The organism is Loktanella sp. DJP18, assembly GCF_049310965.1.
Taxonomy (GTDB): domain Bacteria; phylum Pseudomonadota; class Alphaproteobacteria; order Rhodobacterales; family Rhodobacteraceae; genus Loktanella.
The window spans coordinates 1-54,639 of record NZ_JBMERN010000010.1 but is presented as its reverse complement, the minus strand read 5'-3'; the positions used below and the strand labels follow the sequence as shown (position 1 = coordinate 54,639).

Below are 54,639 nucleotides of genomic sequence, written 5' to 3'. Positions count from 1 at the left end.
ACGCCGCGGCGTGCATCGAACGTATCCTGCGCCGTGGTATCGCCGTCGCTGCTGTCATTGTCGTAGGTCAGATTGTCGGTGATCCACTTCGACATCGCACGGACCTTGGCACCGCCGGTCAGGTTGCCGAAATTATCGGCCAGAAAGTCGGTAAATCCGTCGGCGGCGCAATAGCGGGACGCCATCAGGTATTTCACTGTCGGTGCGTTCAACTGATACAGCGGCGTCTCCGACAGGCTGTCCAGACGAGCGACCTGCCGGTTAACCGTGACCTGCGCGGAATAGGTCAGGATCAGGTCTCCGTTGGTTTCCAGCCAGATCCGGTTGCCAATGCCTTCTTCGGCCGGCATGTCGCGAAACGATTTATAGGCCGCAATCTCGGTGTTTTCCCACGTCACGATCTGGTTGGGATCGGTCATGGCGCGAATCTGCAGCAACAAAGTGCAGGGCTGGGGCACACCATAGTTCAAGCGCACAGTGATCTGGCTGTCCAAGAGTTGTTTCCTGTCTGGAGAGGTCGTCGGCAAACCCTGTAATGGGTCGGTTGGTTCCGTCCTATGTCATACGATCGACAGCCCGCCAAGGGCTCCGATGCGGGCCACGATCGGGTCGATGCCCTTGTCTTGGCGCAGGGCGGCAAAGCAGACCGTGCCGTCGCCGCGCATCCGCTTTGCATCGCGCGCCATGACGTCGAGGGACGCACCGACATGCGGGGCGAGGTCGGTCTTGTTGATGACGAGGATGTCCGACCGCGTGATCGCAGGGCCGCCCTTGCGGGGAATCTCCTCTCCCGCCGCCACGTCGATGACGTAGATCGTCAGATCGGCCAGTTCAGGGCTGAAGGTGGCCGACAGGTTGTCACCGCCGCTTTCGATCAGGATCAGGTCAAGGTCAGGGTGCCGTCGCCGCATCTCGGCCACGGCGGCAAGGTTGATGCTGGCATCCTCGCGGATCGCCGTATGTGGACAGCCGCCGGTTTCGACGCCGATGATGCGGTCGGACGGCAGGATCTGCATGCGCATCAACGCCTCAGCATCCTCCTGCGTATAGATGTCGTTGGTGATGACGCCCAGCGAGAGTTGATCCTTCAGCCGCATCGCCAGCTTGGCGGTCAGCGTCGTCTTGCCCGCGCCGACGGGTCCGCCGATTCCGATACGCAGGGGGCCGTGGGGGGATGTCATGACCGGAATATCCTGGGTTGCAAAGTTTCGTGTCGCATTGCCGCGATTTCGGCCAGAAAGGCGCTGCCGCCGAGGTCGTCCAACGTCTGCGTCAGGGCGTCTTCCGCCAGCGACAGGCACAGTGGCGCGACCTCGGCCACGATCTTTTGCGCCTCTGTCTGGCCCAGCGCCATGCAGCGCTGCCCGGCCGACACCAGCCCTGCGGCAAAGGCGTGCAGATAAGCCTGCAACGTCCGGTCCAGCGCAATGCCCTGCTGCCGCGCCGCAGCACCGACCGCGATGGGCAGGCACAACGGCGGCAGGTCCATGCCCCAGACGGCATTCACCGTGGCGCAGAACGCCTCACCCTGCGCTGTCGTCTCCAACAGGCGTTCGCGCGACGGGGCCAGCGCGCGCGCCAGCGCGTCGACGTCGGACGGGTCGTCGGCGCGCCAGCTTTCGGCCAGAAGGATCGCGTCATTGCGCCCGGTCCCGTTGGACAGGACAGTCACCAACCAGTCCCGCAACCCGTTCGCGTCCTTGATCCGACCTTCGGCCACAGCGTTTTCCAGCCCGTGGGAATAGCTGAAAGTGCCCAGCGGAAAGCCGGGCGATAGCCATTGCATCAAGGTCAGCAGGCCATCAGTGGGCATGGGACAGGGTGCGGCCATGTCCGTAGGCACCCCCTTCCGGAACGAAGGGCGCATCAACCTCGGTGACATCGGCCCCCAGATGATCCTTCAGCATGTGACCGATCACGGGATCGCGTAGGATCAGAAGGTGATCGCCCGCGAACTGGCAGGGCATGTGACGATTCCCGATGTGCCAGGCCAGCCGCGCCAGATCACCCGCCACACGGTAAAGAGGTTCGGCCGCTGCCGTCACGCGGACGTATCGCCCGTCGTCCAACCCCAGAAGATCGCCATCGTTCAACGACGTCGTATGTTCCAGATCGACAAGAAAAGAGGTGCCTGCGTCGCTGGTCAGCACCTTGCGCCGCATCAGGCGCTGGTCATAGGTCAGCGCACAGGTGTCGGACACCTGTGCGCTGTGATCGTGAATGACATGATGGGCTGTGGGCTGCGTCATGCGCAGACCTTTCGCATCAGACGTAGACGACGTCGCGAAAGACGTGGTTCACGATCCGGTCGCGCCGGATGCCCATCTGTGCCAGTTCGGCGTCCGATTTCGCTTCGAGCGCCTGAATCTGCCCCATCCGCGAGCGACGCTCCATATAGGCGTTCATGCCTTGACCGATGGATGCAAAGAAGGCGTCGACCTTTTCGCGGATCGCTGCGTTGCGCGAAGTCGTGAGTGTTTGAGTAGCCATTGGAAACCTTGTCTGCGGCCGCTGCCGCGATGAATTGGTCTCCTCCCTTGCCACACAACATAAGGTCAGCAGCGCTGACCACAATTGCGTTCTCTGCAACCCTGCTGCCCATTGTCAGAACAGGAAATAGCGTTGGGCCATCGGCAGGACCTCGGCGGGCTGGCAGGTCAGAAGCTCTCCATCGGCCCGCACCTCGTAGGTTTCGGGGTCTACGTCGATCTGCGGCAGGGCATCGTTCAGGATCAGGTCACGCTTGCCGATGGTGCGGGTGTTCTTGACGGCAACGGTCTGCTTGGCCAAGCCAAGGCTACCACGAATGTCGGCGGATTGCGCCGCCTCGGACACAAAGCAGACGCTGCCTTCGGTCAGCGACCGCCCATAGGCCCCGAACATCGGACGGCTATAAACTGGCTGCGGCGTCGGGATCGACGCATTCGGATCGCCCATCTGCGCCACGACGATGGTGCCGCCCAGCAGCACCATTTCAGGCTTCACGCCGAAGAACGCCGGATGCCACAGGACCAGATCGGCACGCTTGCCGGTCGCCACGGACCCCAGTTCGTGGCTGACGCCCTGCGCGATGGCCGGGTTGATCGTGTATTTCGCGATGTAGCGGCGGACGCGGAAATTGTCGTTGTCTCCGGTCTCCTCGGCCAACCGCCCGCGCTGCTTCTTCATCTTGTCGGCGGTCTGCCAAGTGCGGATCAGCACCTCGCCGACGCGACCCATGGCCTGACTGTCCGACGCGATGATCGAAAACGCACCCATGTCGTGCAGGATGTCCTCGGCCGCGATGGTCTCTCGACGAATGCGGCTTTCGGCAAAGGCCACGTCCTCCGGGATCGACTTGTCGAGGTGATGACACACCATCAGCATGTCGAGGTGCTCCTCGATCGTGTTGACGGTAAAGGGTCTCGTCGGATTGGTGGACGACGGCAGAACGAACGGCTCTCCGCAGATCTTGATGATGTCGGGCGCGTGGCCGCCGCCGGCACCTTCGGTATGAAAAGCGTGGATGGTGCGACCTTTCATGGCCTTCACGGTGTGTTCGACGAACCCCGATTCGTTCAGCGTGTCCGTGTGGATCATCACCTGCACGTCCATGTCGTCGGCTACCGACAGGCAGCAGTCGATGGCGGCGGGGGTCGTGCCCCAATCCTCGTGCAGCTTCAGCGAACAGGCCCCGGCCTTCACCATCTCGATCAGCGCGTCGGGCTGGCTGGCGTTGCCCTTGCCGGCCAAACCGATGTTCATCGGGATGCCGTCGAAGGCCTGCAACATCCGTCCGATGTGCCAGGCCCCCGGCGTGCAGGTCGTCGCCAGCGTGCCATGCGCGGGGCCGGTGCCGCCGCCGAAACAGGTAGTTACACCCGAATGCAGCGAATCCTCCATCTGCTGCGGCGCGATGAAGTGGATGTGCGAATCGAAGCCACCGGCGGTCAGGATGCGCCCTTCGCCCGCGATGATCTCGGTCCCCGGGCCGATGATGATGTCGACGTCCGACTGCGTGTCGGGGTTGCCCGCCTTGCCGATCTTGTGGATGCGCCCGTCCTTCAGGGCGACGTCTGCCTTCCAGATGCCCGCATGATCGACGATCAGCGCGTTGGTGATGACCGTATCGACGGCTCCGCCCGCCCGCGTGACCTGTGATTGCCCCATCCCGTCGCGGATCACCTTGCCGCCGCCGAACTTCACCTCTTCGCCGTAGGTGGTCAGGTCGCGTTCAACCTCGATGATCAGGTCGGTATCGGCCAGCCGCACCCGGTCGCCCGTCGTCGGGCCAAAGGTGGCGGCATAGTTTGCGCGGGAAATCAGGGCTGGCATCGGCTCACTTCATCAAGGTGGGGCCGCGCTTGCCAAGTCGTCTGGCATTGGCGCGGGTTTTCTGGCGCAAAGGTTTCACGGCTGCGTTGACGATCTCGTCAGGGCGCTTGCCCGTCATCGCCGCCAGCGTGGCGCCCTGCATCGATTTAGTCATGGCTTCAGTCTTTTCGCTGACCATGCGGTCGTTTTCGGTTCCGGTCACGGACCACAGACCGCCCCAGCCCATCATTCGCATGAAGATGACGCTTTGGGCCTCGGCCAGCATCAGGCCCAGTTCCATGTTGGACTTGAATAATTCGAGCGGGGTGGCATTTGGGGCCATGTCACAATTCTCCCATGACGGCTGCATTGAACCCATAGATATGTCGCCGCCCACCAATTGCGATCAGGTTCACTTCGCGTCGTTGTCCCGGCTCGAACCGCACAGCCGAACCCGGAGGCACGTCCAGCCGCATGCCCCGTGCCGCATCGCGGTCGAAATCCAGCGCGGGGTTCGTCTCGGCAAAGTGATAATGGCTGCCCACCTGCACCGGCCTGTCGCCGGTATTGGCGACCATCAGCGTCACGACCGCCGCACCTGCATTCAGCTCGATCTCGCCGTCTGCCGTGAAAACTTCACCGGGGATCATCGCACAACGCCCTTCATTCATCTGGCCAAATAAACTCAAAAATCAACGGATCGGCTGGTGGACCGTCACCAGTTTGGTGCCGTCGGGAAAGGTCGCTTCGACCTGCACGTCGTGAAGCATTTCGGCGATACCTTCCATGCACTGATCGCGGGTGATGACCTGCGCTCCGGCCTCCATCATATCGGCGACGCTGCGCCCGTCGCGCGCGCCTTCGACGACAAAGTCGGTGATCAGCGCAATCGCCTCGGGGTAGTTCAGCTTCACGCCGCGGGACAGACGCTTGCGCGCGACCTCGGCCGCCATGGCGATCAGCAGCTTGTCTTTTTCACGAGGGGTCAGTTGCATCTTACAGGGTCCAGGTCGGGGGCAGGGGGCCGCGCAGCGCGGTCAGGATCGGAATCAGAACGCGTCGCATGCCAAAGCTGTCGGGCATCGCAAGGCGGACGAACAGGACACCATCGCGGATCAGGCTGACGCCGCCGGTCGCGGGCATGAGGTCCCGCAGCGCATCAAGCCGGGAACCGGCATCGGGTGCGACGTAGGTCACGCTGGCGAGGCAGCCGGCGTCGCCGCCGCACCAGGTTGCCGTCATGCGGTCGGACACCGGGCCATCCAGCGCGATCGCGTCGGCAAACACCAGTTTGCCGTCGCGCCTGATGCGGACGTCGTCCTTCAGAAACCCGGCGGTCAGGCGTTCGCCCATCAGGGCGCGGCCAAGGACCAGCGTTTCGACCCCCAGGAATTGCGCATCAGCGGCCATGTCGACGGTCAGGCGGCGACGCAGGCTGCACCTGTCGAACAGGATCGTCTCTTGCGGAAGCCAGTCGATGCGTCCCTTGGCGGCGATCGTCAGGTCAGCGGTCATGCGCGCCGTCTGACCGGGCTGTGCCTTGTAGATCCGCTCGGCCGTTTGCGTCGTCAGTGTCAGGTGACTGTCGGCAGCGGCGTCAGCGGTGACGGCGAATCTGTCGCCTCCGGTCACGCCTCCGGCGGTGTTCAGCGTGACAGCGAGTAGGTCGCGCCCCGCATGGCGCGGGAAAAGTGCCTTTGACGCACCTTGCTGGCGCAGGGTCCGCAACCGGTTGCCGTCATGCATGCCGATGCGCAGCACGCCTTGGGCGCGCGGCGTCAGGCCGTGCGGGTCGTCGGTTATGAGTGCAGCAAGCGTCATGCGATACCCTGCGCAAAGTTTTGGCAGCATGGCAACAGAACCGGGGTCCAAGGTGACCCGCCCGGCGGCGTTTGCGTAAAAAGCAGGCAATCCGATCTTGCACCGTGATGCGGCCGTGCCGGTGTGGCAAATTACGGCGGATGGCGCGGCATGCGGCCATTCGCCTCTTTCAGCGCGGGTCGGAACCCCTTAGGTCCTGCCGGATAACAGACCGAAGGACCGTTGCGCCATGACCTCCCTGACCCGACTGATGACTGCGCTTTCGGTCGCCTTGCTGCCCGGGTTCGCCATGGGCCACGATTATACCCTCGGCGACCTTCATGTGGCCCATCCCCATGCGGCGGCGACGGTTGCATCCGCAATGGCAGGTGCCGGCTATCTGACGATCCTGAACTCCGGTGCGACCGATGATGTCCTGATCGGGGTCGAGGCGGCGTTTCCCCGCGTCATGATGCACGACAGCACGGTCGTCGACGGCATCGCGCGGATGGAAGCGCTGGATCGCGTGATCGTGCCCGCAGGCGAGACGGTGACCTTCGCGCCCGGTGGCATGCATGTGATGTTCATGGGCCTTGACGGCGACCCGCTGGACGCGGGAGAGGAAGTGCCCGCCACCCTGATCTTCGAAAATGCAGGCAAGCTAGAGGTCGTTTTCAAGGTCGAGGACGTGACCGGAACGATGGATCACGGTGCCATGACCCATGAGATGCCGGCGAGCGAATGACCGTCAGTCGCTGACGTCCCGGTCGATCAGACCGAATTTGCGCAACTTCACGTAAAGCGACTGCCGCGACAGGCCCAGCATCTCGGCTGCGGCAACGCGGTTGTTCATGGTCAAGGCAATGGCGGTTTCGATGCACATCTTTTCGACCACGTTTGTCGTTTCGGATACGATATCCCTGAGCGTCGAACTTCCCACCAGCTCCTTGACAGAGCTCAGTCCGTCGTCGTTCTGTTCGTCCCGCGCAGCATCCGCGCGTCCGGCTTCGCGGATCACGAAGGCAAAGACCGGCGACGCACCGGCCAAGAACCGCGTGACCGCGATTTCGACCTCGCGCGGGCTGCCGTAGTCTCCCGCGATGCGGGTAGCATAGGTGCGCAGCCTGCCGGATTGGGCCGCGTTCTCTGCCATGACCTTGAAATCGACGCTGCCGCGTTGCAGCAGGTCCGGCAGCGGCTGGCCGCGCAGCGACATATCGTGGGCAGTGCCGATCAGGTTCAGGAAACTGTCGTTTGTCGAAAGGATCGTGCCATCCGCAGCCGTGAAGACGATCGAATCCGGCCCTTGCGCGTAAAGTCCGCGCAGGTTCACATCCAGGTTGTCGCCCGAGGCGGAAGGCTGGGTCGGTGCCGCGACACGGCATAACAAGATCCGCTCTCCTGCGGCACGAAAGATCGTTGGTCGCAGCATCACGGTGTCGGAACGTCCACGCAGGATCGCTTCGATCGGCATCGACGTGCCGGACAGCGCCTGCGAGGTCAGCCGGTCGATGAGATTGGCGCCCTGACGCCCGTCGATCAGGCTGACGAGCGTCTGGCCCAGAATTGCTTCGCGCGGCTTGTCCAGCAGATCGGCCAGGGCGGCATTGGCTTCGGTGATGATGCCGCTTTGCATCGTTATCATCAGTACGCCGTCGGTCGCACTGTCCAGCAATACACGGAACCGCATCTCATAGTCGCGATGCGCCTCATAATCCCGTTCCAGCGCCATCTGCGCCGATACGAGCTGTTGCTGCATTTCCGCGACCGGACGGAGATCGCGACCCAGCAGCAGGATCGCCCCTGCCGTTCCAATCCGGTGAAAGCTGTAGCGGATCGGTAGCTCGTCGCGTCCGCCGCCGCGCAGATGATTGACCTCGATGGCGCGCACATCGCCTTCGCCGGTCAGAAACGCCTGAAGCCTACGCCCGAACTTTTCCCGGCTTTCGGTGTTCAACGTTTCGCTGATGTTGCTGCCGTCCAGCGATTCAAAGCGGCCGCGATCCCCGAAGGCCGGGTTCAGCAGGACGGACAGGATGGTGCCGTCTTCTGCGATCACGAGGCCGACGTCTGCCACAGCCGTCAAGATGTTGCCCAGAATATCGGGGGCAATCAACGGAATGTCGCCGCTGTTCCAGAACTTCGTACCGCGCGGCGTCATCGCGGTCTGTCTTGATGACGCGGGGGGAAAGACATCAACTCATCATTTCTGCGGTTTTCGGGTGGTGCGTGTGTTCGTTCAGACCGCATAGGCTAAGAGCGACTTCCATATTCCGGGTAGCGTGATCGGCTCCGGTCATTCTGCATACATCTTCCGGCAAGATAGTGTCGGGGCCGCCGATCACAATAGGCACACCGGGCGCGGTGACACGAGCCTCTTCGACGATTGGGCGAAGGGATGCAAGGTTCGCGATGAAATGGCCGGAAATGAAGACGGCATCAGTGCGTGTCCGGCGCAGGAACTTGCGACCGTCGGACGCTGTGGCATCCAGCAGCAGGCCGACCGACAGACCGCGCCGGCGCAGCTGCGATGCCAGCAACATCGGCCCCAGCGTGTGCTGCACGCCCACCGGGACCAGAACGAGGATCGTCGGCCCGTCCGGACCCCTGGCAAGATCGGCGCGGCTTCCTGAATCCAGTTGGCGCACCAGGCTCTGAAGGTGCGCCGTGCCGATGGTGACCTCGGCAAAAGCCAGCTGATCGGACCGCCACCGTGCCCCCAAGGTATCCGCGACCGCGGGAATGCAGATATCCAGTATCTCGGAAACGGCCATGCCGGCAGCGCGGGCATCGGCCGCGACGTCTGCGCAATTCGGGTGCCCGCCCCCTGTCGCTGCCCGAAGCAGCGCTGCGATTACACTGGCGCGCGTGTCGCACGTGAACCGCTGGCTGGCGGTGACGTCATAGGTGGCATCGTGTGATCCCTCGTGGCTCATGCGACATCGTCCTCTCTCACGGGCCGTGAGGCGCGTACCCGAAGCCTGACGTATACTTGAAAATGGCGCTGAGAATGTCAAAGAAAATAGACACTCTCGATCACGAGATTTCATAATAAGCATCATACCCTTGAATTTAATAACTTTTATACGAACAATCACGCAAGCTGCTGCCGATGGCCATGGACTCATAACTGTAACGTCTAGTTGACACATGCCTCGAATCATTCTTAGTCTGGGGCAAGAGGACAACACCAGGGGAGGGCGTTTGATGTCGGCGATACTGCAAGTCAACGCACCTCAGGCTTCGCTGGTGCGGCCGCTTTACACATCGCAGGAACGCGCCCGCCGCGACGCGACGGTCTGGACGACGGTTCAGGGCATACTGGCCCCGATCCAGTTTCTGGTCTTCCTGGTCTCACTGGCACTCGTCGTCCATTATCTGACGACCGGGAACGGCTACGGGGCCGCGACGGTTTCGATCATCGTCAAGACCGTCTGCCTTGCCGTCATCATGTTGACCGGCGCGATCTGGGAAAAGGTCGTGTTCGGGCAATACCTCTTTGCTCCCTCCTTCTTCTGGGAGGACGTGTTCAGCTTTGCGGTCATAGCGCTTCACACGGTCTATGTCTGGGGTCTGGTGACCGGGACGATGCTGCCCGAAACGTTGATGTTCGTGACACTTGCTGCCTATGCGACATACCTGATCAACGCGGGACAGTTCGTGCTGAAGCTGCGCCGCGCGCGTCTGGATGCGGCATCATGAATGACCTGACGCCCATCGGCGGCGGCTGCCGCACGGCACCGGTCCTCAAACAGCGCGGACAGCGCGAGGTCTTCTGCGGTCTGACCGGAATCATCTGGTTGCACCGCAAGATGCAGGACGCATTCTTTCTCGTCGTCGGATCGCGCACCTGCGCGCATCTGCTGCAATCCGCCGCCGGTGTGATGATCTTCGCCGAGCCGCGCTTCGGCACCGCGATCCTGGAGGAACAGGATCTGGCCGGCATGAAGGACGCGCATACGGAGCTTGACCGCGAGGTCGCCCGCCTGCTGGCCCGCCGTCCCGACATTCGCCAGCTGTTCCTTGTCGGCTCTTGCCCGTCAGAGGTCATCAAGATTGACCTTGCGCGCGCCGCCGAACGGCTGACCCAGATCCACGCGCCCCACGTCAGGGTGCTGAACTACTCCGGTTCCGGGATCGAAACGACGTTCACTGAAGGTGAGGACGCCTGCCTCGCGTCGATGGTGCCGGTCCTGAAGGATACGACAGCCCGCGAACTGTTGCTGGTCGGCGCGTTGCCGGATGTGGTCGAGGATCAGATGCTGGCGTTGCTGGGCCAGATGGGGATCGCCGACATCCGCCTGCTGCCCGCCCGCCGCATCGACGACACGACGGCTGTCGGCCCGAACACAGTCTTTGCGCTGACCCAGCCCTTCCTTGGAGAGACCCATGCCGCGCTGGAACGGCGCGGCGCGCGCCACATCGCGGCACCGTTTCCGTTCGGAGAGGAAGGCACGACCCTCTGGCTGCAAGCCGTCGCCGCGGAATTCGGCGTCAGCGCCGAGACATTTTCCGCCGTCACCGACGCCCCCCGCGCACGCGCGCGCCGCGCCATCGCGCAGGCGTCGGAACATCTGCACGGAAAGTCCGTGTTCTTCTTTCCCGACAGCCAGCTCGAAATTCCGCTCGCCCGCTTCCTGACCCGCGAATGTGGCATGACCGCGATCGAAGTGGGCAGCCCTTACATCCACGACGCCCTGCATGGTCCCGACCTCGACCTGCTGCCGGCCGGCCCGCAGATCAGCGAAGGGCAGGATGTCGACCTGCAACTCGACCGCGCCCGCGCCGCCCGGCCCGACCTGACGGTCTGCGGCCTCGGACTCGCCAATCCACTGGAGGCCGAGGGCCTGACGACGAAATGGGCCATAGAACTCGTCTTCACACCCGTTCATTTCTACGAACAGGCCGGCGACCTCGCAGGCCTCTTCAGTCGCCCGGTCCGGCGCAAGTCGATGCTGAAGCTGGGGGCCGCCGAATGATCCCCTGCTTCATCTGGCAAGAAAAACTCCGGGGTTTGGGGCAGCGCCCCAAGGTTTTCGCATGAAACTGACTGTCTGGACATATGAAGGCCCGCCGCATGTCGGTGCCATGCGGGTCGCCACCGCGATGAAGGGTCTGCACTATGTCCTGCACGCACCGCAGGGCGATACCTACGCCGACCTGCTGTTCACGATGATCGAACGCAGGAACCACCGCCCGCCTGTGACCTATACGACCTTTCAGGCCCGCGACCTGGGGTCCGACACCGCGACGCTGTTCAAGACCGCCTGTCAGGATGCCGTGGACCGCTTCGGTCCGCAGGCGATCATCGTGGGCGCGTCCTGCACCGCAGAGCTGATCCAGGACGATCCTGCCGGCCTGGCCGAGACGATGGGCCTGACGATCCCGGTCATCCCGCTGGAACTGCCCAGCTACAGCCGCAAGGAAAACTTCGGCGCGGACGAGACGTTCTACCAGATCGTCCGCGCGCTGGCGCAGCCGCAAGAGCGCACCACGCGGATCACCTGCAACATCCTCGGGCCGACGGCGCTGGGCTTTCGCAATCGCGACGACGTAGAGGAAATCACGGGTCTGCTGTCAGACCTTGGCATCGAGGTGAATGTCGTGGCCCCGCTGAACGCGACGCCCGCCGATATCGCGCGCCTGCCCGTCGCCCACTTCAACGTCCTGCTTTACCCGGAAACCGGCGAGGCCGCGGCCCGCTGGCTGGAAAAGACGCATGGCCAGCCGTTCACCAAGGTCGTCCCGATCGGGGTCCGCGCCACCCGTGACTTCATCGCGGAAGTTGCCGCGATCACCGGCCTGCCTTGCAAGGCCGACGAATCCCGCCTGCGCCTGCCGTGGTGGACCTCATCGGTCGACAGCACTTACCTGACCGGCAAGCGGGTCTTCCTCTTCGGCGACGGCACGCACGTCTGCGCGATGGCCCGCATGGCCCGCGACGAGATGGGGTTCGAGGTCGTGGGCCTCGGTTGCTTCAACCGCGAACAGGCCCGTCCCGTGCGCGCGATGGCGAAGCAACTCGGCCTCGAGGCGCTGATCACGGACGATTACCTCGATGTGGAGGCCGCCATCGCCGCCGCGTCGCCCGAGATGATCATGGGCACCCAGATGGAGCGTCATATCGGCAAGCGGCTGGGCATTCCCTGCGCTGTGATCTCGGCCCCCGTCCATGTGCAGGACTACCCCGCCCGCTATTCGCCGGTCATGGGGTTCGAGGGCGCCAACGTCATCTTCGACACGCTGATCCATCCGCTGGTCATGGGGCTTGAAGAACACCTGTTGACCATGTTCCGCGAGGATTTCGAGTTCAACGATGCGGCCGGGCCGAGCCATCATGGCGGGGCAGCGCCGGTTGTGGTCACCGAAGCCTCTCAGGTGCATTTGGCTTTGCAAAATCACCGGGGCGGGAGTTTACCGGGCCAGATGAATGAAGGGGTTTCGCCCGATGGTCAGGCCGCTGCCGACATCGTCTGGCTGTCGGATGCGGAACGCGAGCTGAAGAAGATCCCGTTCTTCGTGCGTGGCAAGGCGCGGCGGAATACCGAGGCCTTTGCGGTTCAGAAAGGCATCAACCAGATCAGCCTCGATACGCTTTACGAGGCAAAGGCACATTATGCGCGATAGTGGCCCCAATCCCTTCCGTTTCGTGATCGTCACGCTGGACAGCCATACGGCCGGTCCTGCGGCACGGGTGCGCGACCGCCTTGTGACGGCTTTTCCGGGACTAGAGATCAGCATCCACGCGGCGGCGGAGTGGGGCGAGAATCCGGCGGCCCTGGCCGATGCACAGGCAGCCGTTGCACAGGGCGACATCATCGTCACCAACCTGCTGTTCCTCGAGGAACATACCGACGCGATCATGCCGTCGCTGGTCGCGCGCCGCGCGGGCTGCGCCGCGATGATCAACGTCATCGCCGACAGCGAGATCGTGCGCCTGACCAAGATGGGCGATCTGGACATGCAGCGCCCGGCCTCTGGCATGATGGCGCTGATGAAGAAGCTGAAGCCCCAGGCGAAGGCCAGCATATCGGGCCAGTCCCAGATGAAGACGCTGCGCCGGCTTCCCAAGATCTTGCGGCTGATCCCCGGAAAGGCGCAGGACCTGCGCAACTGGTTCCTGTCCATGCAATATTGGCTGGGCGGGTCGGACGAGAACATCGAGCAGATGATCCGCATGCTGGTCGGCCGATATGCCACGGGCCGCGACTGGGGCCACATCAAGGCGCTGCCGCCGATCGATTATCCCGATTGCGGCGTCTATCACCCGGACCTGCTCGGCACGCACATCAGCGAAGACGCGCGCGACCTGCCGCGTCCCGCCGGGGCCGTGGCGACCGTCGGCGTGCTGATGCTGCGGTCCTACATCCTGTCGTCGGACACCGCGCATTACGATGCCGTCGTCGCTGCGTTCGAGGCAAAGGGCATGGCCGTCGTGCCCGCCTTCGCCGGTGGGCTGGATGCAACGCCGGCGATCCAGCGCTACTTTCACGGCAAGGTCGATGCGATGGTGTCCCTGACCGGGTTCAGCCTTGTCGGCGGTCCGGCCTATAACGACAGTCCCGCCGCCATCGCGCTGCTGTCGGCGATGGACGTGCCCTATATCGCCGCACAGCCGTTGGAATTTCAGACGCTGGCCCAGTGGGGTGCCAGCGCACAGGGTCTTGGCCCGGTCGAGACGACGATGCTGGTGGCCCTGCCCGAGATCGACGGCGCGACGGCACCCACCGTCTTTGCCGGGCGTCACGGCGCAGAGGCCTGCACGGGCTGCGCGCTGGCTTGCCGCAGTGCGCCGGGCGACAAGGCAATGGCTCCCTGCCCGGAGCGGATCGCGAGCCTGGCCGAAAAGACCCTGCGCATGGCGACCCTGCGGCGCAAATCCAACGCCGACAAGACCGTGGGCATCGTCCTGTTCGGCTTCCCCCCCAACGCCGGGGCCGTCGGCACCGCAGCCTATCTGAGTGTGTTCGAGAGCCTGTTCAACACGCTGACCCAGATGAAATCGGACGGCTATGATGTCGAAGTGCCCGCCGACGTGGATTCCCTCCGGACCCTGATGTTGAAAGGCAATGCCGCGCAATTCGGGCAAGAGGCGAATGTCGCCGCCCATGTAACCGCCGACGATATCGTTGCCCATACCCCCTGGCTGAGCGAGATCGAATCCGCCTGGGGCCCCGCCCCCGGTAAAGTGCAATCGGACGGGCGCGGGGTGTTCATCCTCGGGCGTCACTTCGGCAAGGTTTTCGTGGGGGTGCAGCCCACCTTCGGCTATGAAGGCGACCCGATGCGTCTGCTGTTCGAGCGTGGCTTTGCGCCGACCCATGCCTTTACGCAGTTCTATCTGTGGCTGCGCAACACCCTGCGGGCCGATGTGGTGCTGCATTTCGGAATGCATGGCGCGTTGGAATTCATGCCGGGCAAGCAGGCGGGACTTGGCGCGCGCGACTGGCCCGACCGTCTGATCGGAGAACTTCCGAACGTGTATCTGTATGCCGCGAACAACCCGTCAGAGGCAACTTTGGCTAAGCGTCGCAGCAACGCCGTCACGATCACGCACCTGACGCCGCCGTTGGCGCAGGCGGGTCTCTACAAGGGGTTGCTGGACCTCAAGGACAGCCTGACCCGGTGGCGCGGCATGGCAGCGCATGATCCGCAGCGGCGCGATCTGCAGGTGATGATCGTCGAACAGGCCGAGGCGCTGGACCTTGCGGCTGACGACCTGAACCGCCTTTGGCTGACCGTGCTGGAAACCGAAGGGTCGCTGATCCCCGACGGGCTGCACATCGTCGGCCGCCCGATGACCGACGCCGCGCGGGCGGAAATGGTGGCGCTGATGGGCGACACGGATGCCGCCCGCGATGCGGACCGCCTGCTGCGCACCGACCATGAACTGCCCGCCCTGATGCGTGCGCTGTCGGCGCGGTTCATCGCACCCGTCCCCGGCGGCGACCTGATGCGCAACCCCGGCATCCTGCCGACCGGGCGCAACATCCACGCCTTTGATCCGTTCCGGATGCCGACCGCATTCGCGATGGCGGAAGGGGCCAAACAGGCCGATGTCCTGCTGCGCACCCATCCGACGATGCCGCGCACCGTCGCGCTGGTGCTCTGGGGGTCCGACAACATCAAGTCCGACGGCGGCCCGATCGGGCAGGCCCTGGCCCTGATGGGGGCCGCACCGCGGTTCGACAACTACGGACGGCTTGCAGGCGCGGACCTTGTGCCGCTGGAGGTTCTGGGTCGGGCGCGCATCGACGTCGTGATGACACTGTCCGGCATTTTCCGCGACCTGCTGCCCTTGCAGACCAAATTGCTGGCCGAGGCCGCGTTGAAATGCGCAATGGCCGATGAGCCGGCGCATCTGAACTTCATCCGGGTTCACGCGATGGCTCATATGGCCGAGACCGGTTGCGGGATCGAGGAGGCGGCGCTGCGCGTCTTTTCCAACGCGGAAGGGGCCTACGGTTCGAACGTGAACCAGCTGATCGACAGCTCTGCCTTTGGCGACGAGGACGAGCTGGCCGACGCCTATGAGGCACGCAAGAGTTTTGCCTATGGTGTGAACGGCAAGGCCAGCCACAACGCGGGGCTGCTGCAAAAGACCTTGGCGCATGTCGATCTGGCCTACCAGAATCTGGAATCGGTGGAACTGGGCGTGACCTCGGTCGACCACTACTTCGACACGCTGGGCGGCATCGCGCGGGCGGTGAAGCGGGCGAAGGGCGGCGTCGATACGCCCGTCTACATCGGCGACCAGACCCGCGGCGGCAACAAGGTCCGCACGTTGAAGGATCAGGTCGCGCTCGAGACGCGGAGCCGCAGCCTGAACCCGAAATTCTATGAAGGTCTGCTGAAGCATGGTCACGAGGGCGTGCGCCAGATCGAGGCGCATATCACCAACACGATGGGCTGGTCGGCGACGACCGGCGCGGTGGACCCTTGGGTCTATCAGCGGCTGAGCGAGACCTTCGTGCTGGACGCGGCGATGCGCGAGCGGCTGGCCGCGTTGAACCCGCAGGCGTCGATGCGCATGGCAAACCGGCTGCTGGAGGCGTCCGATCGAGCCTATTGGGCACCCGATGCGGCGACGCTGGCGGCCTTGCAGGACGCGGCGGATGCGCTGGAAGACCGGATGGAAGGGATTGCGGCGGAATGATGTGTTTGCGCAACCTTTCGAACCTTGGACTGGGGCGCTGCCCCAGACCCCGGGATATTTTTGACCAGAAGAAACTGGGGACCAGTGCCCCGATGGAAAGGAGGCTCTCATGAGCCCCAGAGACGAGATACCGAACCTGCGCGGCATGGATGGAGAAGGCTCTGTCCAGGTGCATCAGGACGAGGATGCCAAGATCGAAGGGGCCAAGGTCTTTGCGGTCTACGGCAAGGGCGGGATCGGGAAATCGACGACCAGCTCCAACCTGTCGGCGGCATTCTCGATGCTGGGCAAGCGGGTGCTGCAGATCGGTTGCGACCCCAAACATGACAGCACGTTTACCCTGACCGGCACGCTGGTGCCGACCGTCATCGACATCCTCAAGGACGTGGATTTCCACGCCGAGGAGTTGCGGCCCGAGGATTTCGTCTTCGAAGGTTTCAACGGCGTGAAATGCGTGGAGGCGGGCGGGCCTCCGGCGGGGACGGGCTGCGGCGGCTATGTCGTGGGCCAGACGGTGAAGTTGCTGAAGCAGCATCACATGCTGGAAGACACGGACGTCGTGATCTTCGACGTGCTGGGCGATGTGGTCTGCGGCGGTTTCGCGGCCCCCTTGCAGCACGCGGACCGGGCCCTGATCGTGACCGCAAACGATTTCGACAGCATCTATGCGATGAACCGGATCATCGCGGCCGTGCAGGCTAAATCGACCAATTACAAGGTGCGGCTGGCCGGTTGCGTCGCCAATCGCAGCAAGGATACCGACGAGGTGGACCGCTACTGTCGCACCGTCGGCTTCAACCGGCTGGCACACATGCCAGATCTGGATGCGATCCGACGGTCACGGCTGAAGAAGAAGACCCTGTTCGAGATGCCCGACGACGAGGAGATCGTGCAGGTCCGCAAGGAATACATGCGGCTGGCCGAAACGCTGTGGAACGGCACCCTGCCGATGGCCCCGGAATGTCTGCCTGATCGCGAGATCTTCGAGTTGCTGGGGTTCGATTGATGTCCCATTACGCCGCCACCCGCGACCGGGTCGAGGATTACTTCGACCGCTCTGCCACCCAGGTCTGGGCGCGGCTGACCTCTGACGCACCAGTCAGTGGCGTCCGCGCGACTGTGCGGGCTGGGCGTGACCGGATGCGGGACCTGCTGCTGGCGCAACTGCCCGCCGACCTGACCGGGTTGCGCGTGCTGGATGCCGGTTGCGGCACCGGGGCGGCAACCGTGGCTTTGGCCGAGCGGGGGGCCGAGGTCGTGGGCGTCGACATCTCTCCCGCGCTGATCGACATCGCCCGGCGGCGGATGCCGGCGCATTTGGCGGGCCGGATCACCTGGGTTGCAGGCGACATGCTGGATGCGACGACCGGCACCTTCGACCACGCCATCGCGATGGATTCCATGATCTATTACACGACCGCCGACATTGCCGACGTGCTGGGCCGCGCGGTGCCCCGCATCACCGGGCGGGTCGCCTTCACCCTTGCGCCGCGCACGCCGCTACTGATGGCGATGTTCCGGATCGGCAAGCTTTTCCCGCGTGGCGACCGCAGCCCGCAGATGGTGCCGCATACCGCGCGGGGCATCGCGCAGGCGCTGCGGGATGCTGCCGTCCCCGGCCACCTGCGCGAGGTCAGTCGCGTGACCTCGGGCTTCTACATTTCGACCGCATACGTGCTGGAAGGTGCGCGCAGATGATCCTCAAGGCCAACGCCCTCAAGAAACTTTCGTTGCGCGCGCTACCCTTTGCGGATGCCGCAAGCGACCAGTTGCCGCTGCGCCAGTTGATGCGGCTGAGCCTGTTTCAGGTGTCCGTCGGGATGGCGAGCGTGATGCTGCTGGGCACGCTGAACCGGGTGATGATCGTCGAATTGCAGATTCCCGCAATGCTGGTCGCACTGATGATCGCGATTCCCGTGCTGGTGGCCCCGTTCCGGGCACTGGTCGGGTTCAAGTCCGACAATTATCGCTCTGCCATCGGGTGGAAACGCATTCCCTACTTGTGGTTCGGCACACTGTGGCAGTTCGGCGGTCTGGCGATCATGCCGATGGCGCTGCTGGTACTGGCGGGCGACCGGGCGATCAACGCCGACTGGGCCGGATACGTCGGTGCCGGCCTTGCGTTCTTGCTGACCGGCCTTGGAATGCACATGACGCAGACCGCCGGTCTGGCGCTGGCCGCCGACCGCGCGACCGAGGAGACACGGCCGAAGGTCGTCGCCCTGCTTTACGTCATGCTGCTGGTGGGCATGGCTATTTCGTCCGTCATCATCGGTGCGCTGCTGCGCGACTACTCGGCGCTGCGGCTGGTGCAGGTGGTGCAGGGCACCGCTGTCGTCACGCTGGTGTTGAACGTGATCGCCCTGTGGAAGCAAGAGCATGTGCAGCCGATGTCCAAGGCAGAGCGCGCGGCGCAGGGTCCGACCTTTCGCGATGCCTGGCTCGATCTGACGCGTGGCGGGGATGCCGGGCGCCTGCTGGCGGTCGTCTTTTTCGGGACCATCGCCTTCAATATGCAGGATGTGTTGCTGGAACCCTACGGCGGAGAGATCCTTGGCCTGTCCGTGTCGTCGACCACGCTGCTGACCGCAAGCTGGGCTGCCGGTGCGTTGATCGGCTTCATCATGGCCGCCCGCTGGCTGGCCGCCGCGACCGATCCGATGCGGATGGCGGCACGCGGCATTCTCGCAGGCCTTGCGGCGTTCTGCCTTGTCATCTTCGCGGCACCGATGGGGTCCACCGCGATGTTCTTTGCCGGAGCCGCGCTGATCGGGTTCGGCGGCGGGCTGTTCGGCATCGCCACCCTGACCGCCGCCATGACCATGCCCGCCGTCGGCGCTGCCGGACGCGGACTGGCGCTGGGGGCCTGGGGGGCGGCGCAGGCGACGGGTGCCGGTCTGTCCATCTTCATCGGGGGCGCGATCCGCGACCTCGTCAATCATGCCGCCGGGAACGGCATGCTGTCCGAGGCGCTCGCCACGCCTGCCACCGGCTACTCGGTCGTCTACCACACCGAGATCGGCCTACTTTTCCTCACCCTCATCGTTCTTGGCCCGCTGGTGCGGACGAAGGCGATGAACACTGGAACGTCGGGCAAGCTGCAGCTGTCCGACTTCCCCACCTGAAAGGATCATTCCCATGCTTGGCGTCACATTTTTTGGACATGTCGATCTGGCGCAGGTCGCGCTTTACATGTTCTGGGTCTTCTTTGCGGGCCTCGTGATCTATCTCCAGCGCGAAAACATGCGCGAAGGCTACCCCCTGCGCAACGACAGCGACGAGATCCCGGCGAACGAAAGCCTCTGGCCGCTGCCCAGCCCGAAGACATTCCATCTGCGCGACGGGCGCGGCGAAGTGACGGTGCCGAGTCTTGCGTTCGAGGCAGCGCACATGCGCACCGACTTGGCGCTGGCCCCGTCGTCGATCGCGACGGGCAGCCCTTGGGTGCCTACCGGCGACCCGATGGTCGATGGCGTCGGCCCGGCGTCCTGGGCCCCGCGCCGCGACGTGCCGGAGCTTGACGCGCACGGCCATGCCAAGCTGCGCCCGATGTCGCAACTGCCGGAATTCCACATCTCTTACGGGCGCGATCCGCGCGGGCTGGCCGTCGTCGGCGGTGATGGAGAGGTCGTGGGCCGCGTGATCGACATGTGGATCGACGTGCCAGAGCAGCTGATCCGCTATCTTGTCGTCGATCTGAACCCGGAAGGGTCGGGCCAGACGCGCCTTGTGCCGATGGCAATGTCGCGGGTGATGGCCGACCGTGTCCGCGTCCGCGCACTTCATGCACATAACTGGGCGGGCATCCCGACCATCAAGGCGGACGGGCAGATCACCCTGCTCGAAGAGGAAAAGATCATGGCCTACGTCGGCGGCGGCACGCTCTATGCCTCCGAGGCGCGGTCAGGCAACGTTCTGTAACACATCGCGGCGGTCCCGGTCAGCCACCGGGGCCGCATCACGGGGACAAGAGGGGACAACGACATGAACCACGACGATTTCAAGTTCGAACCGGTGCGCGGTCTGCCAGAGGCCCTGCCGCGCGATGAACATATCATCTGGCAGGGCAGCCCTGACACCCGTCGTCTGTGGATCGAGGCGTTCAAGGCCAAATGGGTCGCGGGATATTTCATCCTGCTGGCGGTCTGGCGGTTCGGCATATCGACCGCCGACACGTCCATCGCCGGGTCCATCGTGCTGGCGACGCCGTTTCTGATCGTTGGGGCCTTCGTCTGTGCCGTCCTTTACGGGCTGGCATGGGTTCAGGCGCGTGCCACGGTCTATACCCTGACGAACAAGCGGGTCGGCCTGCGGATCGGGGCCGCGCTGACCATGACACTGAACCTGCCCTATACACAGATCGAGGCGGCCCAGCTTGACCTGCGGCGCGGTGGCACCGGAACGCTTGCGTTTCTTCTGCCGCTGGACACGCGTCTGTCCTACCTGATGACATGGCCGCATGTCCGCCCCGGTCACATCAACCGCACCCAGGCCGCCCTGCGCTGCATCCCTGATGCCGCCGCCGTGGCGCGCCTTTTCACCGATGCCGCTGAAACACGGCTGAGCCAACCGACCATCGCACGGCACGCCATTGCGCCGTCCCATGCCGTCGCAGCGGAGTAGATGCCATGACCCAAGTCGCCACACGCATCCACAATGCCCGGTCCGAGGAGATGGTCCCGAAGGGCCTTGTCGTCGCCATGTTCACCCTGATGCTTGCCACGATGGTGCTGGTCGGCACCGCCCGATGGACAGGCGCACCGGCCGCAGGCGTCGTGCCGGCATCGCCCGTCGTCCAGACGCTGGACATCGCCCTGATCGGTGACCGGAACGGTGCCTATGCCGCGCAGGCGATCGACGGCACCGTGCTGGCCATGTCCGACCGTGACAAGGCCGGTTTCATCGGGGTCATGGGCCGCGTCGTCGAACGCAAACGCGTCACTGCCGGCCTGCCCGTGGCCGATCCGATCACCCTGCAACTGCACAAGAACGGCACCCTGTCGATCATCGATCCGTCCACGGGAATGGACATCGCATTGATCGGCTACGGTGATGACAACGTAGCTGCCTTTCGGCGGCTGCTGAACTGAAACCCCACGCCCGGCGGGTCAGCCACCCGATCAGGGCCAGATGTGAAAGGGAACGCACATGGGATACTTCACGAAGACACGCGAAACCGCCCCCTGCACCGTGACGATAAGTCACCGGTTCGAGGAACTGTCCGCCCACGTCCGGTTCGACAACGGCACGACCGTCAACCCCGGTGACGAGGTGCTGGTACAGGGCCCGGAAATCATGGCCCCCTTCGGCACCGTGGTCGAGGAACACCGCACCGCCATCATCACTCGCGCCAGCAAGCTGGAACAGCTTTGGACCCGGGCCACGGGCGATTTCGAATTCATGGAACTGTGCGAGTTTTCATTCAGCGAGGAGGCCCTGTCATGAAAATGCATTCATCCGAAGCCGCCACCGCCGAGGAGGCGATCGCCGCGCAAGAGGCGCTGCCGCCGCTGACGAACGAGGACGCAACCCGCGTCGCGATGCAGAACACCCTGCTGACGCCGCGCTTCTACACCACCGACTTTGCCGAGATGGACGCCATCGACGTGACGCCGGTGCGGGGCGAATGGGACAAGCTGATCGCGCAGATGAAGAGCGATCCGAACAAGGGTCATTTCAAGAAAAACGAGGACTGGGATCACGTCGATTGGGACGGGATGGAGCCGAAGCTGAAGGCGGAATTCATCGACTTCCTGATCTCAAGCTGCACCGCCGAGTTTTCGGGCTGCGTCCTGTACAAGGAAATGAAGCGCCGGGGGTCCAACGAGGACATCACGACGCTGTTCCAGCTGATGGCGCGGGACGAGGCGCGGCACGCCGGCTTCATCAACGACGCCCTGCGCGAGGCGGGGATCGCCGTGAACCTCGGCTTTCTGACCCAGTCAAAGAAATACACCTATTTCCGGCCCAAGTTCATCTACTACGCGACCTATCTGTCCGAGAAGATCGGCTACGCCCGCTACATCACGATCTACCGCCACCTGGAGGCGCATCCGGAGCATCGCTTTCACCCGATCTTCAAGTGGTTTCGGGAATGGTGCAACGACGAGTTCAGCCACGGTGAAGCCTTTGCCCTGCTGATGAAGACCGACCCGAAGCTGACGGAAAGCTTGCAGAACCGGATGTGGATCAAGTTCTTCCTCACGGCCGTCTTCGCGACCATGTGGGTGCGCGATCACCAGCGTCCGGCGTTCCACGCCGCACTGGGCGTCGATCCGGCCTGGTATGGGCAGGAGGTGTTCCGCAAGACATCCGAAATCACCAAGCAGGTGTTCCCGATGACACTGGACATCGACCACCCGCGCTGGGTGCCGACGCTGAACCGCATTCAGGCCGCGAACGTGCAGATCGCCGAGGGCGAAAAGCGGGGCGGCGTTGCGGGCAAGCTGAAGGCGCTGGGCGGTCGGGCGAGGGCGGCATTCAATTTCGTGGCTCTTCTGACCATACCGGTGCAACGCAATGCCGTGCCGGTCAGCCCACGGTTGGAGCCTGCATACTGATGGCCGCTGTCCGGGCATATGTCGCTGGGGGCGCTGCCCCCGGCCTGCAGCCTCCCCAGAGATATTGGGGACCAGAAGAATGATGGAGTCGCCTTGGATCGCTGCCGTGTCGGCCGTGTTCGCCTGGTGGTTCGCCACTGGCGCGATCCTGCTGGTCGTGCGGCTGGCGGACCGGGTCGGCGGGCGCGCGCATCTGTGGGCCACCCTTGGCGGGCTACCGATGCTGATCGTCGGTGCGACGCTCGTGGCCGGTTCGCTGGACAGTCATTCGACGGAGGGCGTCTACGCCGCCTTTGCCGGGGCACTGGCGATCTGGGGTTGGATCGAGCTGGCCTTTCTGACCGGCGTCGTCACAGGCCCGATGCGCGACGATTGCCTGCCCGGGCTACGCGGCTGGCCGCGATTCCAGCGGGCGTTTGCCACCGTGGCGTGGCACGAACTGGCGCTGGTCCTGGGGTTGTTTGCGCTGGTGCTGGTGTCCGATGGTGCCGTCAACCGGGTTGCGCTGGCGACCTACATGGTGCTGTTTCTGGCGCGGATTTGCGCCAAGCTGAACCTTTATTTCGGAGTGCCGCGGATCAATGCGGAATTCGTGCCTGCCCGGTTGCTGCATCTGAAATCCTATTTCACGCACGGCCCCGTCTCACTGGCCTTTCCCCTTGCGATCACCGTGCTGACGGTGCTTTTCGCCGTCTGCGCCGAACGGCTCTGGTCGGCGGATGCGCCCGCCACGGCCACGGGTTTTGCCCTGTTGACGGCACTTGCAGGCCTCGCACTACTTGAACACTGGCTGATGGTCATTCCCTTGCCTGATGCGAAACTCTGGCGGTGGATGCTGCCGCATTCCACCCCCGACACAGAAAGTGAGACCCATGGACTTTGATGCTTTGTTCACCGACCAGATCGATCAGCTCAAGCGCGACGGCAATTATCGCTACTTCGCCGAGTTGGAACGCAAGTGCGGCAAGTTTCCCCGCGCCGGCAATTACAAGGACGGCGCGGTGCGCGACGTCACGGTCTGGTGTTCCAACGATTATCTTGGGATGGGCCAGCACCCGGCGGTGATCGAGGCGATGTGCGAGGCGGTGCAGCGCACCGGCACCGGGGCAGGGGGCACGCGCAACATTTCCGGCACCAACCACGACCATCTGCTGCTGGAGGCCGAGCTGGCCGATCTGCATGGCAAGGAAGCGGCGCTTCTGTTCACCTCTGGCTATGTGTCGAACTGGGCGGCGCTGTCGACGCTGGGCAGCCGGTTGAAGGATTGTGTGATCCTGTCGGACAGCGGCAACCATGCCAGCATGATCGAAGGCATTCGCCATTCCCGTGCGACCAAGGTGATCTGGCGGCACAACGATGTGAAGGATCTGGAGGCGAAGCTGGCGGCCCTGCCGGTCGACGTCCCGAAGATCGTCGCCTTCGAATCCGTCTATTCGATGGACGGCGACGTATCGCCGATTCGCGCCATCGTCGATGTGGCCGAGAAATACGGTGCGATGACCTATCTGGACGAGGTCCACGCCGTCGGCCTTTACGGCCCGCGCGGCGGTGGTGTTTCGGAACAGGAAGGCGTCGCGGACCGCATCACCTTGATCGAAGGCACGCTCGGCAAGGCTTATGGCGTCGTCGGCGGCTACATCACCGGGTCCGCGGCACTGTGCGATTTCATCCGCAGCTTTGCGAGCGGGTTCATCTTTACCACCGCCCTGCCGCCCGCCGTGGCCGCCGCGGCGCGCACATCCATTGCACACCTGAAGGTGTCGGACGTGGAACGTCAGCAACAGCGGCGTCAGGTCGCACGGCTGCGGGCGGCGCTGGATCAGGCGGGCATACCGCACATGGCCAACGACAGTCACATCGTCCCCGTGATGATCAAGGACCCGGTCAAGACCCGGATGCTGGCCGACTACCTGATGCAGGAATGGGACATCTACGTGCAGCCGATCAACTATCCGACGGTCCCGAAAGGCACCGAGAGGCTGCGGTTCACGCCCTCGCCGCTGCATACCGACGCAGATATCGATCACCTCATGGCCGCGCTGCGTACGCTGTGGCGGCAATGCGCGCTAAGCCAGGCGGTGGCGTGATCACGCGACCTTGGTCGCAGCGGACTGGACGCGGCGGAAAGACAGGCTAAATTGCAACTCAGATCGGGCAAGTCCATTGATTTGCTGACTTTAGGGAGAGACCAATGAAACTTACGACTCTTGCATTGGCGATGACGGCTTTTGCCGCCCCCGCCTTCGCCGAAAGCCATATGGCCGCCGGCGCAATCGACCTTGCTGCGCTGCAGGGCGATGCCGCCGCAGGCGAAGAGCAATTCAACCGCCAGTGCGTCGCCTGCCACGTCGTGCAGGACCCGGCCACTGACGAAGTGCTGGCTGGGCGCAACGCCAAGGTCGGCCCGAACCTTTATGGCGTGGCCGGTGCCACGCCCGGCACACACGAAGGCTATGCCTACGGTGATGCGATGATCGCCTACGGCGAAACCGGTGCCGTCTGGGACGAGGCCAACTTCGTCAGCTACGTTCAGGACCCGACCGGTTTCCTGCGCGAGGCGCTGGATGACAACCGCGCCCGCGGCAAGATGGCCTATCAGGTGCGTGACGAGGCGCAGGCCTATGACCTTTACGCGTTCCTTGCGACCTTCGGGACCGAAGGCATGGAAGGCGACGCCGAGGCTGCCCCGACCAACTGAGTCAGGATCGCGTAGACGACAGGCCGCCGCAGGACACTGCGGCGGCCTTTTTCATGCCCGGATGTGCTGGTCGATGATTCTGGCGACGCTGGCGGCGTCCTCTTCGTGGGCCAGATGGCCCAGCGGGCCGAGGGACAGGTGCCGCCCCTGCGGCAGGCGCGCGGCCGCGGCCGCGCTTGTCGCTGGCGGCACGGCACGGTCGTCGTCGCCGGTCAACAACAGGACGGGCGTGTCGATCAGGGGCAGATCCCGGCTCAGATCCTCCAGCGTCCACTGCGCCATCATCTCGAGCGTGCCATCGACGTGTTCCGTGTCGGACGCGAGGCGCTGATACAGAGAGACCCCGCGTGCGTCGATGTGCGACCCGGTGCCATCCAGCAGTCGTTTCACTCGTGCCTCGGTTGTCGTGGCTGCAAAAAGGCGGGCGGTCAGGGGGATCGCGGCCATCGTCTTGGCCATCAGAGGAAAGAACAGGCCAGCGGCTCCCTTGAACGTCTCAAGCGCCGCATTGATCCCGACGATGCCGAGTGCTGGCCTCATGCCATCCCGCACCATCTGCAATGCGATGGGTGCACCGGCGGAATGGCCGACGATCAGATCGGGGGTCCAGCCTTCCTGCCGGCACAGGTTCGCAAGATCCTGCGCCGTTGCGGCCACGCCATGCCTGCCGCGCGTTCCGGCACGGGTATGGCCCTGACCCGGCAGATCGACGGCTATGACGTGATGATCCTGCGCCAACAGGGGAAACAGGTTGCGCCAGCTTTGCGTGGCACCGCCGGCACCGTGCAGCAGCAGAATGGTCGGACCGTCGCCCTGTTCCTGCACATGCCAGCGATGGGGCCGGCTCTCGACCCTGCGCGAGACGTCGGCCATCGGCCAGTCGGCGGGCGGTGGCCAGCGCATCAATCGACCAAGGCGGCGCTGACGGCGGTCGACAGGCGGGCGGCATCGGCGCGGGGCATCGCGATATAAGGCGCGCGCAGTGTCCCGGCAAGGTGTCGCAGCGCGTCGCTGGGCCGGGTTCCGGTGTCGATCACCAGCGCGTCCAGCCCTGCCGCGCGAATCAGCCGGGCGGTGGTTTCGGCATCTGTCGCGGCCTGCGCCCGACCCGCGCTGCCGTCCCGCGCGACGTTGGCGCGACCGTCGGTCAGCAGGCAGATGGTCGGAGTCATGCCGCGCCGCTGCGCAAGTAGGGCAGAGGTCATCGCCATGTCCAACCCGGCCGCGAGGGGTGTGCCGCCGCCACCGGGCAGGGCGGCCAGCCGTCGTTTTGTCTGCACGAGGCTGCGGGTGGGCGGCAGCAGGATTTCTGCGGTGGTGCCGCGAAAGGCGATGAGGGCGACGTGGTCGCGCCGCGCGTAGGCCTGCGCCAGCAACAGTTCGACCGCGCCCTTCGCCTCGGCCAGACGGGCCAGCGCGGCAGAGCCGGAGGCATCGACGGTAAAGATCAGCAGCCGGTCGGCCTGTTCGGCAAAGCGCCGGATGTGGATGTCAGCCTTGCGGATATGCAGACCGTCGCGCCCGGTGTCGTGGCGGCGGATCGTCTGCCAAGGGGCGGCGGCACGCAATGTCGCCACGATATCGATCCGGGCATCGCCCTGCAGGTCGCCCTGCCGTGACGGAAGCGGCCGGCCTCGCCGGTTGCCCTTGCGCAGGGCGCCGGTCCCGTCGCCCCGTCCCGCCCGCGCCTTTTGCGCGGCAAGCCGCGCCAGCAGATCGTCGGGGATCAGGGCGCGCATGGCTTCCAACAGCAGATCGTCAGGCAGGTCCGGCAGGCCGTCGTCGGGCGATGGGCTGTCTTCGGTGCGGTCCTGATCCGGCGGATCGCGGGGGGCATCGTCCTCGGGGTCAGGCACTTCTGGCAGGCGCGTCGCGCGGTGCGCCAGGGTCAGGGTGCAGGCGGTCGTCAGGTCTTCTTCGTCCACCCGGTCCCGGCCCATCAGGCGCGCATGAGCCCGCGCCGCCCGCAGGGCCAGCAACGGCGCGCGCGCGCTGTCGATGCCGCAGGCGGCGGCGATACCTGCGATCCGGGCAATCTGGTCCGGCGTGGCCGTCGCGTGACCAGATGCGACGGTTCCGGTCGTCGCGGACATTGCTTCGCCCAGCGGCACGTCCGTCAGATCGACGTCGAAGGCCAGCCGCTCCGTCAGCCCCTTCGGCGGCGCCTCGTCCTCTGTCCCCTCATCCAGCAGGATAAGGGCGCGGGGTGTAGTGTCGAGGTGCTGTGCAAGCTGCGCCGCCAGCCCAGAGCGGCAGCGTTCCGCCATCGTCAGCAGCAGCGGGCCGGGCCGGGCCAGCAATCCCGGCCGTTGCACCATGCGTCCCGCGGCCAAAGTTGCCGTAAGATCAAGTCCGCCGTGCAGCGCGTCGTCGCCGATAGCGGGATGCAGTCGCACCGCATCGGGCAGCGGCAGCGCGTCGCGCACCGGGCCAGACCGCGCACGGATACGGATGCCGCCAAGGCCCGGATCGATGGCCAGCAGACGCAGCGCCAGCAAGGCCTGATCCCAGGCCTCAGCCAAGGGTTTCTTCCACGATCCGCCCGACGCGCGCGCCGGTCCCGGCCTCGTCCAGCGGATCGCGCCGCAGGCGGTGGCGCAGGGCCATGGGGGCAGCCGCGCGGATGTGGCTGCGGGTCAGCGCCGTGTCGTCGCGCCAGGCGGCAAAGGCGCGGGCGGCCTTCAACAACGTCAACTCTCCGCGCAGACCGTCAGAGCCGAGCGCCAGGCACAGTTCGGCCACGTCACGCAGATTGGCCTCTGAAGTGGTGAGATCGCGCAGAGCCTTGCGCGCAGTCAGGATACGGTCGCGGATGGCGGCATCCTCGGCCTGCCAGCGCAGCATGAAGGCGGCATTGTCGTTCTCGTAATCGTCGCGGCGGCGCATGACCTCGATCCGCGTGTCGATGTCCTTGGGGCTCGCGACCTCGACCGACAGGCCGAAACGGTCCAGCAGTTGCGGGCGCAATTCGCCTTCTTCCGGGTTGCCAGAGCCGACAAGCACAAAGCGGGCGGCGTGGCGGATCGACAGGCCGTCGCGTTCCACGACGTTGACGCCGGATTGTGCCACGTCCAGCAGCAGATCGACGATGTGATCCTCCAGCAGGTTGACCTCGTCGATATAAAGGTAACCCCGGTTCGCACGGGCCAGAAGGCCAGGTTGAAACGCCCGTTCGCCCTGCGCCAAGGCCCGTTCGATGTCGAGAGCGCCCGTCACCCGATCCTCAGACGCGCCCAGCGGCAGGTCGATCACGGGGGTCGGCACTTCTTTCAGTTTGGGGCCAGCCCGCGCCCAGTCCGGCACATCGGCAACCTTGGCAGAGTTCACCGGGCAACCGTCCACCACCGTGATCGGCGGCAGCAAGGCCGCCAGTGCGCGGACGGCGGTCGATTTGCCGGTGCCGCGATCACCGAACACCAGCACGCCGCCGATCGAGGGGTCGATGGCGGTCAGGATCATCGCCTGCTTCATCTCGTCTTGGGCGACGATGGCGGAAAAGGGGAAGGGTGCGGTCATGCGACCTCCTTTATCGGTGAGGTGCCGCCCCATGTCCCGTGATCGGACAGGACGGTGAAGCGGGCGTAAAGCTCTTCGGCAAACCAGCCTTCGCGGCGGACGGCGCGGATCGCCTCGGCGTGGGGACCGGTGCGCGCGAAGGCGTCCATCGCGGCCTGATCCGGCCAGATCGAGAATGTGACCTGATGCAGCATCGGCACCTCTCCGATCCCGATCTTGAAGGTGACATTCGGATCGGCCCCGATCATGTCCGAAATGCGCGGCACGCGGGTCCAGAACCTGCGCAGGATGCCGGGCCGGATCGTGGCACGAGTCAGCGCGGCAAGCGGGCCGGTCGATGGTGATGCGACGGAAAAGGGCTGTTGCCCAGACCACTGCCCGCGTGCGCTGGTCGGCGTCAGGAACACTGTCCAGGTTTCCGTGGCGCGGGCGGCGTAGCAGGCAAAGATGGTCCCTGTCGTCCGGCTGCGGGCCGTGGGCGCGTCCGGCCAGACCGCAAGGATCGCGATGACGGCGGGATTGGCGGTCGGGGTAAAGCCGTGACCGACCCCCGCGCCGCACAGCTTCCAAAAGCCGATGTCGGGTGTGCGGGCCAACGGGCCGCGGGCCAGTGCCATCATTCCCAGCGCCCAGGCACGGCTGCGAAACCCTGAAAAGCGGTAGAGGCTGAGGCTGACGGTCTGGGGCATGATTTTCCTACCGATGTGTAAACCAATCCTGACACATTTTGAGAAGCGTTCAACCCTAGTTGCGTGTCTATCGCGATATCTGCGAAAGGATATTGTCAACTTTGATTGACACACCTAACGTGTTTCCATGACCAGACATGCACCGCAACCAACCACCGACAACCGCGCCATCGTGATTGGCGCAGGCCTTGGCGGGCTTGCCGCTGCCATGCGGCTGGGGGCCAAGGGCTACGCCGTCACCGTCCTCGATCGACTTGACCGGGTCGGGGGTCGGGGCAGTTCCGTAATGCAGGATGGCCACCGGTTCGATCTTGGCCCGACCATCGTGACCGTGCCGCAGGTCTATGAAAGACTCTGGGCCACCTGCGGTCGCGATTTCCACGCGGACGTCGACTTGCGCCCGCTGACCCCGTTCTACGAGATTCGCTGGCCAGACGGGTCTCACCTGCGCGTCACCGGCGACACGAAGGAGATGGTCGCAGAGGTCGCACGCCTGTCGCCCCGCGATGTGAAGGGGTACCACCAATTTCTCCGCGACAGTCATGCGCGCTACAAGCTCGGGTTCGAAGGCATGGTCGCGCAGCCGATGCACCGCGCGTGGGAGACGATCAAGGTCCTGCCGCAGTTCGCCAAGTTGCGGGCCGACCGCTCGATCCTCGGGCTGGCGCGGGCGCGGGTCAAGGACGAACGTCTGCGCATGGCGCTGTCGTTCCACCCGCTGTTCATCGGCGGCGACCCCAGCAACGTCACCTCGATCTATGCGCTAGTGAGTTATCTGGAGAAGGAATTCGGCGTCCACTACGCGATGGGCGGCGTCCAGGCGATTGCGGATGCGATGGCAGACGTCGTGCGCGCGCAGGGCGGGACGATCCGGCTGGGGCAGCAGGTCCAGCGCATCACGATCGAGGGTGGTGCCGCACAGGGCGTGACGCTGGCAACGGGCCGCAAACTGGCTGCGCCCCTGGTCATCAGCAACGCCGACGCGGGGCATACCTATGGCACGTTGCTGAAGGACGCGCCACGCAAACGCTGGACTGATGCAAAACTGCGCAACCGGCGCTGGTCGATGGGCCTGTTCGTCTGGTATTTCGGCACGAGAGGCACGCGCGGCAAGTGGGCCGACGTCGGCCATCACACGATCATGGCCGGCCCGCGGTATGAGGGGCTGCTGCACGACATCTTCATCAAGGGGCATCTGGCCGACGACATGTCGCTGTATGTCCATCGCCCCTCTGTCACCGATCCATCCGTGGCACCAGCGGGTGGAGATACCTTCTATGCTCTGTCGCCCGTCCCGCATCTGGGTCACGCCAACCCCATCGACTGGCAGGCCGAGAAGATGCGTTACCGTGACAAGGTGGCGGCGGTCCTCGATACACTGATCCCCGGTTTCCGGGATCACCTGACGACGGACCTGATCTACACGCCCGAGGATTTCCGCGACCGCTATCTCTCTCCTCACGGGTCGGGGTTTTCGATCGAACCGCGCATCCTGCAATCCGCCTGGTTCCGCCCCCACAATGTCAGCGAAGAGGCGAAGGGTCTGTTCCTTGTCGGCGCAGGCACCCATCCCGGCGCAGGTGTGCCCGGTGTCGTGTCCAGCGCCGAGGTGCTGGGCAAGCTGGTGCCCGACGCTCGCCAGGTTCCCGCGATGAAGATGGCCGCCGAATGACCGCGCATGGCATCGCACCCGCCGATCTGGACCATTGCCGCGCCATGATCCGCACCGGATCGCTGTCATTCCATGCGGCAAGCCGTCTGCTGCCCGCAAAGGTGCGCGATCCGGCACTGGCCCTCTATGCTTTCTGCCGACTGGCCGACGATGAGGTGGACGAGGGTGCGGACAAGGCCGGTGCCGTGCTGCGCCTTCGGGACCGGCTCGACCTTGCCTACGCGGGCCGGCCCCGCAACGCGCCGGAGGATCGCGCCTTTGCCGCCATCGTCGCCGCGCATGATATGCCGCGCGCACTGCCCGATGCCCTGCTGGAGGGGCTGGCTTGGGATGCGCAGCAACGCCGCTATGCCACACTGTCCGACGTGCGCGCCTACTCGGCGCGGGTTGCCGCGGCGGTCGGCGCGATGATGTGCGTGCTGATGGACGTGCGTTGCGCCGATACCTTGGCGCGGGCCTGCGATCTGGGCGTTGCCATGCAACTGACCAATATCGCCCGAGATGTGGGCGAGGATGCGCGCGAGGGGCGGCTTTACCTGCCGACCGACTGGCTGGCCGAAGCCGGGTTGACGCCAGCCGCGTTCCTGTCGAACCCGCAACCCGGCCCGGTGCAGCGCCTGATGGTGCGCCGCCTTCTGACCGAGGCGGACAGGCTGTATCGCCGGTCCGAATCCGGTATTGCCGGGCTGCCGTCCACCGCGCGTCTTGGCATCTGGGCGGCGCGGCTGATCTACGACGGGATCGGGCGGCAGGTGCGGCGGCAGGACTATGATTCCATCACCCGCCGTGCCCGCACGACAAAGGTGCAAAAGATCGTCTGGATCGGGCAGGCGGCAGGCCTGACCGCCGTGACCTACATGATGCCGCGCCCTGCGGTCATGTTTGCGCCGCCGCTGGCCGAGGTCGCCTTTCTTGTCGATGCCGCCGGGCGCAGGACCAGACCCGCCCGCCGCGCAACGGCGGTGCTGGACACGCTGGCCGATCTGGCACGGCACGAGGCAGGGCATGGACAGAGCCGTCAAAGCGCCTAGATAGAGAGGGACCGCCCGCGAAAGGCCGACCCCATGTCCGTGACGTTGTTCCTGATCTTCCTTGCCGCGACCTTCGCCGCCGGCGCCACCGGTGCGCTGTTCCCGACAGGCGAGTGGTACAAACGCCTGAACAAGCCCGCGTGGACGCCGCCGAACTGGGCGTTCCCGATCATGTGGACGTCGATTTACCTGCTTATCGCCTTTGCGGGTGCGCGTGTCGCGCCGCTGGACGGAAACCAATATGCGATGGCGTTCTGGGCGGCGCAGATCGCGTTGAACGCGCTGTGGACGCCAGTGTTCTTTGGACTGCGCCGGCTGAAGGGATCGCTGCCCATCATGGCGGCGCTGTGGATTGCGGTGCTGGGGGCGACGATCACGCATTTCGGCGTGGATTTCTGGGCAGGCATGGCGTTCGTTCCCAACCTGATTTGGGTCACCATCGCGGGGGCGTTGAATTACACGGTCATGCGCCTCAATCCCGATCAGGTGCCACTGGAAATTCACAAACTGCCCTGAAGCGCGGGGTTGAAGGTGGCGGGCCTTTGGTGTCACGTTCGGCCATGTCGCATCACATTCCCTCATGGGCGGACTCCGCCCCCCGCCTTGTCGCCGTGGCCGCCGGTCGCGTCGCCGCCGATCTGGTCGTCCACAACGTCCGTCTGGTCAATGTCCATAGCCGAGAGGTGCTGGACGGCTGGCAGGTAGCCGTGGCCGAGGGTCGCTTTGCCTATGTCGGGCCGGACGCGACCCACTGCATCGGCACGGCGACGGACGTGATCGACGGCAAGGGCCGCTTCCTGATTCCCGGTCTGTGCGACGCGCACATGCACATCGAAAGCGGGATGTTGACGCCCTCCGAATTCGCTGCCGCCGTGATCCCGCACGGCACCACCAGCATGTTCACCGACCCGCACGAAATCGCCAATGTGCTGGGGCTTGCAGGCGTGCGGATGATGCACGACGAGGCGCTGATGCAGCCGGTGAACATCTTTACCCAGATGCCGTCCTGCGCCCCCTCTGCCCCCGGTCTGGAAACCACGGGGTATGAGATCACCGCCGATGACGTGGCCGAGGCGATGCAATGGCCCGGCATCATCGGGTTGGGCGAGATGATGAATTTTCCCGGTGTCATCAATGGCGACGCGCAGATGCTGGCCGAAATGGCGGCGACGATGCGCGCGGGCAAGACCGTCGGTGGACATTATGCCAGCCCTGACAAAGGCGTGCCGTTCCATGCCTATGCCGCCGGCGGGGCCGCCGACGACCACGAAGGCACTGCCGAGGCAGACGCCATCGCCCGTGTGCGGCAGGGGATGCGCAGTATGATGCGGCTGGGCTCCGCCTGGTATGACGTCGAAAGCCAGATCACGGCAGTAACGGAACGTGGGCTCGATCCGCGCAACTTCATCCTGTGCACCGATGACTGCATGGCCGAAACGCTGGTGAACGAAGGTCATATGAACCGCGTGGTGCGTCATGCCATCGCCTGCGGTTGTGATCCGGTCGTGGCTTTGCAGATGGCCACGATCAACACCGCGACGCATTTCGGACTGGAACGCGACCTGGGGTCGATTGCACCGGGGCGGCGTGCCGACATGATCCTGACGTCAGACCTTGTCACCCTGCCCATCGAGCATGTGATTGCGCGGGGGCGGACGGTGGCGATGGATGGCAGGATCACGGTGGACTGCCCGCATTACGACTGGCCCGCGACCGCGCGGCAGACGGTGCATCTGGGCAAGGTGCTGGATGCGGAAGACTTTGCCGTGCAGGCCCCGGCGGGCGCAAATGCGGTCACAGCGAAAGTGATCGGTGTCGTCGAAAACCAGGCACCGACCAAAGCCCTGACCTTCGAATTGCCCGTCACCGAAGGCCGCGTGCAGGCGACGGGAGAGGTTTGCCAGATCGCGCTGGTGGAACGGCACCGGGCGACGGGGGGCGTGGTCAACGGCTTCGTATCGGGGTTCGGATACACCGGACGCATGGCGATCGCCTCGACCGTGGCGCACGACAGCCACCACATGATCGTTGTCGGCACCGACCGGGACATGATGGCACAGGCCGCGAACCGGCTGGGCGAGGTCGGCGGCGGCATCACGGTCTGGAAGGACGGGGCAGAGATCGCGCTGGTCGCTCTGCCCATCGCGGGCCTGATGTCCGACCGCCCGGCGGCAGAGGTCGCCGCCGATGCAGGCCGGATGGTGCGGGCGATGGCGGATTGTGGATGCACATTGAACAACGCCTACATGCAGCATTCCCTGCTGGCGCTTGTCGTGATCCCCGAATTGCGGATCAGCGACCTTGGTCTGGTCGATGTGACCACGTTCAAACTGACTCCGCTGTTCGAGGGGCCGCAATGACCGACATCCGCCCGCTGCGCAGCCCGGACGTGCCCGAGCCCGCAACATTCGATGACGCCGCCGCCGCGGTGACGCGGCTTTGCGCCCTCTACGATGCCGCGACCGATTTTCTGACCGCGCACTTTTCCGAGGTTCTGCGCACCGGTCAGTCCGACGCCGCCTATCGCGCCTATTATCCCGAAATCCGGCTGACCACGACAAGCTTTGCGCCCACCGACAGCCGACTGTCCTTTGGCCATGTGCCGGAACCGGGGACCTATTCGACGACTGTCACGCGGCCCGACCTGTTTCGGCACTATCTGGAACAGCAGATCGGCCTGCTGATGCAGAACCACCGGGTGCCGGTGACGATCGGCGCCTCGACCACGCCGATGCCGGTGCATTTCGCCGTGGCGAACGACGCCTCCGTGACGGTGCCGCAGGAAGGGGCCGCCGATTTCCACCTGCGCGACATCTTCGACGTGCCGGACCTGTCCACGACGCATGATGATATCGTGAACGGCAACGGGTTCCTTTACCCCGACGGGGCGGCACCGCTGGCGCCCTTCACGGCGCAGCGCATCGACTATTCGCTGGCGCGGCTGGCCCATTACACCGCGACCGATCCTGCGCATTTCCAGAACCACGTCCTCTTCACGAACTATCAGTTCTACATCGAGGAATTCGAGGCGTTCGCACGGCAGATGCTGGCGGACCCCGACAGCGGCTACACCGCCTTCGTTGGGCCGGGGAACCAGGTCATCACGGACCCCGAGGCACCGATGATCGTGCCGACAAAGTTGCCCCAGATGCCGACCTACCACCTGACGCGCAAGCAGGGGGCCGGCATCACGCTGGTCAACATCGGTGTCGGGCCGTCGAATGCCAAGACCGCGACCGACCATATCGCCGTGCTGCGTCCGCATGCCTGGCTGATGGTGGGTCACTGCGCGGGGCTGCGCAATTCGCAGCGGCTGGGCGATTTCGTGCTGGCCCACGCCTATCTGCGCGAGGACCATGTGCTGGACGCGGACCTGCCCGTCTGGGTGCCGATCCCGGCGCTGGCGGAAATCCAGATCGCCCTTGAAGACGCGGTCGAAGCGGTGACGAAGCTGGAAGGCTATGAGCTGAAGCGCATCATGCGCACCGGCACGGTCGCCACCATCGACAATCGGAACTGGGAGTTGCGCGATCATTCCGGCCCGGTGCAAAGGCTGTCGCAGTCGCGGGCGGTCGCTCTCGACATGGAAAGCGCCACCATCGCCGCCAACGGTTTCAGGTTTCGCGTCCCCTATGGCACCCTGTTGTGCGTCAGCGACAAACCCCTGCACGGAGAGCTGAAACTGCCGGGCATGGCCTCTGATTTCTATCGGACTCAGGTGGCAAATCACCTGATGATCGGTATTCGCGCGATGGAAACGCTGCGCGACATGCCGCTGGAACGCATCCACAGTCGCAAATTACGTAGCTTTGAAGAGACAGCTTTCCTTTGAACCCAGCAAAATATGGCAAAAAGCCGCATTTTTGGCTTGCATGACTGCACAAAGCGTTGTGGTGTCCCACAACATTACGTTAAATGACGTCCAACCGGCCCCAGAGTTGGGGGCATTCAAGGGAGAACCGACCAATGGCAACCAAACCGATGACGAAGGCAGCGCTTGTCGCCGCACTGGCCGACAAGACCGGCATGGACAAGAAGTCCGCCGGCGCAGCGCTTGACGCCGTGACCGCGATCATCACCGACGAAGTGTCCGGCGGCGGTGCCGTCACGCTGCCCGGCGTCGGCAAGATCTACTGCCGCGAGCGTCCCGAGCGGATGGTCCGCAACCCCGCCACGGGCGAGCAGATGAAGAAGGACGCCGACAAGGTCGTCAAGATGACGATCGCCAAGGCGCTGAAGGACAGCGTGAACGGCTGATCTTGCGTCCGGTCTGATTTAGGGAAAGGGTCGCCCCGACGGGCGGCCCTTTTTCATTGAGGCGACATGGACTTCAAAGCACTTTTCATGGGCTTCGCCTTTGCGGCGATGTGGTCCTCTGCATTCACCTCGGCCCGGATCATCGTGCAATACGCGCCGCCGCTGACGGCGCTGTCGCTGCGCTTTCTCATCTCTGGCCTGCTGGGCTGCGCGATTGCCTGGGCGCTGGGCCAGTCGTTCCGCCTGACCCGGCGGCAATGGACGGGCGTGCTGGTCTTCGGGCTGTGCCAGAACGCGCTGTACCTCGGACTGAACTTCGTCGCGATGCAAAGCGTGCAGGCCTCGCTGGCGGCGATCATCGGGTCCACCATGCCGTTGTTGGTGGCCCTGTCGGGCTGGCTGATCTTTGGCACAAAGGTGCGTCCGCTGGGCGTGGCGGGTCTGGTCGCCGGGATCATCGGGGTCACGCTGATCATGGGCGCGCGCCTGTCTGGGGGCACCGACGTGTTTGGGCTGTTCCTTTTGATCGTGGGTGTCGTGTCGCTGACGGCGGCGACGCTGGCCGTGATGGGCGCATCGTCCGGTGGCAACGTCCTTGCCATCGTCGGCCTGCAACTGCTGGTGGGTGCGGTGTTGACGGCGATCCCGGCAGTCCTGTTCGAACCCTTCGTGGTCGCCTGGAACCCGACGCTGATCGTGGCATTCCTTTACACGACGCTGGTGCCGGGTCTGGCCGCGACCTGGGTCTGGTTCCTGCTGGTCGGCCGGATCGGGGCGGTGCGGGCCAGCACGTTCCATTTCCTGAACCCGTTCCTTGGTGTTCTGATCGCCGCCGGTTTCCTGGGAGAAGCGGTCGGGCCGCTGGACGTCATCGGTGTCGTGATCATCGCAGCCGGTATCCTGGCCGTGCAGATGAGCAAGCAAGGCGCGATCGTCACGACGCCGCGATAATTCGCATGAATGATGCGGAACCAATCCGGTCACGAATGGTTGATGAACAGATAAAATGGAAGGACCTGCCATGCGCAGCATCATCTACATCATCGGTCTGGTCGTTGTCGTATTGGCTGTCTTGAGCCTGTTTGGCCTGCGTTAATCGCAATCGATTTACATAGCGAGTATCGGCCGCAGCGGCATAGCGCCCTGCGGCCTTTTTCATGTCCCTACCTCTTGCGCGTCCAAAAACGCCTCGAACGCGTCAAGGTCGATCCCGCTGATCTGCCCAAAGCCTTGCATCCAGACGGCCGCATCCCGCAGGGCATCCGGCTCCAGCTTGCACCACTTCACGCGACCGCGCTTTTCCTGAGAGATGAGCCCCGCCGCCGTCAGCACTATCAGGTGCTTGGAGATCGCAGCCAATGACATCCGGAACGGCTCTGCCACGTCGGTGACGGCCATGTCGTCCTCCAGCAGCATCGCAAGGATTGCCCGGCGGGTGGGGTCCGCCAAGGCCGCAAAAGTGGTATCCAGATTTGTCGCCATGCGCCCATTAGGGCCCGTCTTGCCCGATCGTCAACCGATTGGTTGAATGTGCGGGCGGGTCAAATTGACCGGAAAACGCGCCGAGAGCGGTGCCCCGCGGAGTCCAAAATCAAGTTATTACAATAGCTTGGCCGGCGAACCGACCGCCTTGACTCGCTACACCCCCGCGCATAGACGATGCAGAGGAATTTACGGGGCCTTGACGCGTGACAGACAGCCCGGACCCAGACGATCCCGGTGCCCGCATGAAGGCACTTGAGGAGAAGCTGGCAGCCCGCAAGCCGAAGCCACAGGAAACGGTCCAGAACGACGGTCACTACCAAGGGCAGCTTGCCTGGCGGATGGTGATCGAGCTTGTGGCCGGTCTAGGGATCGGTTTCGGCATCGGTTACAGTCTTGATCGGTTCCTTGGAACCCTTCCGATCTTTCTGGTGCTGTTCGTTTTTCTTGGCCTCGCTGCGGGCGTCAAGACCATGCTGCAATCCGCCAAGGAATTGCAGAAGAAACAACTGGCGGGCCAAGAGGGGCCGACAGCCAAGAACGAGGGTGACAGACGTGGCTAGTCATGTGGCAACCGAAACGACCGAGGCAGCGACCCATGGTGCGGGCGACCTCGCGATGAATGCCGATGCGGCGCATGACGCCGGCGGCCTTGTCTTTCATCCGCTCGACCAGTTCATCGTCCGTCCGATCTTTGGCGAAGGCGGGATCTTCAGCCCGACGTTCCCGGTCCCTCCAATTCACTGGTACACGCCGACGAACGTGACGCTGTGGCTGGCATTGGCTGCCTTGGCCGTGATCCTGCTGTTCGTCGTGGGCAGCCGTGGCCGCGCCATCGTGCCGACTCGGACCCAGTCTGTCGGAGAGCTGTTCTACGGTTTCACCCACAAGATGGTGGAAGACGTGTGCGGCAAGGAGGGGCTGAAGTATTTCCCCTATGTCATGACGATCTTCGTCTTCATCCTCTTCGCCAACTTCCTTGGCCTGCTGCCGATGTCTTTTGCAACGACTAGCCATATCGCGGTCACCGCGATCCTGGGCTTCGGCGTGTTCTTCTTCGTGACGATCCTCGGCTTCGTGCTGAACGGACCGTCCTTCTTAAAGCTGTTCTGGATGACCGATGCGCCGCTCATCCTGCGCCCTGTCATCGCCGTGATCGAGCTGATCTCGTATTTCGTGCGTCCGGTCAGCCACTCCGTCCGTCTGGCGGGCAACATCATGGCCGGGCACGCCGTCATCAAGGTCTTCGCGGGTTTCGCGGCGATCGCCGTGATCAGCCCCGTGTCGATCCTCGCGATCACTGCAATCTACGGGCTGGAGGTGCTGGTCGCCGGCATCCAGGCCTACGTCTTCGCAATTCTGACCTGCGTGTATCTGAAAGATGCGCTGCATCCTGCACACTAGGGTCCGTTTCCTCACCATCCCTCAAATTCCATCGTAAGGAGAAAATATCATGGAAGGCGATATCGCAAACATGGGTCAGTTCATCGGTGCCGGTCTGGCTGGCATCGGTTCGGGTGCGGCCGCCATCGGCGTCGGCACCGTGGCAGGCAACTTCCTGGCTGGCGCACTGCGCAACCCCTCTGCCGCCGCTTCGCAGACCGCGACGCTGTTCATCGGCCTGGCCTTTGCAGAAGCTCTGGGGATCTTCTCGTTCCTCGTCGCTCTGCTGCTGATGTTCGCAGTCTAAGACCTGCACGACATCCTTACGACTTTCCGGTGCGGGGTAATCCCCGCATCGGATCGTTGAAACCCAAGGGAACCGGGGACCGAAGATGGCTACTCCAGACGTCGTCGCAACAGAGGTCGAAAGCGGCATGCCGCAGCTCGATTTCTCGACATTTCCGAACCAGATATTCTGGCTTCTGGTCACGCTTGTCGTGATTTACCTGGTGCTGTCCCGTGTCGCCCTGCCGCGCATCAGCGGTGTTCTGGCGGAACGCTCCGGCACCATTTCCAACGACCTTGCCGCCGCAGAAGACCTCAAGCTGCGCGCGACCGAGGCCGAGGCCGCCTATGAAAAGGCGCTGGCCGACGCCCGTCAGGAATCGAACCGTATTGCCGATCAGGCCCGCGCAGCCGCGCAGTCCGATCTGGACGCCGCAATGGTCGACGCCGACGCAAAGATTCAGGCTCAGACCGCAGAGGCCGAAGCCGCGATCGCCGATATTCGTGCCAGCGCGACGGACAACGTCGCCATCGTGGCAAAAGACGTGGCCGAAGCACTGGTCGCAGCGATGGGCAGCCAGCCCGACAGCGCCGCCATCGACGCTGCCGTCACAGAACGGATGAAAGGATAAGCCATGCGCCATCTTCTGATCCCGCTGTTCGCCCTGATCGCGTCGCCTGCGATGGCCGCAACCGGCCCGTTCATCTCGTTGAACAACACGAACTTCATTGTGCTGCTGGCGTTCATTCTGTTCCTCGCCATCCTGCTGTACTTCAAGGTGCCGTCCAAGATCGCCGAAATGCTGGATGCCCGCGCTGCCGGCATCCGGTCCGACCTGGACGAGGCCCGCGCCCTGCGTGAAGAGGCGCAATCGCTGCTGGCCTCTTACGAGCGCAAGCAGAAAGAAATGCAGGAGCAGGCCGAGCGTATCGTCGCCAATGCCCGGACCGAGGCCGAACGCTCTGCCCAACTGTCGAAGGACGAGATCGCCGCATCCATCGCGCGCCGGATGGCAAGTGCGGAAGAGCAGCTTGACAGTGCCCGCGCTGCTGCGGTCAAGGACGTGCAGAACCGTGCCGTCACGGTCGCAGTTGCCGCCGCCAAGGACGTCATTGCCCGGCAAATGGACGCCTCCCGCGCCAATGCACTGATCGACGAGTCGATCGCCACGGTGAAGGCCAAGATGCACTGACGACGCAAGACTTCGTCACATTAAGGCCCCGGTCGCGCATGCGCCGGGGCCTTTTGCGATTCAGCGCTGGTTTTCGATGTCCAGCCGCTTGCGCGCGAAGCCTTCGTTCTGGTCCGCCTTCTGCTGTTCCTGCATCGCCTCTTCGACGTAGTCCATATGCGCGTTGATCGCAGCTTTCGCCGCCACGGCGTCCCGCGCCTGGATCGCCACGTTGATGGCTCTATGCTGCCCCAGAAGGTCACCGCGCGTCAGCCGTTGCTGAAACATGATCGCGCGGTTGTAAAAAACGCCCTGCCGCAGCAGATCATACATCGACCGCATCATGTGCAGCAGGATGATGTTGTGGCTCGCCTCGATCACCGCGAGGTGAAAATCGGCATCAAGCTGGGCCTCTTCCGAGGGGTCGGGCTTGCGATGCGCCGCTTCCATCTTGCGGAACACGGTATCGATGACGGCCAGGTCTGTGTCGGTGCCGTGGCGGGTGGCCCTCTCTGCGGCCAGCCCCTCCATGTCACGGCGAAAGCTGATGGTGTCGTACAGGGCGACGGGGTGGCTGGCGAACAGTGCGACAAGCGACGGGGCAAAGGCGCTGCCCAGCACGTCGGCGACAAAGACGCCCGCACCGGCCTTTGCCGTCAGAAGTCCGCGCATCTGAAGATCCGCCAGCGCCTCGCGCAGGGACGGGCGCGAGACGTTCATCCGTTCGCTCAGTTCCCGTTCCGACGGCAGCCGTTGACCGGGGCGCAGAATGCCGCGCAGGATCAGATCCTCGATCTGCCGGGCGATCCCGATGGACAGCTTCTCCTGCGTGACGGGTTCGAAGGGCATGGAATTCTCGCGATTGGGTGGTCAGATCATATGACCAGTTTCAGCGCGCCACAAACGAAAAGGGCCGCCCTTTTGGGGCGGCCCGGACCATTTAAAAAGGCTACTCAATATCAGTTTGGGGTAATGACGATGTCGACGCGACGGTTCTGTGCGCGGCCTTCGGCCGTCAGGTTCGTCGCAATCGGCTGATCCTCGCCACGGCCGACCGACCGAAGGCGCGATGACGGCACACCGTAGTTGGCCAGAACGCCGGACACGGCCTGGGCGCGACGCTGCGACAGGTCGAAGTTGAACGCTGCATCGCCTACGTCGTCGGTGTGACCGATCACGTTGACCGTCGAATTCGGATACTGCTGAAGCGAACGCGCCAGTGTCGACAGGTTGCCCTGCGCGGCGGACGACACAGCAGTGGAATTCGTGGCGAATAGGATATCCTGCGGCAGGGTCACGGTCAGGTTCTGGCCGTTGTTGACGATGCCGACGTTGCCGCCCATCTGGTTGCGCAGTTCCTGTTCCTGCTTGTCGAGCTGATTGCCGACGGTCGCACCGGCAGCGGCACCCAGCGACGCGCCGATCAAGCCGTTGCGAATACGCTCTGACCGGTCGTCACCCGTCGCGGCACCCGCCAGCGCGCCAAGCCCGGCACCAATGGCAGCACCCTGTCCGGTCATGCGGTTGTCGTTGGGCCCACCGGTTCCGGCGCAAGCCGTTGTCAGGGCAAGCGCAGCGGTGGCGAGCGTCATGTTCAGGCGCGTGAAGGTGATCATGTGATTCTCTTTCTTTGATGGTGTCCCGGACAATGCGGGTCCTTGCATGGCGTCTATATGCCGCAATGACAGGCGCTATCCAATAACGCTGCAACGTCAGGCAATGTTCCGCCGATCCATGTCCGTCCCGGCGATCCTGCGCGCCGTCTCTTCGGCCAGCAATACCCTCTTGATGGGCAGGCCCCAGTGATAGCCGCCCAATGCGCCGGATTTGCGCAGCGCCCGGTGGCAGGGGATCAAAAGGCTGACCGGATTGCGCCCGACGGCCGTGCCGACCGCCCGCACCGCACGCGCGCTGCCGATGGAACGCGCGATTTCGGAGTAGGTCGTGACATGCCCGGAAGGGATGCGCAAAAGCGCCTCCCAGACCTGAATCTGCAAGGGGGTGCCGATCATGTGCAGCCGCGCTTCTCCGACACCCGACAGGGCTGCCTCTGTCCAGTCGGCGATCGCTGCGGGGTCGCTCACAAAGTCTGCGCGCGGCCAGCGGCCTTGCAGATCGGCCATCGCGGCGTCCCGTCCGCTCTCGCCAGAGAAGGCGAGGCCGCAAAGCCCCCGGTCGGTTGCCATGGACAGCACCTCTCCGAACGGACTGGAGAAACAGCCCCAACGGATCGTCAGCCCCGCCCCCTGGCGGGCATAGTCGCCGGGGGTCATCGCCTCCCACCGCAGAAAAAGATCGTGCAGACGACTGCTTCCGGACAGGCCGACCGCATGGGTGGTGTCCAGCGTCGTGAAATTGTCGCGCAGCAGGTCGCGTGCGTGATCCAGCGCCAGAAACTGCTGGTAGCGCTTGGGTGATATGCCGACCCATGTGGAAAAGACGCGCTGGACATGCGCCGGGCTCATGTCCAGGGCCGTCGCAAGATCGGCCAGCGACAGCGGCTGGCCCCGGTGGGCGTCGATCAGCGCGATGGCGCGCCCCACGACGGCATAATGATAAGGTGCGTGTTCCATATGCCGATCCTATGCTCCTCGGCGCAACACCGCGACCCGGAACTTGCGCAACCGGCACCCGTCGGGGCACAAGAGTGCATGTCCAGACAGCTCGACTACCTCACGATCAAGGAAATCTTCACCCGCTTTCAGGCGACCGAGCCTGAACCGCAGGGCGAGCTGGAGCATGTGAACGCCTACACGCTGGTCGTCGCGGTGGCCTTGTCTGCGCAGGCGACAGACAAGGGCGTGAACAAGGCCACGCGCGCCTTGTTCGCCGTGGCGGACACGCCGCAAAAGATGCTGAACCTCGGGCTGGACGGCGTGACCGAGCATATCAAGACCATCGGGCTCTTTCGCCAGAAGGCAAAGAACGTGATGAAGCTGAGCCAGATCCTCGTCGATGACTACGGAGGAGAGGTCCCCAACTCTCGTGCCGCGCTGCAATCCCTGCCGGGTGTGGGGCGCAAGACGGCGAATGTGGTGCTGAACATGTGGTGGGCGCATCCGGCGCAGGCCGTGGACACGCACATCTTCCGCGTCGGCAATCGCACCGGCATCGCGCCCGGCAAGGATGTGGATCAGGTCGAACGCCGGATCGAGGATCACGTCCCAGCCGATTTCCAGCGCCACGCACATCAGTGGCTGATCCTGCACGGCCGCTACACCTGTGTAGCCCGCAAGCCGAAATGCGCAGCCTGCCTGATCCGCGACCTATGCCTGTTCGAGGACAAGACGTTCTAGACCGCCGCCAGCCATAATGCGTCCAGCGCGTCGATCTCCGCGGCATCAAAGCGACCCGCTTCCTTCCAGTATTTGCCGCTGGGTACGACATACCCCAGCCGCGCCTCTGCCGCCTGCGCGGCGGTGGCCTTGTTCGCATCGAAGGGAAGCGGTGCCACCGTCAGGTCGGCCGACGTTGCGCGCGGAAAGACCAGCTGGCTGTCCGCCGTCGACAGGTTCACACAGGCACATCCCGCCATCGCGGCATGGATCTGAAGCCGCGCCGACTTTGCCGGCAGGGACCGCAGGGTGATGTCGTCGCGCAAGGGATCGGCGGTGCCGGTGCCGTAGAAATGCGTGTTCCCGGATGCCGGGTACACCATGTCGCACCCAAGAAATGCCAGAACCCGTGGCCGCAGTGCCGCCAGCGCCCAGTACCCGGCGGTAAAAGCCATGGTGCCACCGGCATAGACAAAGCCGCCAAAGGTGTTCTGAAGCGGTACGTAGTCCGTCGCCGTCACGATCCGCTGCGTCGGGCGACGGGTTGCGGGCATCCTGTCGGCTGGAAAGTCGGACGGATGGATCAGGTCATCCCAGTCATCCCGCACACGCCAGGCGTTGTTGATCGCCACGATCCGGTCGAATGGCTCACGCGGCCAGTCAACGGCGGCGACCACGGACGGACCGGACCCGAGGATTAGTACAATGCTCATCTGCGCCTTGCTTGTTCCGTCTGCCCGCGGACCTAGCAGCCCCATTGTCGAAGTCGAGCCTGTGGTAAAGGGCCGAAGCCTCCGGCGGACATATTTTCATTCGGATGAAAATCGGGACGCGGTGCGCCGTTCCGGGGTTTGTCACCAGGTGCGCTACCCGGAACGGCGGCTTTCATCGTCAGCGGTCATCGGCATGTCTGCCTGTACCGCCCGCTGAATGTCGGACATTGCGGTTAAGAAGGGGTGAATCCGCTTTCATCTGAATGGAAATATGTTGGGGGGAGCGCGGCACGCGCGGGGGGCTAGCCCCCCCCTACGACGTCAGCCCTGACTCACTCGCCCAGTTTGGCGTGAACCTCGGCCAGGTCGATCTCTCCGACAGGCATCTTTTTGTCGGGATTCTCGAAGTCGTATTTAAAAAGCTGGAAGTCCTTCTTGTAGATCTCGTAGATCAGATGCATCGACAGGTCGTCGAAATAATCCGACACCTTGTGCAGCCGCTTCGGCCCATGACCTTCGCTTTCGTTGAAGCGGGGGATCGCATTCAGGTCGATGCTGTGGGGCGTGTCGATTGCCGACAGGACATCCTGCATCCCGTCATTGAAGCTTTCCGTCCAGAAGATCTTGTCGTAGGTGCCGCCGTTCACGATGAAGGTCGAGATGTGGCCCGACATCGCCGACCAGTGGATGTCGGGCTCCATCGGGCGGCGCCAGCGGATGGTGTCGCGGGCGAACAGCAGGAAACGGCGGAACGACTTGATCTGGTCGAATTCGAAGCCGGTTTCAGGTTCGCCCACCTCGATCCCGTATTTCTGGATCAGCAGCGGCACGAGGTTGCCGCGGTAACGGCGACCGTTGCGCTGGATGCCGCAAATCTTGTCGAAGAACGATGACAGGATGCGGGTATAGGGATTGCGGACGCAGGTGAAGGCATAGCTCTTGTGCGATTTCACATTGGCGGTGATCAACGGCTGGCTGTCGTCCATCGCCCATTTATGCATCCCCGCCTGGGCATCGTGGATGTCGCCGTCAAAAAAGGTGCCATGGTCGGAATAGAACATGATCTGACCGATGGTCGAGCAAGCGCATTTCGGCACCACGCGGTAGACCATGCTTTCGCTTTCCGTCATCCAGGTGCCTGGAAAACCCATCGATCCTACCCTTGTTGCCTGGACTGAAATGCCGCCCACGGTTCTCGATCCTACTTAGTGGACCGGAATATGCAAAGAAACCCTGTATGTTCAGCAGCCCTTCACGCTATGACGACATCATGACGCGATAAAAGGGACCAGCGCGGCGTTTTCATGGCAAAGATCGCTTTTATTCTGCTCTGCCACAAGGACCCGGATGCGATCGTGCAGCAGGCCCGGCAGCTGACGGCCGTGGGCGATTGCATCTCGATCCATTTCGATGCCCGCGCACCGCAAGAGGCGTTTGACTACATACAGGATGCGTTGAGCGACAACCCGAACGTGACCTTTGCCGCCCGCCGCATCCGGTGCGGATGGGGAGAGTGGAGCCTCGTGCAGGCGACGTTGTACGCGGTCGAGGCGGCCGTGAATGCGTTTCCTCGCGCGACGCATTTCTACATGGTGTCGGGCGACTGCATGGCGATCAGGTCGGCGACCTATGCGCACGATTTCCTTGATCGTAACGACAAGGATTACATCGAAAGCTATGATTTCCTGGACAGTGAATGGATCAAGACCGGCTTCAAGGAAGAGCGGCTGATCTATCGGCACTGGTTCAACGAACGCACGCAGAAGCGGCGCTTTTACTGGAGCTTCTGGACCCAGCGCAGGCTCGGGATCACGCGGGCCGTTCCGCCGGACCTGCAAGTCATGATCGGATCGCAGTGGTGGTGCCTGCGGCGACGCACGATCGAGGCGATCCTCGACTTCACGAAGGCGCGTCGCGATGTCATGCGGTTCTTTCGCACGACATGGATTCCCGATGAGACGTTTTTTCAAACCCTCGTGCGTCACCTCATTCCAGGGCGCGAGATCGAGACGCGGACGCTGACCTTCCTGATGTTCACCGATTACGGGATGCCGGTGACATTCTATAATGATCACTATGACTTGTTGCTGAGCCAGGATGCGTTGTTCGCGCGCAAGATCAGCCCCGAAGGCAAGGAATTGAAGGCGCGGCTGGGCCAGCTTTACGCGTCCGACCGCACTGACTTCAAGATATCGAACGAGGGGCGGGGCCTGTTCGCTTTCCTGACCGGCCGAGGCCGGATCGGCCGCCGGTTCGCGACCCGGTTCTGGGAGACGGAAAGCACTTTGGGGCGGGAGCGTGAGCTGCTGATCATCGCCTGCAAGAAATGGCATGTCGCCAAGCGGTTGCTGGGGTCGATCAAGCACCACACGAACATTCCGGCCATCGCCTATCTGTTCAACGAGGAAGGCACCGAGATGCCTGATCTTGGCGGCATTCAGGCGACATTGGGCAAGCGGACACGGCATCGGAGGGCGCTGATGCGAATGCTGTTCGACTATTACGAAAGCGACCGTCTGATCATCTGTCTGGACACGGCCAGCATCGACCTGATGCAGGACTTCTTTTCGGACCGATCGACGACGAAGCTGCTTGAGATCGAATGCGGCATGACCGACGATTACCTGAGTGGTCACGCCAAGCGGGTCGGGCTGGCGGGAGAGCAGACGCCGCCCGATGCATTGGCGCAACTGCTGCCGACGATCCGCTACGACATCATCTTTGAATCCGACCGCATCCGCGACGCTTCCTTTGCAAACCACTTGCGCATCCGGGAAAACGCCACACCGGCCGAAAACGCCCCGGCCATCGCATCGTTCCTGCAGGTGCCGGACGAGACGGCGCGGGCGATTGCGGAAACCCCTTACCTTTTCGTTGACTGAGGACGGACATGACCTTCGACTATGACGACCAGAACATCTTTGCCCGCATCCTGCGGGGCGAAATTCCAAACAAGACGGTGTATGAGAACGACCATGCGCTGGCCTTTGCAGATATCGCACCACAGGCCCCTGTCCATGTGCTGATCATCCCAAAGGGACCTTATGTCAGCCTCGATCATTTCGCTGGACATGCGCGGCCCGAGGAGCAGGCGGGATTCTTTCAAGCGGTGGCAGAGGTGTGCCGGATCGCCGGGGTGGATGACGGGTTCCGGGCCATCGCGAATACACGCGCGCATGGTGTGCAGGACGTGCCGCATTTCCACCTGCACATTCTGGGTGGCAAGCGTCTGGGGCGGATGCTGCCCGAGGTCGGCTGACGCCGGACGACGCTGTTGGCCGCAAAGCGGCCAAGGCGCCCCGCCCGCCGTCCCCTATCGGCCCGAGGTCAGTGAGAGGAAAACATCCTCCAAATCCGGCTGTTCACTGGTCACGTCGCGGATCGTGATGCCGGCGTCGCGGACGGCTTGGATGATTTCGCCCGCCGGCGTCTTGCTGGACTGATAGGTGAAGGCAAAAGTCCCGTTGTCGCGTCGCTGGCCGGTGATGCCGCCGGGCAGGGGCGGCAGGTTCGGGTGATCGGCGTCGGGCGTGATCACCAGCGTCTTCTGGTCCAGCGTGCCCAACAGGTTTGCGGTGGTGTCGCGGACGATCATCTCTCCGTGGTTGATGATCGCGATCTCGTCGCACATCTGTTCGGCTTCTTCGAGGTAGTGCGTGGTCAGGATGATCGTCATGCCCTCGTCGTTCAGCTTGCGCACGTTCTGCCACAGAAGATTGCGCAGTTCGATGTCGACGCCGGCGGTGGGTTCGTCGAGGACGAGGATCTGTGGTGAATGCACCAGCGCCTTGCCCAGCAGAAGCCGGCGGCGCATCCCGCCCGAGAGGGAGCGGGCGTAGGCCTCTGCCTTGTCGGACAGGCCGATGAGTTCGAGAATTTCGTCCGTGCGGCGCTGCGACTTTGGCACACCATACAGTCCCGCCTGCACGTCCAGCGATCCGCGCGGCGTGAAGAACGGGTCGAGGTTGGGTTCTTGGGGCATGATGCCGATGGCGGCGCGACTTTGGCGCGGGTTCACGTCCTGATCGAAGCCCCAGATGTTCACCTTGCCTGCGGTTTTCACGACCAGCCCCGCCAGCACGTTGATCAGCGTCGACTTGCCGGCACCGTTCGGGCCCAGCAGGCCGAAGATCGATCCGCGCGGAATCGTCAGGTCGATCCCTTTTAGCGCCTCCTTCGCCGGGGACCGGCCGGTCGCGGCATAGGTCTTCTTCAGGCCGGTGATTTCGATGGCATTGTCGGTCATGAGGCGCTTTCCGTGGTCTTGCGGGGGCTGGCACCGGCGCGGGCGCTGGGCTAGTGTCAGGGCTGATCTATGGCGGGCGTGGCCCGCGACAACAGACAGGCATGCCCATGACACGTCCCGCCCCCGAAACCAAGATCGTTCACAGCCGCAAGGTTGCCTGCGACGGCTGCGGGCCGGGCCTGGGACATCCGCGCGTCTGGCTTGTCATTCCGGAAGAGACGGGTTTCGTCGAATGCGGGTATTGCGATGCGCGCTTCGTTCTGGAAGGTGACGGCGACGACGCGCACTGACGTCGCTGCGCGGACCGTGACAGGGCCCCCATCCGAAGAAGGACATTCCATCATGACCAGCGCATTCGGCAAGGGCTGTCACCTGCATCTGATCGATGGATCGGCCTTCATCTTTCGCGCCTACCACGCTCTGCCCCCGCTGACGCGCGCCTCTGACGGATTGCCCGTCGGCGCGGTTTCGGGCTTCGTCAACATGCTGCAACGCTATATCGAAGGCAACTCCGGCCCCGACGCGGCGACCCATGTGGCCGTGATCTTTGACAAGGGCAGCTACACGTTTCGCAACGACATGTATGATCTTTACAAGGCCAACCGAGAGGCGATGCCGGAAGAGTTGCGGCCGCAGATTCCGCTGACACGCGACGCGACCCGCGCCTTCAACATCGCCTGCGAAGAGCTGGAGGGGTTCGAGGCCGACGACATCATCGCCACCCTGTCCTGCCACGCGCGCGAGGCGGGCGGGCGCGTCACGATCCTGTCGTCCGACAAGGACCTGATGCAATTGGTCGGCGACGGTGTCGAAATGCTCGACCCCATGAAGAACAAGCGCATCGACCGCGACGGCGTGATCGAGAAGTTCGGCGTCGGCCCGGAAAGAGTCGTGGACGTGCAGGCGCTGGCGGGCGACAGTGTGGACAACGTGCCGGGCGCGCCGGGGATCGGGATCAAGACCGCGGCCCTGTTGATCAACGAATTCGGCGATCTGGAAAGCCTGCTGGACCGCGCGGACGAGATCAAGCAACCCAAGCGACGCCAGACCCTGATCGACCACCGCGCCCAGATCGAACTGTCCAAGCGGCTGGTAAAGCTGGATTGCGACATGGTGCTACCCTTCACCCTCCACGATCTTGAAATCCGCGATCCCGACCCGGAGATCTTGCTAGGGTTCCTCGCGCAGATGGAATTCCGGACGGTCACGAAACGGATCGCGGAACGGCTGGGCCGGGCCGCGCCGGTGATCGAGGCGGCTCCGGTCGCAGCGGTGGTACAGGCCGAGGAGAAGCCCTTCGATGCGGATGCCTATGAATGCGTCCGAACACCGGAGGCTTTGCAACTCTGGATCGACCGGATCATGGAACGCGGCCACGTTGCCATCGACACCGAGACGACGTCGCTGGACGAGATGCGCGCCGATCTCGTGGGCATCTCGTTGTGCGTCGACGCTGGCACGGCCTGCTATATCCCGCTGGCCCACAAGGCGGCGACGCAGGACGATCTGTTCGGGTCCGACGCGCGGGCCGAAGGGCAGATGGATGTCCAAGCCTGTCTGAACGCGCTGAAACCGGTGCTGGAGGATGCGAGCATCCTCAAGATCGGGCAGAACATGAAGTATGACGCCAAGATCTTCGCGCTGCTGGGCATCGACGTGGCCCCGATCGACGACACCATGTTGCTGTCCTATGCGATGCACGCCGGTCTGCACAATCACGGCATGGACGAGCTGTCGGAACGCTACCTTGGTCACACGCCGATCCCGATCAAGCCGCTGCTGGGGTCCGGCAAATCTGCCGTGACCTTTGACCGGGTGCCGATCGACGATGCGGTGAAATATGCTGCCGAGGACGCTGACATCACCCTGCGCCTGTGGCAGGCGTTGAAACCGCAGTTGCACGTCAAGGGCGTGACGACGGTCTACGAGACGATGGAACGCCCGCTTGTCCCGGTGCTGGCGCAGATGGAAATGTCCGGCATCAAGGTTGACCGCGACACGCTGTCCCGCATGTCGAACGCCTTCGCGCAAAAGATGGCGGGACTGGAAGACGAGATTCAGACTCTCGCGGGGCGCAAGTTCAATGTCGGATCGCCGAAGCAGCTAGGCGAGATCCTGTTCGACGAATTGAGCCTGACCATGCCCGACGGCAAGAAGCCAGCGACCGGCAAGACAGGGGCCTATTCGACCGGGGCCGACGTGCTGGAAGACCTTGCGACGATCCACGATCTACCGCGCCGCATCCTGGACTGGCGGCAACTGGCAAAACTGAAATCGACCTACACCGACGCGCTTCAGGAACACATCCATCCGGATACGGGACGGGTCCACACCTGCTATTCCATCGCGGGCGCGATCACCGGGCGATTGGCGTCCACCGATCCGAATTTGCAGAACATCCCCGTGCGGTCAGAGGAAGGCCGCCGCATCCGCGAAGCCTTTATCGCAGAGGACGGCAAGGTGCTCGTCAGCCTCGACTACAGCCAGATCGAACTGCGCATCCTGGCCCATGTCGCGGGAATCGAAGAGTTGAAACAGGCCTTCCGCGATGGTGTCGACATTCACGCATTGACCGCATCCGAAATGTTCGATGTGCCGCTGGAGCGGATGACGCCGGATATCCGCAGGCAGGCCAAGGCGATCAATTTCGGCGTGATCTACGGCATCTCTGGCTTTGGCCTTGCCCGGAACCTGCGTATTCCGCGGGATCAGGCACAGGGGTTCATCGACCGCTATTTCGAGCGTTTCCCCGGTATTCGCGCCTATATGGACGACACGATCCGTTTTGCGAAGGATCATGGCTACGTGCAGACGCTGTTCGGCCGCAAGATCAACACGCCAGAGATCAATGCAAAGGGTCCGCAAGCCGGTTTCGCCAAACGCGCCGCGATCAATGCGCCGATTCAGGGTACGGCGGCCGACGTCATTCGTCGCGCAATGATCCGCATGCCTGCCGCGATTGCCGGACAACCGGCGAAGATGCTGTTGCAAGTACACGACGAACTGCTGTTCGAAGTCGAGGACGGCGCGCAGGACAATCTGATCGCCACTGCCCGCCACGTCATGGAAAATGCCTCTGACCCCGCAGTGAAACTGGACGTCCGGCTGGCGGTGGATGCAGGGCAGGGGCCCAACTGGGCGGCGGCACACTGACCTGAATTTAGTCGCCCCTTCTGACATTTCTTGACTTCCGATCGGAACTTTTCCGCCGAAACCTCCGTTGCCCCGTCAACAAGATGGAACAAAAACGAGGGTATCGCATGTCCGAGAAGAATTTGCCGTCACTGGGACTAGCCTTGTTGCCGGTGGTCCTGACGCTGGGGCTGTTGGCACTTCAGCTCTTTTACTACGGCGATTTCACGCCTCATATTCCTTTGATCATCGGTCTTGCCATCACGTCCCTGCTTGGCGTTTTGAGGGGCCAAAAGTGGATGGACGTCCGCGAGGGCATCTTCCACGTCATCCACGTCTCCATGCCGTCGGTCGCGGTGCTGATCGTCGTCGGCATGATCATCGGGACCTGGATCGCATCGGGCACCGTGCCGACGCTGATCTACTACGGGCTGACAATCCTGAACCCTTCGATCTTTCTCGCCGCCGCGATGATCCTGTGCGCGGTCGTGTCATTGTCGCTCGGAACAAGTTGGGGGACGGTGGGTACGGTTGGCCTTGCGTTGATGGGCATCGGCGCGGGCTTTGGTGTGCCGGTCTACTGGACGGCCGGTGCCGTTGTGTCGGGTTCGTTCTTCGGTGACAAGGTTTCGCCCCTCTCGGACACCACGAACCTTGCCCCTGCCGTCACCGGCACGAACGTTTTCGACCATATCCGCAACATGCTGCCGACCACCGTGCCGGCCATGCTGATCGCCCTCGTCGTCTATCTGGTTGCCGGCTATGCGCTGATCGACAGCGAGGGTTCGTCCTTCGACGCCATCACCGCGATCACGACGCAGCTTGACGCCGAATTCAGCCTCGGCCTCGTGCCGCTGCTTCCCGCCCTTGTCGTCATCACGCTGGCCCTGACCAAGAACCCGCCACTGCCGTCGCTCTTTGCCGGTGTCGTGGCCGGTGCCTTGGTCGCGATCTTCTGGCAGGGCTATGGGCTGCATGACGTCTTTGCCTTTGCCCAGTCCGGTTACAGCATAGAGACCGGCGTGGTGGACATCGACAGCCTGCTGAACGCGGGCGGTATCCAGTCGATGATGTGGACGATCTCGCTCATCCTGATCGCACTGGGCTTTGGCGGCGCGCTGGAACGGACGGGGTGTCTGGAGGCGATCATCCAGGCGATCATCCTGCGCGTCAACAGCTTCGGCGCGGTCCAGACCTCTGCTATCGCCACGTCGTTTGCCACGAATATGGTCGCGGGCGACCCCTACATCAGCATCGCATTGCCGGGGCGGATGTATGCACCGCTTTATCGCGGTATGGGCTACAGCACGCTGAACCTGTCGCGCGCGGTCGAGGAGGGTGGCACCCTAATGTCGCCGCTGATCCCCTGGAACGCGGGCGGTGCCTTCGTCATCTCTGCGCTGGGCCTAGGCATCATGGACGGCAACCTGACCAACCTGTTGTATATCCCGCTCGCTTTCGCCTGCTGGACAGCCCCCGTCATCGGCATCTTCTATGCGCTGACGGGCCTGTTTTCACCGAAGGCAACCGATGAGGACCGCCGCGAGTGGGATCGGTCGAACGAGGACATCATGGACATGTCCGATCATTCGCTCGGCCAGACGGCCTGACCCCGACCGCCTTGCGCCTTGCGGGCCGCTGCCGGAATCCGGCGGCGTCCCGTCGTCGTTCGACACGCCGGAACAAAGGATGATGCCGCAGGGTTTGATCGGCAACACAGATATGAAAGGACGCATGATGACGGACGCAAAGAAGGATTTCTGGGACCGCGTAGAAGATGTGCAGGCCGGCATGCTGGGCCTGACCTCGGACGGCAAACTTGTGCCGATGTCGCCGAATGTGCGCAAGGCACCGGACGGCAACATCTGGTTCATCGCCGCCGCCGGCGAGGACATCGTGAACGACACCGCTGACGCCGCCAAGGATGCGCGGTTCGTCGTCGCGGACGCGAAAAGCGGGCTTTACGCCAACATTGAAGGCAAGCTGGCGCATGTGAACGACAAGGAAGTTCTGGACGAGATCTGGAACGCCGTCGCCTCGGCATGGTTCGAAGACGACAAGCAGGACCCTGACATTCGTCTGCTGTGCTTCACGCCGGACCGGTCGGCTACATGGTTCACGACGACCAGCGGCGCCAAGTTCTTCTACGAGGTCGCAAAGGCCAACATGACCGACACGCAGCCCGACACGGGCTACCGGGCCGATCTGACGTTCTGATCGTCCGAATCGGACAAGCAAAAAGGCGGGCCGGTTGGCCCGCCTTTCGCGTTCAGGGATAA

Annotated in this window: 59 protein-coding genes (1 of these 59 only partly in view); 35 read left to right on the top strand and 24 right to left on the bottom strand. The window is 63.8% G+C overall.

From position 1 onward, the window contains the following. The 10 genes from ACOI1H_RS04785 to ACOI1H_RS04740 all read right to left on the bottom strand — a co-directional run. A protein-coding gene (locus ACOI1H_RS04785) for a transglutaminase-like domain-containing protein (RefSeq protein WP_422435583.1) crosses the window boundary here: on the bottom strand, window positions 1–494 show its 5' portion. 283 nt of this gene lie to the left of the window's left edge; 494 of the gene's 777 nt are visible here — the first part of the coding sequence; its start codon is at window positions 492–494; its stop codon lies off the left edge, out of view. Window positions 495–560: 66 nt separating this feature from the next. Beyond that, on the bottom strand, window positions 561–1,181 hold the full coding sequence (gene ureG / locus ACOI1H_RS04780) for an urease accessory protein UreG (RefSeq protein WP_422435582.1): 621 nt from the start codon (window positions 1,179–1,181) through the stop codon (window positions 561–563). Then, entirely contained in the window at window positions 1,178–1,813 is a 636-nt protein-coding gene (locus ACOI1H_RS04775) for an urease accessory protein UreF (protein WP_422435581.1), read from the bottom strand. Before ACOI1H_RS04775 ends, ureG begins: the two co-directional genes overlap by 4 nt. Further along, on the bottom strand, window positions 1,803–2,249 hold the full coding sequence (locus tag ACOI1H_RS04770) for an urease accessory protein UreE (protein ID WP_422435580.1): 447 nt from the start codon (window positions 2,247–2,249) through the stop codon (window positions 1,803–1,805). The genes ACOI1H_RS04775 and ACOI1H_RS04770 overlap by 11 nt, the downstream gene beginning before the upstream one ends. Window positions 2,250–2,265: 16 nt before the next feature. Beyond that, window positions 2,266–2,490: a hypothetical protein gene (locus ACOI1H_RS04765; RefSeq protein ID WP_422435579.1), complete on the bottom strand. Its 225-nt coding sequence runs from the start codon at window positions 2,488–2,490 to the stop codon at window positions 2,266–2,268. Window positions 2,491–2,604: 114 nt separating this feature from the next. Next, window positions 2,605–4,314 carry an urease subunit alpha gene (gene ureC / locus ACOI1H_RS04760; RefSeq protein WP_422435578.1) on the bottom strand — a complete coding sequence of 570 codons (1,710 nt, stop codon included), beginning with the start codon at window positions 4,312–4,314 and terminating at the stop codon, window positions 2,605–2,607. Window positions 4,315–4,318: 4 nt separating this feature from the next. Beyond that, a complete protein-coding gene (locus ACOI1H_RS04755; RefSeq protein WP_422435577.1) occupies window positions 4,319–4,636 on the bottom strand; it encodes an antifreeze protein in 318 nt (105 codons plus the stop codon). 1 nt (window position 4,637) lies between these two features. Beyond that, window positions 4,638–4,943 (bottom strand): urease subunit beta, encoded by a 306-nt coding sequence (locus ACOI1H_RS04750; protein ID WP_422435576.1) that lies wholly within the window; start codon window positions 4,941–4,943, stop codon window positions 4,638–4,640. A 42-nt stretch (window positions 4,944–4,985) separates the two neighbouring features. Further along, window positions 4,986–5,288, bottom strand: a complete 303-nt coding sequence (locus ACOI1H_RS04745; protein ID WP_422435575.1) for an urease subunit gamma — start codon at window positions 5,286–5,288, stop codon at window positions 4,986–4,988. A gap of 1 nt (window position 5,289) precedes the next feature. Continuing rightward, entirely contained in the window at window positions 5,290–6,114 is an 825-nt protein-coding gene (locus ACOI1H_RS04740) for an urease accessory protein UreD (protein WP_422435574.1), read from the bottom strand. Window positions 6,115–6,343: 229 nt separating this feature from the next. Between ACOI1H_RS04740 and ACOI1H_RS04735 the strand changes: the two genes are divergently transcribed. After that, window positions 6,344–6,838, top strand: a complete 495-nt coding sequence (locus tag ACOI1H_RS04735; protein ID WP_422435573.1) for a copper chaperone PCu(A)C — start codon at window positions 6,344–6,346, stop codon at window positions 6,836–6,838. A 3-nt stretch (window positions 6,839–6,841) separates the two neighbouring features. On the opposite strand, the gene ppsR is transcribed toward ACOI1H_RS04735, so the two are convergent. Next, the gene (gene ppsR / locus ACOI1H_RS04730; protein ID WP_422435572.1) at window positions 6,842–8,254 is read right to left on the bottom strand and encodes a transcriptional regulator PpsR; all 1,413 of its coding nucleotides are present in this window, start codon (window positions 8,252–8,254) and stop codon (window positions 6,842–6,844) included. A 34-nt stretch (window positions 8,255–8,288) separates the two neighbouring features. Further along, the gene (locus ACOI1H_RS04725) at window positions 8,289–9,029 is read right to left on the bottom strand and encodes a cobalamin-dependent protein (protein WP_422435571.1); all 741 of its coding nucleotides are present in this window, start codon (window positions 9,027–9,029) and stop codon (window positions 8,289–8,291) included. A 271-nt stretch (window positions 9,030–9,300) separates the two neighbouring features. Here ACOI1H_RS04725 and bchF point away from each other — a divergent pair, with 271 nt between their 5' ends. The 15 genes from bchF to ACOI1H_RS04650 all read left to right on the top strand — a co-directional run bounded on the left by bchF (window position 9,301) and on the right by ACOI1H_RS04650 (window position 25,507). After that, a complete protein-coding gene (gene bchF / locus ACOI1H_RS04720; protein ID WP_422435570.1) occupies window positions 9,301–9,795 on the top strand; it encodes a 2-vinyl bacteriochlorophyllide hydratase in 495 nt (164 codons plus the stop codon). Further along, a complete protein-coding gene (locus ACOI1H_RS04715) occupies window positions 9,792–11,072 on the top strand; it encodes a ferredoxin:protochlorophyllide reductase (ATP-dependent) subunit N (protein WP_422435569.1) in 1,281 nt (426 codons plus the stop codon). Before bchF ends, ACOI1H_RS04715 begins: the two co-directional genes overlap by 4 nt. Before the next feature lie 61 nt (window positions 11,073–11,133). Beyond that, a complete protein-coding gene (bchB, locus tag ACOI1H_RS04710; RefSeq protein ID WP_422435568.1) occupies window positions 11,134–12,720 on the top strand; it encodes a ferredoxin:protochlorophyllide reductase (ATP-dependent) subunit B in 1,587 nt (528 codons plus the stop codon). Continuing rightward, window positions 12,710–16,249 carry a magnesium chelatase subunit H gene (locus ACOI1H_RS04705; protein WP_422435567.1) on the top strand — a complete coding sequence of 1,180 codons (3,540 nt, stop codon included), beginning with the start codon at window positions 12,710–12,712 and terminating at the stop codon, window positions 16,247–16,249. Before bchB ends, ACOI1H_RS04705 begins: the two co-directional genes overlap by 11 nt. Before the next feature lie 109 nt (window positions 16,250–16,358). Beyond that, window positions 16,359–17,255, top strand: a complete 897-nt coding sequence (gene bchL / locus ACOI1H_RS04700) for a ferredoxin:protochlorophyllide reductase (ATP-dependent) iron-sulfur ATP-binding protein (protein ID WP_422435566.1) — start codon at window positions 16,359–16,361, stop codon at window positions 17,253–17,255. After that, entirely contained in the window at window positions 17,255–17,947 is a 693-nt protein-coding gene (gene bchM / locus ACOI1H_RS04695; protein WP_422435565.1) for a magnesium protoporphyrin IX methyltransferase, read from the top strand. The genes bchL and bchM overlap by 1 nt, the downstream gene beginning before the upstream one ends. Beyond that, entirely contained in the window at window positions 17,944–19,374 is a 1,431-nt protein-coding gene (locus ACOI1H_RS04690) for a PucC family protein (protein WP_422435564.1), read from the top strand. Before bchM ends, ACOI1H_RS04690 begins: the two co-directional genes overlap by 4 nt. 13 nt (window positions 19,375–19,387) lie before the next feature. Then, on the top strand, window positions 19,388–20,170 hold the full coding sequence (gene puhA / locus ACOI1H_RS04685; RefSeq protein ID WP_422435563.1) for a photosynthetic reaction center subunit H: 783 nt from the start codon (window positions 19,388–19,390) through the stop codon (window positions 20,168–20,170). Window positions 20,171–20,233: 63 nt separating this feature from the next. Then, on the top strand, window positions 20,234–20,872 hold the full coding sequence (gene puhB, locus ACOI1H_RS04680) for a photosynthetic complex putative assembly protein PuhB (protein ID WP_422435562.1): 639 nt from the start codon (window positions 20,234–20,236) through the stop codon (window positions 20,870–20,872). Window positions 20,873–20,877: 5 nt separating this feature from the next. Beyond that, window positions 20,878–21,339, top strand: a complete 462-nt coding sequence (gene puhC / locus ACOI1H_RS04675) for a photosynthetic complex assembly protein PuhC (RefSeq protein ID WP_422435561.1) — start codon at window positions 20,878–20,880, stop codon at window positions 21,337–21,339. Between the two features lie 58 nt (window positions 21,340–21,397). Next, window positions 21,398–21,694: a hypothetical protein gene (locus ACOI1H_RS04670; protein WP_422435560.1), complete on the top strand. Its 297-nt coding sequence runs from the start codon at window positions 21,398–21,400 to the stop codon at window positions 21,692–21,694. After that, entirely contained in the window at window positions 21,691–22,809 is a 1,119-nt protein-coding gene (acsF, locus tag ACOI1H_RS04665; protein WP_422435559.1) for a magnesium-protoporphyrin IX monomethyl ester (oxidative) cyclase, read from the top strand. Before ACOI1H_RS04670 ends, acsF begins: the two co-directional genes overlap by 4 nt. Window positions 22,810–22,891: 82 nt before the next feature. Continuing rightward, window positions 22,892–23,692 (top strand): putative photosynthetic complex assembly protein PuhE, encoded by an 801-nt coding sequence (gene puhE, locus ACOI1H_RS04660; protein WP_422435609.1) that lies wholly within the window; start codon window positions 22,892–22,894, stop codon window positions 23,690–23,692. Continuing rightward, window positions 23,682–24,896, top strand: a complete 1,215-nt coding sequence (hemA, locus tag ACOI1H_RS04655) for a 5-aminolevulinate synthase (RefSeq protein ID WP_422435558.1) — start codon at window positions 23,682–23,684, stop codon at window positions 24,894–24,896. Before puhE ends, hemA begins: the two co-directional genes overlap by 11 nt. Window positions 24,897–25,000: 104 nt before the next feature. Then, complete coding sequence (locus ACOI1H_RS04650) at window positions 25,001–25,507, top strand: c-type cytochrome (protein ID WP_422435557.1); 507 nt, start codon at window positions 25,001–25,003, stop codon at window positions 25,505–25,507. 51 nt (window positions 25,508–25,558) lie between these two features. Here the strand turns inward: ACOI1H_RS04650 and bchO are convergent, their stop codons facing one another. From bchO to crtA, 4 genes are read right to left on the bottom strand one after another with little or no spacing between them, the layout of a single operon-like run. Next, window positions 25,559–26,410, bottom strand: coding sequence for an alpha/beta fold hydrolase BchO (bchO, locus tag ACOI1H_RS04645; protein ID WP_422435556.1), 852 nt, complete (start codon window positions 26,408–26,410; stop codon window positions 25,559–25,561). Continuing rightward, window positions 26,410–28,029 carry a magnesium chelatase subunit D gene (locus ACOI1H_RS04640; RefSeq protein WP_422435555.1) on the bottom strand — a complete coding sequence of 540 codons (1,620 nt, stop codon included), beginning with the start codon at window positions 28,027–28,029 and terminating at the stop codon, window positions 26,410–26,412. Before ACOI1H_RS04640 ends, bchO begins: the two co-directional genes overlap by 1 nt. Further along, window positions 28,022–29,023, bottom strand: a complete 1,002-nt coding sequence (gene bchI, locus ACOI1H_RS04635; protein WP_422435554.1) for a magnesium chelatase ATPase subunit I — start codon at window positions 29,021–29,023, stop codon at window positions 28,022–28,024. The genes ACOI1H_RS04640 and bchI overlap by 8 nt, the downstream gene beginning before the upstream one ends. Next, window positions 29,020–29,712, bottom strand: coding sequence for a spheroidene monooxygenase (crtA, locus tag ACOI1H_RS04630; protein WP_422435553.1), 693 nt, complete (start codon window positions 29,710–29,712; stop codon window positions 29,020–29,022). The genes bchI and crtA overlap by 4 nt, the downstream gene beginning before the upstream one ends. Window positions 29,713–29,839: 127 nt before the next feature. Here crtA and ACOI1H_RS04625 point away from each other — a divergent pair, with 127 nt between their 5' ends. The 7 genes from ACOI1H_RS04625 (at window position 29,840) to ACOI1H_RS04595 (ending at window position 37,623) form a co-directional block, all read left to right on the top strand. After that, a complete protein-coding gene (locus ACOI1H_RS04625; RefSeq protein ID WP_422435552.1) occupies window positions 29,840–31,384 on the top strand; it encodes a phytoene desaturase in 1,545 nt (514 codons plus the stop codon). Continuing rightward, entirely contained in the window at window positions 31,381–32,415 is a 1,035-nt protein-coding gene (crtB, locus tag ACOI1H_RS04620) for a 15-cis-phytoene synthase (protein WP_422435551.1), read from the top strand. Before ACOI1H_RS04625 ends, crtB begins: the two co-directional genes overlap by 4 nt. Before the next feature lie 33 nt (window positions 32,416–32,448). Continuing rightward, the gene (gene tspO / locus ACOI1H_RS04615; protein WP_422435550.1) at window positions 32,449–32,931 is read left to right on the top strand and encodes a tryptophan-rich sensory protein TspO; all 483 of its coding nucleotides are present in this window, start codon (window positions 32,449–32,451) and stop codon (window positions 32,929–32,931) included. A gap of 44 nt (window positions 32,932–32,975) precedes the next feature. Further along, window positions 32,976–34,775: an adenine deaminase gene (gene ade / locus ACOI1H_RS04610; protein WP_422435608.1), complete on the top strand. Its 1,800-nt coding sequence runs from the start codon at window positions 32,976–32,978 to the stop codon at window positions 34,773–34,775. Then, window positions 34,772–36,247 carry an AMP nucleosidase gene (locus tag ACOI1H_RS04605; RefSeq protein ID WP_422435549.1) on the top strand — a complete coding sequence of 492 codons (1,476 nt, stop codon included), beginning with the start codon at window positions 34,772–34,774 and terminating at the stop codon, window positions 36,245–36,247. The genes ade and ACOI1H_RS04605 overlap by 4 nt, the downstream gene beginning before the upstream one ends. A 134-nt stretch (window positions 36,248–36,381) precedes the next feature. Further along, on the top strand, window positions 36,382–36,672 hold the full coding sequence (locus ACOI1H_RS04600; protein ID WP_422435548.1) for an HU family DNA-binding protein: 291 nt from the start codon (window positions 36,382–36,384) through the stop codon (window positions 36,670–36,672). 66 nt (window positions 36,673–36,738) lie between these two features. Continuing rightward, on the top strand, window positions 36,739–37,623 hold the full coding sequence (locus ACOI1H_RS04595; RefSeq protein WP_422435547.1) for a DMT family transporter: 885 nt from the start codon (window positions 36,739–36,741) through the stop codon (window positions 37,621–37,623). Here ACOI1H_RS04595 and ACOI1H_RS04590 read toward each other — a convergent pair. Continuing rightward, window positions 37,607–37,831, bottom strand: coding sequence for a hypothetical protein (locus tag ACOI1H_RS04590; RefSeq protein ID WP_422435546.1), 225 nt, complete (start codon window positions 37,829–37,831; stop codon window positions 37,607–37,609). The genes ACOI1H_RS04595 and ACOI1H_RS04590 overlap by 17 nt on opposite strands. Then, on the bottom strand, window positions 37,828–38,154 hold the full coding sequence (locus ACOI1H_RS04585; RefSeq protein ID WP_422435545.1) for an ArsR/SmtB family transcription factor: 327 nt from the start codon (window positions 38,152–38,154) through the stop codon (window positions 37,828–37,830). Before ACOI1H_RS04585 ends, ACOI1H_RS04590 begins: the two co-directional genes overlap by 4 nt. Window positions 38,155–38,399: 245 nt before the next feature. Here ACOI1H_RS04585 and ACOI1H_RS04580 point away from each other — a divergent pair, with 245 nt between their 5' ends. The 5 genes from ACOI1H_RS04580 to ACOI1H_RS04560 all read left to right on the top strand — a co-directional run bounded on the left by ACOI1H_RS04580 (window position 38,400) and on the right by ACOI1H_RS04560 (window position 41,015). After that, complete coding sequence (locus ACOI1H_RS04580) at window positions 38,400–38,717, top strand: AtpZ/AtpI family protein (RefSeq protein WP_422435607.1); 318 nt, start codon at window positions 38,400–38,402, stop codon at window positions 38,715–38,717. A gap of 55 nt (window positions 38,718–38,772) precedes the next feature. Further along, window positions 38,773–39,558: a F0F1 ATP synthase subunit A gene (locus ACOI1H_RS04575; RefSeq protein WP_422435606.1), complete on the top strand. Its 786-nt coding sequence runs from the start codon at window positions 38,773–38,775 to the stop codon at window positions 39,556–39,558. Between the two features lie 49 nt (window positions 39,559–39,607). Continuing rightward, window positions 39,608–39,844: a F0F1 ATP synthase subunit C gene (locus tag ACOI1H_RS04570; RefSeq protein WP_072858434.1), complete on the top strand. Its 237-nt coding sequence runs from the start codon at window positions 39,608–39,610 to the stop codon at window positions 39,842–39,844. Window positions 39,845–39,929: 85 nt separating this feature from the next. Continuing rightward, window positions 39,930–40,454: a F0F1 ATP synthase subunit B' gene (locus ACOI1H_RS04565; protein ID WP_422435544.1), complete on the top strand. Its 525-nt coding sequence runs from the start codon at window positions 39,930–39,932 to the stop codon at window positions 40,452–40,454. Between the two features lie 3 nt (window positions 40,455–40,457). After that, window positions 40,458–41,015 carry a F0F1 ATP synthase subunit B gene (locus ACOI1H_RS04560; RefSeq protein WP_422435543.1) on the top strand — a complete coding sequence of 186 codons (558 nt, stop codon included), beginning with the start codon at window positions 40,458–40,460 and terminating at the stop codon, window positions 41,013–41,015. A gap of 60 nt (window positions 41,016–41,075) precedes the next feature. Here ACOI1H_RS04560 and ACOI1H_RS04555 read toward each other — a convergent pair whose 3' ends face one another. The 3 genes from ACOI1H_RS04555 to ACOI1H_RS04545 form a co-directional block, all read right to left on the bottom strand. Beyond that, a complete protein-coding gene (locus tag ACOI1H_RS04555) occupies window positions 41,076–41,843 on the bottom strand; it encodes a FadR/GntR family transcriptional regulator (protein WP_422435542.1) in 768 nt (255 codons plus the stop codon). A gap of 110 nt (window positions 41,844–41,953) precedes the next feature. Continuing rightward, window positions 41,954–42,610, bottom strand: coding sequence for an OmpA family protein (locus ACOI1H_RS04550; RefSeq protein WP_422435541.1), 657 nt, complete (start codon window positions 42,608–42,610; stop codon window positions 41,954–41,956). 96 nt (window positions 42,611–42,706) lie between these two features. After that, window positions 42,707–43,567 (bottom strand): methylated-DNA--[protein]-cysteine S-methyltransferase, encoded by an 861-nt coding sequence (locus tag ACOI1H_RS04545; protein WP_422435540.1) that lies wholly within the window; start codon window positions 43,565–43,567, stop codon window positions 42,707–42,709. A gap of 78 nt (window positions 43,568–43,645) precedes the next feature. On the opposite strand from ACOI1H_RS04545, the gene nth reads away from it, so the two are divergent. Continuing rightward, window positions 43,646–44,290, top strand: coding sequence for an endonuclease III (nth, locus tag ACOI1H_RS04540; RefSeq protein WP_422435539.1), 645 nt, complete (start codon window positions 43,646–43,648; stop codon window positions 44,288–44,290). Here the strand turns inward: nth and ACOI1H_RS04535 are convergent. Beyond that, window positions 44,287–44,982, bottom strand: a complete 696-nt coding sequence (locus ACOI1H_RS04535; RefSeq protein ID WP_422435538.1) for a hypothetical protein — start codon at window positions 44,980–44,982, stop codon at window positions 44,287–44,289. The genes nth and ACOI1H_RS04535 overlap by 4 nt on opposite strands. Before the next feature lie 332 nt (window positions 44,983–45,314). Beyond that, a complete protein-coding gene (locus ACOI1H_RS04530) occupies window positions 45,315–46,133 on the bottom strand; it encodes a sulfotransferase family protein (RefSeq protein WP_422435537.1) in 819 nt (272 codons plus the stop codon). Window positions 46,134–46,286: 153 nt separating this feature from the next. Between ACOI1H_RS04530 and ACOI1H_RS04525 the strand changes: the two genes are divergently transcribed. Next, complete coding sequence (locus ACOI1H_RS04525) at window positions 46,287–47,864, top strand: DUF5928 domain-containing protein (protein ID WP_422435536.1); 1,578 nt, start codon at window positions 46,287–46,289, stop codon at window positions 47,862–47,864. An 8-nt stretch (window positions 47,865–47,872) separates the two neighbouring features. Then, entirely contained in the window at window positions 47,873–48,241 is a 369-nt protein-coding gene (locus tag ACOI1H_RS04520; RefSeq protein WP_422435535.1) for an HIT domain-containing protein, read from the top strand. A 54-nt stretch (window positions 48,242–48,295) separates the two neighbouring features. Here ACOI1H_RS04520 and ACOI1H_RS04515 read toward each other — a convergent pair whose 3' ends face one another. Next, window positions 48,296–49,228, bottom strand: coding sequence for an ABC transporter ATP-binding protein (locus tag ACOI1H_RS04515; RefSeq protein ID WP_422435534.1), 933 nt, complete (start codon window positions 49,226–49,228; stop codon window positions 48,296–48,298). Window positions 49,229–49,335: 107 nt separating this feature from the next. Between ACOI1H_RS04515 and ACOI1H_RS04510 the strand changes: the two genes are divergently transcribed. The 4 genes from ACOI1H_RS04510 to ACOI1H_RS04495 all read left to right on the top strand — a co-directional run bounded on the left by ACOI1H_RS04510 (window position 49,336) and on the right by ACOI1H_RS04495 (window position 54,577). Continuing rightward, on the top strand, window positions 49,336–49,518 hold the full coding sequence (locus ACOI1H_RS04510) for a zinc-finger domain-containing protein (RefSeq protein ID WP_422435533.1): 183 nt from the start codon (window positions 49,336–49,338) through the stop codon (window positions 49,516–49,518). Window positions 49,519–49,570: 52 nt separating this feature from the next. Then, complete coding sequence (polA, locus tag ACOI1H_RS04505) at window positions 49,571–52,381, top strand: DNA polymerase I (RefSeq protein WP_422435532.1); 2,811 nt, start codon at window positions 49,571–49,573, stop codon at window positions 52,379–52,381. 107 nt (window positions 52,382–52,488) lie between these two features. Then, window positions 52,489–53,970, top strand: coding sequence for a Na+/H+ antiporter NhaC (gene nhaC / locus ACOI1H_RS04500; protein WP_422435531.1), 1,482 nt, complete (start codon window positions 52,489–52,491; stop codon window positions 53,968–53,970). A gap of 127 nt (window positions 53,971–54,097) precedes the next feature. Continuing rightward, window positions 54,098–54,577: a pyridoxamine 5'-phosphate oxidase family protein gene (locus ACOI1H_RS04495; protein ID WP_422435530.1), complete on the top strand. Its 480-nt coding sequence runs from the start codon at window positions 54,098–54,100 to the stop codon at window positions 54,575–54,577. The last annotated feature ends 62 nt before the right edge of the window (window positions 54,578–54,639 follow it).

Bases quoted from the DNA above. Each gene is read 5' to 3' on its own strand.
- ACOI1H_RS04705 (WP_422435567.1), top strand. From the start codon at position 12,710: ATGCGCGATAGTGGCCCCAATCCCTTCCGTTTCGTGATCGTCACGCTG.
- puhC (WP_422435561.1), top strand. From the start codon at position 20,878: ATGACCCAAGTCGCCACACGCATCCACAATGCCCGGTCCGAGGAGATG.
- ACOI1H_RS04595 (WP_422435547.1), top strand. From the start codon at position 36,739: ATGGACTTCAAAGCACTTTTCATGGGCTTCGCCTTTGCGGCGATGTGG.
- tspO (WP_422435550.1), top strand. From the start codon at position 32,449: ATGTCCGTGACGTTGTTCCTGATCTTCCTTGCCGCGACCTTCGCCGCC.
- ACOI1H_RS04555 (WP_422435542.1), bottom strand. From the start codon at position 41,843: ATGCCCTTCGAACCCGTCACGCAGGAGAAGCTGTCCATCGGGATCGCC.
- ACOI1H_RS04625 (WP_422435552.1), top strand. From the start codon at position 29,840: ATGACCAGACATGCACCGCAACCAACCACCGACAACCGCGCCATCGTG.
- ACOI1H_RS04725 (WP_422435571.1), bottom strand. From the start codon at position 9,029: ATGAGCCACGAGGGATCACACGATGCCACCTATGACGTCACCGCCAGC.
- bchM (WP_422435565.1), top strand. From the start codon at position 17,255: ATGTCCCATTACGCCGCCACCCGCGACCGGGTCGAGGATTACTTCGAC.
- bchO (WP_422435556.1), bottom strand. From the start codon at position 26,410: ATGCGCTGGCCACCGCCCGCCGACTGGCCGATGGCCGACGTCTCGCGC.
- acsF (WP_422435559.1), top strand. From the start codon at position 21,691: ATGAAAATGCATTCATCCGAAGCCGCCACCGCCGAGGAGGCGATCGCC.
- bchB (WP_422435568.1), top strand. From the start codon at position 11,134: ATGAAACTGACTGTCTGGACATATGAAGGCCCGCCGCATGTCGGTGCC.
- ureC (WP_422435578.1), bottom strand. From the start codon at position 4,314: ATGCCAGCCCTGATTTCCCGCGCAAACTATGCCGCCACCTTTGGCCCG.
- ACOI1H_RS04570 (WP_072858434.1), top strand. From the start codon at position 39,608: ATGGAAGGCGATATCGCAAACATGGGTCAGTTCATCGGTGCCGGTCTG.
- ACOI1H_RS04690 (WP_422435564.1), top strand. From the start codon at position 17,944: ATGATCCTCAAGGCCAACGCCCTCAAGAAACTTTCGTTGCGCGCGCTA.
- ACOI1H_RS04560 (WP_422435543.1), top strand. From the start codon at position 40,458: ATGCGCCATCTTCTGATCCCGCTGTTCGCCCTGATCGCGTCGCCTGCG.
- ACOI1H_RS04510 (WP_422435533.1), top strand. From the start codon at position 49,336: ATGACACGTCCCGCCCCCGAAACCAAGATCGTTCACAGCCGCAAGGTT.
- ACOI1H_RS04575 (WP_422435606.1), top strand. From the start codon at position 38,773: ATGAATGCCGATGCGGCGCATGACGCCGGCGGCCTTGTCTTTCATCCG.
- ACOI1H_RS04600 (WP_422435548.1), top strand. From the start codon at position 36,382: ATGGCAACCAAACCGATGACGAAGGCAGCGCTTGTCGCCGCACTGGCC.
- ACOI1H_RS04545 (WP_422435540.1), bottom strand. From the start codon at position 43,567: ATGGAACACGCACCTTATCATTATGCCGTCGTGGGGCGCGCCATCGCG.
- ACOI1H_RS04535 (WP_422435538.1), bottom strand. From the start codon at position 44,982: ATGAGCATTGTACTAATCCTCGGGTCCGGTCCGTCCGTGGTCGCCGCC.
- ACOI1H_RS04585 (WP_422435545.1), bottom strand. From the start codon at position 38,154: ATGGCGACAAATCTGGATACCACTTTTGCGGCCTTGGCGGACCCCACC.
- ACOI1H_RS04515 (WP_422435534.1), bottom strand. From the start codon at position 49,228: ATGACCGACAATGCCATCGAAATCACCGGCCTGAAGAAGACCTATGCC.
- ACOI1H_RS04580 (WP_422435607.1), top strand. From the start codon at position 38,400: ATGAAGGCACTTGAGGAGAAGCTGGCAGCCCGCAAGCCGAAGCCACAG.
- ppsR (WP_422435572.1), bottom strand. From the start codon at position 8,254: ATGACGCCGCGCGGTACGAAGTTCTGGAACAGCGGCGACATTCCGTTG.
- bchI (WP_422435554.1), bottom strand. From the start codon at position 29,023: ATGACCGCACCCTTCCCCTTTTCCGCCATCGTCGCCCAAGACGAGATG.
- ureG (WP_422435582.1), bottom strand. From the start codon at position 1,181: ATGACATCCCCCCACGGCCCCCTGCGTATCGGAATCGGCGGACCCGTC.
- ACOI1H_RS04735 (WP_422435573.1), top strand. From the start codon at position 6,344: ATGACCTCCCTGACCCGACTGATGACTGCGCTTTCGGTCGCCTTGCTG.
- ACOI1H_RS04770 (WP_422435580.1), bottom strand. From the start codon at position 2,249: ATGACGCAGCCCACAGCCCATCATGTCATTCACGATCACAGCGCACAG.
- nhaC (WP_422435531.1), top strand. From the start codon at position 52,489: ATGTCCGAGAAGAATTTGCCGTCACTGGGACTAGCCTTGTTGCCGGTG.
- bchF (WP_422435570.1), top strand. From the start codon at position 9,301: ATGTCGGCGATACTGCAAGTCAACGCACCTCAGGCTTCGCTGGTGCGG.
- ACOI1H_RS04740 (WP_422435574.1), bottom strand. From the start codon at position 6,114: ATGACGCTTGCTGCACTCATAACCGACGACCCGCACGGCCTGACGCCG.
- puhB (WP_422435562.1), top strand. From the start codon at position 20,234: ATGAACCACGACGATTTCAAGTTCGAACCGGTGCGCGGTCTGCCAGAG.
- ACOI1H_RS04590 (WP_422435546.1), bottom strand. From the start codon at position 37,831: ATGAAAAAGGCCGCAGGGCGCTATGCCGCTGCGGCCGATACTCGCTAT.
- crtB (WP_422435551.1), top strand. From the start codon at position 31,381: ATGACCGCGCATGGCATCGCACCCGCCGATCTGGACCATTGCCGCGCC.
- polA (WP_422435532.1), top strand. From the start codon at position 49,571: ATGACCAGCGCATTCGGCAAGGGCTGTCACCTGCATCTGATCGATGGA.
- ACOI1H_RS04745 (WP_422435575.1), bottom strand. From the start codon at position 5,288: ATGCAACTGACCCCTCGTGAAAAAGACAAGCTGCTGATCGCCATGGCG.
- crtA (WP_422435553.1), bottom strand. From the start codon at position 29,712: ATGCCCCAGACCGTCAGCCTCAGCCTCTACCGCTTTTCAGGGTTTCGC.
- ACOI1H_RS04670 (WP_422435560.1), top strand. From the start codon at position 21,398: ATGGGATACTTCACGAAGACACGCGAAACCGCCCCCTGCACCGTGACG.
- ACOI1H_RS04565 (WP_422435544.1), top strand. From the start codon at position 39,930: ATGGCTACTCCAGACGTCGTCGCAACAGAGGTCGAAAGCGGCATGCCG.
- puhA (WP_422435563.1), top strand. From the start codon at position 19,388: ATGCTTGGCGTCACATTTTTTGGACATGTCGATCTGGCGCAGGTCGCG.
- ACOI1H_RS04755 (WP_422435577.1), bottom strand. From the start codon at position 4,636: ATGGCCCCAAATGCCACCCCGCTCGAATTATTCAAGTCCAACATGGAA.
- ACOI1H_RS04605 (WP_422435549.1), top strand. From the start codon at position 34,772: ATGACCGACATCCGCCCGCTGCGCAGCCCGGACGTGCCCGAGCCCGCA.
- ACOI1H_RS04550 (WP_422435541.1), bottom strand. From the start codon at position 42,610: ATGATCACCTTCACGCGCCTGAACATGACGCTCGCCACCGCTGCGCTT.
- ACOI1H_RS04530 (WP_422435537.1), bottom strand. From the start codon at position 46,133: ATGGGTTTTCCAGGCACCTGGATGACGGAAAGCGAAAGCATGGTCTAC.
- nth (WP_422435539.1), top strand. From the start codon at position 43,646: ATGTCCAGACAGCTCGACTACCTCACGATCAAGGAAATCTTCACCCGC.
- ACOI1H_RS04520 (WP_422435535.1), top strand. From the start codon at position 47,873: ATGACCTTCGACTATGACGACCAGAACATCTTTGCCCGCATCCTGCGG.
- ACOI1H_RS04750 (WP_422435576.1), bottom strand. From the start codon at position 4,943: ATGATCCCCGGTGAAGTTTTCACGGCAGACGGCGAGATCGAGCTGAAT.
- ACOI1H_RS04775 (WP_422435581.1), bottom strand. From the start codon at position 1,813: ATGCCCACTGATGGCCTGCTGACCTTGATGCAATGGCTATCGCCCGGC.
- bchL (WP_422435566.1), top strand. From the start codon at position 16,359: ATGAGCCCCAGAGACGAGATACCGAACCTGCGCGGCATGGATGGAGAA.
- hemA (WP_422435558.1), top strand. From the start codon at position 23,682: ATGGACTTTGATGCTTTGTTCACCGACCAGATCGATCAGCTCAAGCGC.
- ACOI1H_RS04495 (WP_422435530.1), top strand. From the start codon at position 54,098: ATGACGGACGCAAAGAAGGATTTCTGGGACCGCGTAGAAGATGTGCAG.
- ACOI1H_RS04525 (WP_422435536.1), top strand. From the start codon at position 46,287: ATGGCAAAGATCGCTTTTATTCTGCTCTGCCACAAGGACCCGGATGCG.
- ade (WP_422435608.1), top strand. From the start codon at position 32,976: ATGTCGCATCACATTCCCTCATGGGCGGACTCCGCCCCCCGCCTTGTC.
- ACOI1H_RS04650 (WP_422435557.1), top strand. From the start codon at position 25,001: ATGAAACTTACGACTCTTGCATTGGCGATGACGGCTTTTGCCGCCCCC.
- puhE (WP_422435609.1), top strand. From the start codon at position 22,892: ATGGAGTCGCCTTGGATCGCTGCCGTGTCGGCCGTGTTCGCCTGGTGG.
- ACOI1H_RS04715 (WP_422435569.1), top strand. From the start codon at position 9,792: ATGAATGACCTGACGCCCATCGGCGGCGGCTGCCGCACGGCACCGGTC.
- ACOI1H_RS04765 (WP_422435579.1), bottom strand. From the start codon at position 2,490: ATGGCTACTCAAACACTCACGACTTCGCGCAACGCAGCGATCCGCGAA.